Genomic DNA, 56,564 nt, shown 5'->3' on the forward strand with positions numbered 1-56,564 from the left:
GCCCGGGTACATGTGCATGACATAATTCACCTGGTTTGCTTTTAAAGCTGCTTCATATTCAGGCCAGCCGGCATTTACTCGCTCATCTAGGCTGGCATACTGAATCATCAGCGGAGCTTTGATTTTTGCTGCTTCTTCGGCCGAGGGTTGCCCCCCGTAAAACGGAACAGCTCCCTTCAAATCGGGTAATCTTACTGCCATCATATTGGCAATCCATCCCCCAAAGCAGAATCCTACCACACCGACATTTCCGTCACAATCTGGGTGGGTTTTGAGGTATTCGAATGCTGCGATAAAGTCCTCCAACATTTCATCCCGGGAGCGGTTTCGCTGCATATCCCGGCCTTCGTCATCCGTACCCGGATAGCCGCCCAGCGGCCAAAGTGCATCCGGTGCAAGAGAGATAAATCCAGCAGCGGCACATCTTCTTCCTACGTCCTCAATGTAGGGATTCAATCCTCGGTTTTCATGAACCACTACTATTCCCGGAGATTTTCCCTTGCTTGCAGGTTTGGACAAAAGTCCTCTGATTTCCCCGCCTCCTTTTGGGGAATTGTAAAGTACATAATCCGAACTTTGCAGCCGCTCATCATCGGGTTGAATGGTGGCGGTGGTGATGTAGTCTGGCATCATGGTGCTCATCAGTGAGGCTAGGGTAATTCCTCCTACGGCGTAGGTGGAAAGCTTTTCCACGAATGTTCTTCGATCCAGTTTGTTGTGTGCGTAATAATCGTAGAGATCAAAAACTTCCTGAGGAATGTCTTCTTTATTTAGTTTTTTCATGCTTATCGGTGTTTTAGAGTGGGAATATACCAAAAATCAACATGCCCAAAAGCATAAAATATCAATAAAAGGAATGGCTATGAATGACTTAGATTACCAGGACGGTATTTGGCTTGTAGACCAAGAAGAAAATTGCGCAATACCTGATCTCCACAATCTCGGTATTGATGTTGGTCGGGTTTTCTGAAAAATGCGCTAATTTCATGTTTGCTGATTCGGAATTGTCGCAACCCAAAAATTTCCAACATATCCAAATCTTTAAGATTAAGGGCAATTTTTAGCTTCCGCAAAATTTGATTGTTGTTGAGCGACTTTTCAGGTGCTGGATCTTCACCTTCTTTTTTGCCCCGCTTTAGAATGATCAGACCATTCAAAAAGGCGGCTAAAGGCCTATCAAAAAGCGCCTTGAATTCAGGATCATCCTCTTTCTTTAACCAAGCCGAAACGATTGCTCGATCAGCACTTTCCCCTCCTTGTTGAAAAAGGGAAATCATTTGTTCATCGTTGAAATCAAAGGTGTATCTTATTATCCGAAGAATATCATTATTACTCATATGCTGTTTTTTTGCAGCTTAAAGATGGTGATTATCCAAAAGTGATAAAAGGAAAGCTTTCCCTGCCTAAGAAATAAATGCTTAAATGGACGGAATTCCTCCAAACCTTTCCAAATTTGTAATGAAAAACTCCACTCTCTTGAATCATCAAGTTTTATTCCTTACTCCACCTTTTACGCAGCTCAATACCCCTTATCCTGCCACTGCTTACCTCAAGGGCTACCTGAAAACATTGGGTCTGCATTCCAGTCAAGCTGATTTAGGTATTGAGGTGATTTTGGCACTTTTCTCCAAAAATGGGCTCCAACGTGTATTTGACACGGTAGAAAATCATTCCAATTCCCTCTCTGAGAATACAGGTCGCATTTTTAGACTTCGTAAAAAGTATCTAAACACCATCGATCAGGTGATAGCATTTCTTCAGGACAAAGATCCGATGTTAGCTTATCGGATCGTGGAGGGCGATTTTTTGCCTCAGGCTAAGCGATTTGAAGAATTGGAAGAATTGGATTGGGCATTTGGTAGCCTGGGTAGCCGAGACAAGGCTAGGTATTTTTCCACCTTGTATCTGGAAGATTTGGGGGATTTGATCCAGGAAATCATCGATCCCTATTTTGGATTTAGTCGCTATGGGGAGCGATTGGCTATTTCGGCTAAATCCTTTGACGAGCTTTTTGAAGCGTTGCATCGGCCACCGAGTTTGATTACTGAACTAATGTGGAAAATTTTAGAGCAAAAAATTCAGGAACATCACCCGGACTCGGTTGCGTTTTCGGTCCCTTTTCCTGGTAATTTATACGGAGCACTTCGTTGTGGACAATACGTAAAGAAACATCATCCCCACATCAAATTGTGGATGGGGGGAGGCTATCCCAATACGGAGCTTCGCTCGCTCCGAGATCCTAGGATTTTTGATTTTTCGGACTATATCACTTTAGATGATGGTGAGGCCCCCGTTCGATTGCTATTGCAGCATCTTGCTGGGGAAATTCCGGTGGAAAAATTAAAGAGAACCTTTATTCGCCAGCAGGGTCAAGTACGTTTTATTATCAATTCGGAAGTAAAGGATGTCCCTCAGCGTGAGGTGGGCACGCCTGATTATAGTGATTTGAAGCTTCGGGATTACCTTTCGGTGATAGAAGTTCCCAATCCCATGCATCGGCTTTGGTCAGATGGCCGCTGGAATAAACTGACTTTGGCCCATGGTTGCTATTGGGGGAAATGCACCTTTTGCGATATTTCTCTGGATTACATTCAGCGCTATGAGCCTATTAATGCCGGAATCCTTTGTGATCGAATCGAGGAAATCATTGCGCAGACAGGTCAGACCGGATTTCATTTTGTCGATGAAGCTGCTCCTCCAGCTTTGATGCGGGACTTGGCGATAGAAATTCTCAGGCGTGGACTGGCTGTTGTTTGGTGGACTAATATCCGCTTTGAAAGTAGTTTTTCCGCTGACCTTTGTCGCCTGTTGCGGGCTTCCGGTTGTATTGCAGTTTCAGGAGGACTTGAAGTGGCCTCCGACCGCTTATTGAAACTGATCAAAAAGGGGGTCACGGTGGCACAAGTAGCTCAAGTATGCAATCACTTTACACAGGCAGGGATTATGGTACATGCCTATCTTATGTATGGCTTTCCTACCCAGACCGCTCAGGAAACCATTGATTCCCTGGAAATGGTCAGGCAGCTTTTCGAAAAAGGGGTTTTACAGTCTGGATTTTGGCATCGTTTTGCCTTGACGGCCCATAGTCCGGTGGGTTTAAATCCGGAAAATTTCCAAGTCAAAATCCTTCATCCGGAATTGGGAAGTTTTGCCAACAATGAACTCGAGCACCAAGATCCCACAGGGGCGGCCCACGACCGGTTTGGTGAGGGATTGAGAACATCACTTTTCAACTACATGCATGGGGTAGGATTTGAGATACCTTTGGGAAAGTGGTTTGACTCCAAGGTGCCTATCACTTCGATTCCTAAGAATTACATCTCCGGTCAACTGAAATCTGATCGAAATTTTCAACTTAAAGATCAAACTCGGTTGTTATGGATAGGAGAGTCTCCTGATTTGATTGTTTCAGAGGATGGTGAATCTTGCGACTTGATATTTTCTTCCAAAAATGAGGATTTGGCATTGGAGCTTCCGCTTGAATTCGGTCACTGGGTTAAGGAGTTTTTGGATCAGGTCAGTTATCAAAAACCGCTTCAGCAATTCCGCCAGATTAAGTTGAGCTATTCGGAAAAATTTGGAGATTTTGAAGAACTGATAGCCTCGGAGATTTGGGAAATTCTCTGCGAGCAAGGGCTTTTGCTGATTTGAAAATTCAGTTGAAATTCAAAAAAATGATTAATTTCAAAACTATTCCCACCAAAACTATGGACGTTCAGATTTTTGAAAAACAGAAAGCAGAAAAGACATCCCGAGAGCGACAGACGTTCTATCGAGTGACTTTTAATAATAATGCGCAGTTGCTTAAAATTGCCGATAATAAGGCTAATATTATCATATCCATCAATGCTTTGGTGATTTCGTCTATGGTCGCACTGATTGGTTTTGGGTCTGTTGCGCAGCAATTGGATGTGGGGAATCTAGTAAATTTAATTCCGATTATGCTGTTTATTTTGACATGCTTAAGTTCCACGATTTTGGCAGTTCAAGCTGCAAAGCCCAAAATAGTGGGGAAACCTACCGGAGGATCGACTGAAAAGCATTCCTTGATCTTTTTTGGTTCGGTTTCTTATTTGAGCAAAGATCAATATCTCGCCCAATTACGGGATACGATGAACTCTAGGGGGGAAATTATGGATCAAATGTCCACCTCCCTGTATTACCAGAGTATGGTGTTAAATCGAAAATATAAATTACTCCGACAGGCTTATCAAGCATTTATGCTTGGTCTGATTTTAGGTGTGCTGGCATTTCTGATTCAGCTTTTGGGCTGATTTTATTAATTTTTGTGGACTCGGATTTCCACTCTTCGGTCCTGATCGTATGAGCCTGAGGTGCTCTTTCGTTGGATTAACCCTCCTTCTTGAATAGAAATTCGGTCCTGGTTGATTTCCAATTCATCAACCAGGAATTTTTTCACTTCCTGAACCCGCTTTTCAATCAATTTGAGGTTGTATGAAAGAGTCCCGGTATGGTCTGCAAATCCTTTGAGTTGAATTAGAAAATCCTCCTGTAGAGGTAAATCTAGGATAAACTGATTTATCTTTTCCTTTTCTTCTTCACTTAGCTTTTCTTGGTTGATTTCAAAATAGCTGTCGTGGATAAGTGTATTTACTAGCGCTATGTTCTTCATCTTTTTGACGACTGTATCAATTTTCACAGGCTGATTTTGAAGACTGTCGATCAAAAGGGAGTCCCGTTGGATTTTATCCAAAAGAAGTGAATCCAGCACGACATATTCTTTGTTGACCCCAATGGAATCAGGCCTTCTATCCGAAGAAACAGCCGATGTGGCTGCTGCCGCTCCACCCAATAGCAAGGCGTCCCTTAACATTCGATTTCGGCTGTTTTCATCCAAATTATTGGTTTCAATTGTACGCGTCTCTTTTTCCGAAAAGGTTTCCCGGATGAGTTCTGAAGTGCCTGAATTTTGATTTTCAGTGGGCCTAGTTGGATTGGCCAAACTGGAGATTGCCAGGATTAAAACTGAATCCCGTTTTGCCTGGGTTTGGAGCATTTCGATGCGGAGTTTGTTTAGTTCAGATTCCATTTCTGATCTACTGACCATTTCGGGTGAATGGATTGCCAAACTGCTATCTTCTAGGGAGAAGACTCTTGCCGGGAGCCTTGAATAGTCCAAAAGAAATGGAGGGTTTTCTTCAGATAAGGAATCTAAGGTTAAATTAAGGTTGGATAACAAGCGATCATTATTACTTTTAAGGGAGTCAAGTTGTTGCAATTGATTGGTCAACTGGCGCTGCTTTTCAGTCAAAGAATCTCTTTGGGATTGTTTGAGAGAATCTGCCAAAAGAGTGTCAGCTAAGATTAATTGCTCAAATAGTTGGAGACTGTTCAAAGCAGTTGAAATGCTGTCCCGCTTGTCAATTAATGAGTCTTGTGCGATCTTCAGGTCCACTCTTTCCTTCAATTTGGTGGAATCAAGACTTGTTTTTTTAGGTTTTCCTGCTGGAACTGGAATGCCTGAGTAATAGGGATTGATCCTGAAAGTTTCGTTTTGACCAAGGGTATCTTTGGAATTTTCTGTGCCTGTTTTTTCTTCGGTTTTCTTGATTTTAACTTCGTATCGCTGCGTGATCGTGGGAAAATTGAAGGCCTGTTTCTTGGCACCAAAACTAAATTTGATCCCGAAACCATGGTAGATGTACCAGTCATTTCGCCCGTTGGGATTTCCGCGATAGGGTTGTTCCCTTATCGGGCGATTCTCTCCCGGTCTGGCAGCATATTCCTGAAAACTTGATTGGTAATTTACCTTGTACCTACCCGAAACATCATCCAAAAAATCGGTAAAAGCATAGTTGAATGTGGATTGGGCAAAAAGCTCCACTTGTGGTGTAACTCGAACTCGTAATCCCATTCCAAAATTTGTATAAGGGGTTAGGTTTCGGTAGGAGCTTTCCCGTTCAGTAGTTAATGGATTCAGTTTGGTTTCAAACACCCCGTCGGTTTGGGGTTGATGAGTATCGTATAGGTATCGATTTCCATTTTCATCAAGAAGGTCCCCTCTGACTTCAAAGTGTTGAAGACCTCCTCCGAAAGTCAAATAGGGGGCAAAGAATGATTTTCCAGCCAGTAACCAGTTATTGTCTGGCTTGACTACCAAAGACAATCCCGCATCCACCAATCGGGTTTGGAAATTTAAGGCCCGGTCAAAATTTCGGGTTGGATTCAGGTAAGTTCCATCGTTTTGGACAAAGCGGTCTGAGGAGCCAAATTGGTAGGTTCCGGCAGAAAGCATTAATCCGGTGGAAGGGCTAAGCGCATACTCCAAAGACGCTTGATATGACCATTCCGGAGCATAGTTTTGATGTCTTTTGTACCAATTCGGTAAATCATCCAATGATTCCAAACCAAATGGTTGGATATCACCGTAATAATTGGTGGTACCCGTACTGATGCCCAATCGCCATTTATAGCCATGAAGCTGCGCGAAGGCTGAATAAACCGAGCTGGAAAGGAGTAAGGTGAGTAATAACTTTTTCATTGATCTACATTTTCTTTTGAAGCGGTCATCACTCCCTATTTATTTCCCAAGCCCAACCAAATCCTGAAATCCGCACTGATGCCGATGTAGGGATGGATACTTCGGTTTTTTGTGCCATCCATTTGATTGGTAGTCAAGAAGGAAGCTCCTGCGTTAATTCTGAAAAAGCGAAAGACATTGTACCCAAGTCCTGCATAAATTGGCCGGTTGAAAATTGGTCCCGTAATTCGTTCATTTTGAGAATTTTCCAAATTTCCAGAAATAAATACCCCTGTGGAAAGGGTAAGATTATTCATAAATCGGTTAAATGCCCGGTTCCCGAGCGGGAAAGACAAACCTGCATAGGGGCTACTGACAAATTCCCGATCTGGTAAGCCTTCCGTTAGCATGATGGCACCATATCCCGCATTCAAGGTTAAGGAATTGGGCTTTTTCTCACTTGGATAGTTTTTAAATTCCAATTCATCCACTTGCACTAACATATGAGGACTTAGGTACTGGTCAACTTCGGTTTGAAGGGTCGACTCCAGTGCATTCAAATATTCCAGGGCATAAGAGGCTCGGGCATTTTCCTCCTCTTTCAAATCGGGAAGGTTGAGTTTAGCGTTTTTGAGCTTGAGCTTTTTGCCTTGCTCTAGCTTATTTTTCACCAGATCGCTGAATCCTCCAAACGCTTTTCCATTCGGCAATTCAAAATAATAGGCTCCCTCTTCCACCAGTTGGTTGAGGCGGCTCAGAATCATTTCCTGAGAATCCAAAAATTTGATTTTGCCTTTTCGAATCGTAGTAACTGTGCTGAGATAGGTTTGTATATTTTTAAAAATCAAAGCACGAACCTCCTGCATTTGCTGTTCTCCCGCCTTTTGATAAAAGCTAAACGTCAGATGATATTCATCACTGGACCGGAGCGGATCCGAAACCAACAATTGATAAGAGAGATCTTGGTAGCCAAAAGGAGTTTTCCACTGGTAATCGTAGCCTTTGGATTCACTTTTGTTGGATGGGTAAATCCTGACTTTTACCAGTTCAATGCCTTCTGGAATGGCTCCTTGGATGTAAAATGATTCTTCAGAGGGGAGTGGATTTCCGCCATTGAGTTTCTGTTGAACGACATCCAGACTGATCGAGGAAATTTGGCCTTTGGAATGAAAAATGACCAGAAATAGAAGAAGAAAAAGCGGGTAGATTCTTGCCTGCATAGGAATTGGGTTCAGGTTTTGACAAAATAAAAACATAGATAGATAACTAAAAAAACACTCTTATAGTTCAAAAAAATGTAAATTTGGGATGGATGTAAACAATAGTATTTTGTTGTTATGGGTAAATTTTGAAGTTGAAAATTCTGTTTTGATATCTATCGATAATACATATCAAAATAAAATCCCGAATGTTATGCATTTATTTTTGAATTCGTTAAAAAGCGGATATTCCTCTAAAAGGAATAAAAAAGACCGCAAAAGCGGCCTTTTTTTTTAGTAAGTGTATTTGACATAAACACGTTTTTCTACGCGTTGTTCATCGGATTCTATCAAGGTATCGGCCTGTTCAGCCATCGTGTTGGTTGCACGCAGTTTTATCGTAGGAAAGATCGGCCTTGGCGTATCCATACTAACGTGATGGACTCTAATACTACGGATATTAAGTGTTTCGGCAATTAAGCGAGCCCGACTTTCTGCATTTTTCAAAGCTTCGGTGAGCAAGGTGTTTTCCAGTGATTTTTGAGTTGCTTCTGAAATTTGGAAGCCTAACTGAAAACTCATATCTCCGGCAGAATTGATGGCTTCGATGATTTTTTGAAGGTCTTCATTGGTACTTGAGGTGACAATTCGCAGGCTTTGACGAGCCACAAAGCCACTATCTCGACTAGTTCCACTGCGATAAATTCTGTTGATATCTACCGAGTAATTATCGGCAATCAACTTATAATCCCGAACTTTCGCTTTTTTAAGTTCGTCTGCCAATTTTTGAGTTTTGGTATTGAGAACTTTGCTGGCATCGACGACTTTCATCGCTTTTTCCTCCAGATTGATCATCAGAACCGCTTCATCGGGATTTACCATCCGCAGGCTGTAGCCTTCTACTTCGATTAAAGGAATTTGCTCCAATTGTTGAGCATAGGAAAACGCGGAGATCATTACCGCAGCGATCAGGGAAAATAAAGATTTCATAAAATTTGTGTTTAGCAGGTTTATTCTAAAGTCAAAGGACGAACCAAAGTGATGTTCCGCTGCTGAGTTTTCTTAAAATTAGGGAAAATTAAGAGATTTTAATTTTCTGGGTTTTTCCATTTGATCACTTCCATCAGTGCTGTTTCCGGTCCTCCACCTCGATTTTTAGAGCCCGCAGCGACCCAAATTTTTTCATCGTAATAAACTACGCCCGTACCATGCCTTCCTTGCCCTAAATTGGGTAAGGTGCTCCAGGTTCCGGTTTCTGTATTGAGAACTTCCACCTCGGAATGGGCTGACTCTTGACTGGCACTTTCTCCATTCAGAACAATGAGGTATTTTCCGACTCCCAAATTGGAATTACCTGCCCGTTTGGTGGGGATTTTTTCATTCTCTGTTTTCCATGTATGGGTTTTGAAATCGTAATAATCTACGGCGCCAACTGTGTTTTCCAGTACTTTCCCGATGGCAGCATGGGAAGTTCGTCCACCAGCCAAATAGAGTTTGTCCTTCACTATTGCTGCGCTGATATGATCTCTTGGGCGGGGAGCATCTGGGAGAACAGTCCATGTTCCCGTTTTAGGATCAAACTCATCTAGCCAAGGGACAAAACCTTCATAATGCCCGTCAATGATTCCTCCTGCCAAATAGATTTTATTTTGATACACGGCCACCCCGGCTGAACCCCGAAGTCTTTCTTTTGGAATTTTTGGGCCGTTTCGCCATTCTTTTTTCGCGGGATTAAAAATGAGAATATCTTCAATAGGTGTTTCATGAGGGTAGTTTCCGGTAAAGGCTCCCAAAATCCAGATTTCATCCTCGTAAGCAATTGCTTGAAAATGACTTATTTCCATTGGAGCACTCGCGATGGCATTCCAGGAATTCGTTTTGGGATCATATTGGTCTACAGGGCGTTCACCTCGACCCCCGATGAGGTAAAATTTCCCATTACATTCCACAAAGGAGTTTTCATGGCGGGCTGTAGCTTCGGATTTGGGAATGACAATATTCCATTCTTGCTGAGCGAGTAAAGGAAAAGAGAGTAGCAGGGGAACTAGTAGGAAATAGGCTTTCATCGGGAAGTGGATATTTTGCTTTAAGTTAGGAAAATGATCTAACATCCAATTTGAACCAACAAAAAAACCACGAGGCGAGTCGTGGTTTTTTCTGGTTTCATCTGTTTATAATTGGTTCTTCAGCGGTCATATGGAATCTCGCAATTTCAATCATCCCGGTGTGTGACGGGTACGTCGTGCTCGATTTCATCTGTTTATAATTGTTTTTTAGCGGTCATATGGAAACTCGTAATTCTAATCATCCCGGTGTGTGACGGGTACGTCATGCTCGATTTCATCTGTTTATAATTTGTTTTTTAACGGTCAGATGGAAACTCGCAATTCCAATCATCCCGGTGTGTGACGGGTACGTCGTGCTCGATTTCATCTGTGCTTATTTTTCTAAATCTAAAATATCCCGAATCTTATTGATTTCAACCATATCTCGATAAAGACTATCCGTATCGCTTTCAGCAATTTTTGACCGGATACCCTGAAGGTTGGCAATATAGCCATCCAATGCTGCCAAGATATTGTCCTTGTTTTCAGTTAAAATCGGAGCCCACATGGCGGGGCTTGATTTGGCCAATCGCACAGTGGATGCAAATCCTGAACCAGCCATGTCAAAAATATTTTTGTCATCGGCCATTTTCTGCATGACTGTTTTTCCCAGCATGAAAGAGCTTACATGGGAAAGGTGGGAAACAAATGCCAAATGCCGATCATGCTCTTGGGGATCCATAAATCGAAGTTTCAAGTTAAGGGCCTCGAAAAGCTGATAGGCTTTTTCCTTTAAGTGAAGATCGGTTTTTTCCATTTCGCAGAGAATCATGACTTTTCTATCCAGTAAATCTGCAAAGGCTGCTTTTGGTCCGGAATATTCTGTCCCCGCAATTGGATGACCAGCCAAATATTGAGCACGCTTTGGATGGGTTTGTACCTTTTGGCAAAGCTTGAATTTGGTTGATCCTAAGTCAATGACCAGGGTTTGTGGTCCGATTTGATCTAAGGTCTGAACCAGCAAATCACCTAAAGAATCTGCCGGGGTAGCCAAAATTACAATATCGGTATCTTGATCGGCTTGTTCTTTGGCTTCAGTGATGATCCCCAAGGTTTGGGCGTCTCTAAGGTTTTCAGGAGAAATATCATGGCCTGTGATTTTTAATTCAGGGAATTTTTTTCGTGCTCCTAGCCCAAAAGATCCCCCTAATAATCCAAGTCCGATGAGGTGTATTTTATTCATGATTTATTCGGTTTGATTCGTTTGATCGCTTCTAGTATTTTAAACTCGGGCAGGCAAAGAGAAATTCGAACATGCTGGGTTCCCTTGCTGCCAAAAATATGTCCAGGCGTGATGAAGATGTTTTTTTCATAAAGTAAGAAGTCCACCAGGTCATCTGCTGATTTTCCTTCTGGAACTTGGCACCAGACAAAAAGACCTGACTGCTCAGTCGAGTAGCTCAAATTTAAGGAGTCAGCCAATTGCCAGACTAATTTCCTTCTGCTTTCATAGTGTTGGTTGAGCTCCTCAAACCAGCTTTTAGGTAGGGTTAAAGCGGCGATTGCTCCTTTTTGGATACCTAAAAACATACCCGAATCCATATTTGATTTCACTTTCAATACTGCGGCTACCCATTCTTTTTTTCCACAGAGCATCCCGACTCTCCAACCTGGAATATTGAAGGTTTTACTCAAGGAGTTGAGCTCCATTGCTACTTCTTTTGCTCCGGGTATTTTCAGAAGGCTGCTCGGTTCTGAATTGAGGATGTGGCTGTAGGGATTGTCATTAATTAGCAGGATTTGATGTTTTTCCGCAAAGCGAACCAGCTTTTCAAATAGCTCCTTATTTCCTCTGATTCCTGTTGGCATATGCGGATAATTCACCCACATAATTTTTACTTTTGTCAAATTTTTTGACTCTAAAACGTGCCAGTCGGGTTCTCCATTTTCAGTAATTTCATAATCTATGGGAGTACATTCCAGCAGTTCGGTGACGGAGCGATACGTAGGATAACCGGGATTGGGGATCAATACTTCATCCCCGGGATTTAAAAAAGCCAAACTCACCTGCATGATGCCTTCTTTACTCCCCATTAAGGGAAGAATTTCCTGAATCGGATTCAGGTGTACCTCAAAAGCCTGCTGATAATAAGCAGCCATGGCCGTCCTGAGCTCTGGAATTCCCTGATAGGGCTGATAGCCGTGAGCTTGGGATTGATCTGCAGCATTTTTTAATGCGGTAGTAACCGAATCAGCAGGGGCTAGGTCAGGACTTCCTATTCCCAAATTGATCACTGGTTTACCCTCTGCGATGAACTGATTTACCTCTCTTAATTTTGCGGAAAAATAGTATTCCTGAATCGATTCGATTCGTTTTGCATATCCCTTCATGGCTTTCTATTCTTGTATTCACCGAAAATTTTCAATTCCCCAAAATCCCTTGCGACTTGGTCCATGGCTTGTTGGTAATTTTCCCAATTCTGAAAAACAGCATCGATGAAAAAGGCGTATTCCCAGGGTTTTTCCATTACGGGAATAGATTGGATTTTGCTCAGATTCAGACCATATTTAGCCAACATGGTCAGCAATTTTGCCAAGCCTCCGGATTCGTTTTTGATGGTGATTTTTAAGGAGGCTTTATCGGTGAAAGGGGCATTTTTAGGCTCTTTTCCTAAAATAATAAATCGGGTAAAATTATGTTTTACTGTTTGAATATCCTCAGCGAGAATCTCCAAGCCATAACTAGCGGCAGCGATTTTACTGGCGATTGCTGCAGTTCCCCTCAACTTTTCATCCTGGATTCGTTTGGCTACCGAGGCTGTGTCCATATCATCGAGTTGGAGCAGGTTTGGGAATTGTCCCAAAAATTGCTTGCACTGCAAAAGTGCCATGGGATGAGAACGGACTTGGGTCAATTCTTCAATTTTTTGACCCGGAAGGGCCATCAATTGATGGGAAATTGGAAGGTAAAATTCATCCCAAATGTGTAAATCGTATCGATCGATCAATTCGTAATTGGGAAGAATGGCTCCGGCAATTGAATTTTCGATGGCCATCACGGCAACATCTGCAATTTCCTCTACCACCGATTTGGCCACGGGCTCAAAGGTGTTGAAGGGAATGATTTTACAATCTTTCCCAAACTCCAACAATGCCACCTGATGGTGAAATGAACCTGGAATTCCTTGGATGGCAATTTTTAGGCTCATAATTTTTGGGTGGTAATATCGGCAAGTTGGCAATGCTTCCAAAAACTGGGGTAGCTTTTGTTGACGACAGCCGGATCTTCCATAATGACCTTGGTTTTGGTTAGTAAGGGCATAAAAGCCATGGCCATGCGGTGATCGTCGTAGGTGTGAATTTTGACCTCATGAGGCATGGTCACCGAGGGAATCACCTGAAAGACATCGGGCTCGATTTCTTGGAGTTGGGCATTAAATTTGGCAAGTTCTTCCTGAAGTGCAAAAATCCGATCCGTTTCTTTGATTCGGAGACTTTCCAATCCGGTGAAAATTGAATTTTGGCCTAGGATTGCACAGGTGACTGCTACGGTCTGAGCCAGGTCAGGGCAATGGGTGAAATCATAAGATTTTAATCCTTTCACAGCTTGCTTTTCCAGCAGAACACCCTCTTTTTCAAATGTACTTTTTATTCCCAATTGATCCATGATTTCCACGATGGCAGAGTCCCCTTGCAAACTGTTGTTTTTTAATCCGTTCAGGAAAAATGCCCCGGAGTCGGCGCAGGCTAAAAGGCTAAACCAATAACTTGCCCCGGACCAATCGCTTTCTACCGAAAACGAGGAAGGCCGGTAAGGATGAGGCTTGACTGTGATTTGGTTTTCTTTCCAGGTGTAGTCAATTCCGAAGTTTCGCATCAGTTCAAGCGTCATTTCAATGTAGGTTCTGCTGCCGACCTTTCCCTCCAACTGCAATTCCAAACCCATCGGTAAAACCGGAGCTATCATCAGCATGGCTGAAATGTATTGGCTGGAAACGTCTCCTCGGATTTTTACCTGATTACTGATTTGTTTATTTAAACCATGAATGGCCAATGGGGGATAGCCTTCACTAGTTAAATAATGGATTTCTGCACCAATGGTCCGGAGGGCATCCACCAAAATTCCGATGGGTCGCTCACACATTCGGGGAGTGCCGGTCATGACTTTATTTTGGTTGGTCACAGCAGCAAAGGCGGTTAAAAACCGCATGGTTGTCCCGGCATCCAAGACATCAAAAACTGGAGGATTGGTCTTGAGCAAGTTGATCATTGTTTGCGTGTCACGCGCTTCGGCCAAATTGCTGATTTGGTTTTCTCCCTCGGTTAATGCATCGATGATTAGCACCCGATTGGATTCACTTTTAGAGGAAGGAAGAGGGATTTGAACTGTCTCAAAATTGGATTTTTGTGATAATTGAAGCAGTTCCATAGCTTGAGTTTCCAAGGTTAGATAGTAGAGTAATAGGTTAAGGCTTGTTTCATTTCTTCCCTGTTTACAGGAATGTTGAAGGAACAGGAACCGATCCCTTTCAAAAGAGAAAATAACATGGTTCTTCCCTCATTTTTTTTGTCTTGAAGGCAAAGCTCCAAAATAGCTTCCCAATCGGATGAATCGATCTTGATTTTCCCATAAACCTGAATCAATTTTTCAGTAATTTCAGTAAGTTCTTGCTTCGATAAGCCAGTTTTTTCTACCGAAAGCCAAGCTTCGCAAATCATTCCTGCGGCGATGGCCTCTCCATGAAGGAGATGATGCGGCCCATTAAGGTAAAAAGTCTCCAAAGCATGTCCCAGGGTGTGACCAAAATTGAGGATTTTTCGAAGTCCAAGTTCTTTTGGGTCTTCTTGTACTACTTGTTTTTTGATTTCAACCGATTGGAAGGTGAGTAGATTCCAGTCATTTTGTGCCCAGTTTTCAAAGTTTAGGGAATCAAAATAGGTTTTGTCTCTAATCAAACCATGTTTAATGACTTCAGCAAAACCGGAGCGTAGTTCCTGTTCCGGCAAGGTTTGAAGAAATTGGGTAGTGATCAACACACATCTGGGCTCATTGAATACACCCAAATGGTTTTTTAAACCTTGAAAATCCACCCCTAATTTCCCACCAACACTCGCATCCACTTGGGAGAGCAATGTTGTAGGCATATTGATAAATTGAATGCCTCGTTTGAAAATGCTGGCACAGAATCCCCCCATGTCACCAAGTACGCCCCCACCCAGATTGAGTACCAAAGCTTTTCGGTCCAATGCTAATTCGGTCATCTTTTTCCAAATACCGGCACAGGTTTCCAAAGTTTTGAATTCTTCTCCAGGCAAAATGGTAAAAACAAAATGCTCGGGAAGGCTATTTTCAATCAAAGGATAACAATCCCGAAAGGTATTTTGGTCAGTTAAAACCAAAAGTTGGGAGAAATCCAAGGGTCGGATTTCTTCTTTGATTAATGCTTCTGGATTGGAGTTGAATTTTACTGGATTCACAAGAATTTAATTTCAGAGCAAGTTAAATCAAAAAGAGGAAGGGGAGGAGTATTCCCCTTCTTGAGTTTTGCTCAACCGATAAATTTTTATTTTTTAATAGGTTCTGCTTCCCTGAGTTGCTTTTCTTGTCGCTTCACGGATTCTTCATGAATGGTATAAAGCAACTCTTTCATGAATTTTTCACTGAGGTTTTTTGCCACGCCTTTTTGAGTTCTGCTTTCCATGACTTCTTTCCATCGATTGGATTGAAATACCGTCAGGTGATGTTCACGTTTGTGCTCTCCAATTTGATCGATGACTGCAAATCGTTCCTGTAAAATATCCAAAAGCTGATCGTCCAAATGATCCACGGCACGACGAAGGTCCTGAAGTCGCTCATCTGGTTTCATGTTTTCCAGCGGCTCTTTGAAATCAATCGAATCAATCATCTCTTTTAAACGGGCTGGAGTTACCTGCTGCTTGGCATCCGACCAGGCTTTGTCTGGATCATGATGGGTCTCGATCATCAGGCCATCCAGTCCGAAATTCATCGCGCGCTGCGCTACTTCCAAAAGTCCATCTCTCCTTCCTACAATATGAGAGGGGTCATTGATCACTTCCATTCCTGTCCAAACCCGCTTAAGGTGAATCGGCATAGACCAGTTGGGTTTGTTTCTAAACCGTTTATCATAGGCATCCGAGAAACCGCGGTGAATCGCTGCCAATTTATCAATTCCTACGGCGTGCATTCGTTCCAAAGCTCCCATCCACAGGTCCAAATCTGGATTCATGGGGTTTTTGACCATTACTGGAACATCTGAACCGCGAAGCGCCTCAGCGATTTCCTGCACGGCAAAAGGATTGACAGTTGTTCTGGCTCCGATCCAAAGCACGTCTACTTTGTGTTTGAGTGCCAGTTCGGCATGAGCAGCATTTCCCACTTCCACGGTAATGGGAATATTCAAGTGATGACGGACGATTTCCATCCACTTGAGTCCCTCTTCACCCACTCCTTCGAAAGATCCAGGACGAGTTCTTGGTTTCCAGATTCCAGCTCTAAAAAGCTGTGGAATCATATTTTCCTCTTTCATTTCTTTGCAAATCTGTTCGATTTGCTCCGGAGTTTCTGCCGAACAGGGGCCTGCGATGATTAGAGGGGTGGTGAGACCAAGTCCCCAATCTTTGATTTGTTTGTGTGGTTTCATACGGTTTGAGCGTTTTAAATGAAAAAAGCCCGACTCTTTCGAACCGGGCTTTTTGTGTTTTATTTTTCTTTTAGTTTTTGGCTAGGGAATACACAGCTCCGATTCGATTTTTGCTTCGAAAGTAAAAGTAAAAGAAGGTAAAATAAATCGCTGCTGTGATTAACATGCCGTAAATGTAAGGGGGGAATTTTTAAATACAAAATAAATATTGTCAATTTTTTTATCGAAATCATAATTAAATCGACAATCTTTTAAGATATTTTAAATTACATCATTCAAATTTTGTATTTCGATACTATATTTCGTTTTTATGGCAAATATGGATTAAATATTTTGATTCTATCATTTAAATTCTTGATTAAGAGTCTGGCCGAGGGCGTTTACCTTATTTCTGATCCAAAATTTCAGTTTGTTTTCGAATGGATTCCTGATGGAGCAATCCAAAAATCTCTCGGATCAAATCTGGATTAAGGGCTAACTTTTCTCCCCACTCTGGCCGCGTCTTAAAGATTTCCTTCCATCGCTCCAGCTGTAGAACCGAAACATTGTTGAGCTTTTTGTATTCACCAATTTTCTCCACAAGTTCCATTCTTCGATGCAGGGCTTCGAGTAAATCGTGGTCTGCTTGATCAATTTGTTGACGGATTTCCTCCAATTGATTAAGCGTTTGTTGATTTTGGAAGTGAACTTTTCGGGTTTTGAGCCTTTGGAGCATTTTTAATAATTCCTCGGGAGTGAGTTGCTGTTCGGCATCTGACCAAGCGGTGTTTGGGTTGACATGCGATTCAATGATTAGTCCGTCAAAATTCAAATCGAGGGCTTTTTGGCTAATACTGGGGACTAAACTTCGCTTTCCACTAATATGAGAGGGATCATTGATCATCATTACCTCAGGAAAAAGAGTGCGGAATTCCACTGCAATTTGCCAAAGTGGGGAATTTCGATGAATCACATCCCTAAAATTGCTAAAACCTCGATGAATAACCGCAAAATCAGTTATCCCTGCTTTTTGGATCCGCTCAGCAGCTCCTATCCAAAGGCTCAAATCTGCATTGACCGGATTTTTAATCATAACCGGAATCGAAATGCCATTGAGACTATCGGCAATTTCCTGCACTGTAAATGGGTTTACGGTGGAGCGAGCACCAATCCAAAAGATATCTACACCATGCTTCAATGCTTCTTCAACGTGCCGGGCAGAAGCCACTTCGGTAGCAAATTTAAAATTAAGGTCCTTTTTGACTTCAGTAACCCAGGGAAGTGCAATGGAGCCTAAACCCTCGAAGCTACCAGGCCGGGTTCGAGGCTTCCATATTCCGCCACGGATGATATTAATTCCCTTTTGGACCAGGGGAGCAATGCTGTTTTTAAATTGCTCAGGAGATTCTACACTACAGGGACCGGCGATAATCAGCGGTTTTTTGTACTTACTTTTTTCAAAAATAGCTTCCAAGTATACTGCGTTTTATAAGGTGTAAACTTCGCGTTTGGTCCTTTGGTTCGACGGGTGAAAGATCAGAATTTTATCGGCCTGAAACTTTTCAATATTCCTAACAAAAGGGAAGTAGAAGCCGTTTTTTTAATATCTTTGCACCTTTATTTGCGCAATATGCCTGTAAAACCCAAAATTTCTTTTGAGAACCTTGAAGTAGCTTTTGCTTCCAAGAGTGACGCCGAACTCCGGAAAATGTACCTGATTTTTGCGACATTGAACAATAACCTGATTTCTGAATTAGGGATCGGTTTGGCTAATTTGGCCTTCAAATTACGGTTTCCTGTCAAAGGAATCATGAAAAAGACGATGTTTGGCCATTTTTGTGGAGGGGAGACGATAAGTGAAAGTATTGAAGCGAGTAGAAAATTGGCTGAATATGGGGTGCATTCGATTTTAGATTTATCGGTAGAAGGGAAGGGGGATGAGAAAAGCTTTAACCAGACTACCGATGAGATTTTCCAGACGATAATCGAATCTTCCAAAACCAATTTTATGCCTTTCGGGGTATTTAAGACGACCGGATTGGGTGATTTTCATATTATGGAAAAAATCCAGTCGGGAAAAACGCTATCCGATCAAGAGAAAGAAGCTTTTGAGCGGGTTAAAATCCGGGTTAATCGACTTTGCAAGGCAGCTCATGATTTAGGACTAAAAATTCTGGTAGATGCTGAAGATAGTTGGTACCAGAATACCATCGATGACTTGGCCTATGAAATGATGGAAAAATACAATCGGGAGCGCTGTGTGGTGTACAATACCTACCAAATGTATCGACATGATTCTTTGGAGCGATTGAAAAAAGCCCATCAAGTGGCAGTAGAAAAGGGCTATCACTTTGGGGTCAAACCTGTGCGGGGAGCCTACATGGAAAAGGAGCGGGAGCGAGCAGAAGAAATGGGTTATCCCGATCCAATTCAACCCAACAAAGAAGCTACTGATCGGGATTATGATGCGGCAATTGAATACAGCCTCAGAAATGGGATTGCTTTGGTTTGTGCCACACACAATGAAAAAAGTTGTTTGAAACTTACCGAATGGATGGATGAATGCGATATTCATCCAAAATCAGATCTAGTTTATTTCTCTCAGCTCTATGGGATGAGTGATAACATTTCCTTTAATTTGGCCAAGGCAGGATATAATGTAGTCAAATATTTGCCCTATGGTCCTGTGGAGAAAGTGATGCCGTACTTAACCCGGAGAGCAGCCGAAAATACGTCGATCGCTGGTCAAAGTAGCCGGGAATTTGAACTGGTCAGACGAGAGATAAAGCGGAGAAAAGAGGGGAAGAACAGTAGGTAGTTGGCAGTATCCATAGGTATTTCACGCTGATAGTAGCGATTAAAAAAAGCTAATTGTAACAAGAAACATAAATCATAAAACAATAAAATGCAACTTCTGAGCGAACAGGAAATCGAACGAAGAAAGGATCGAGAAGAACTCATCAGATTGGGGGTCAATCCCTATCCTGCGGAGGCTTTTCCGATCAATGTGACAGCAGAGGATATTCATCGAAACTACGAAAACCGGAAGAACGATTACAAGAATATTTCCATTGCAGGGCGATTGATGAGTCGTCGGATCATGGGTTCGGCTTCTTTTGGTGAGATTCAGGATTCTACGGGAAGATTGCAGATTTATGTTCGAAGAGATGACATTTGTCCAGAGGAAGACAAAACTTTGTATAATTCGGTTTTCAAAAAACTCCTGGGCATCGGTGATTTCATCGGGGTGAAGGGTTATATTTTTACAACTCAGACCGGTGAAATTTCATTGCACGTTACCGAATTGAAGGTTCTTTCCAAATCAGTGAAGCCGCTTCCTGTGGTCAAGCGGGATGAACAGGGGAATGTTTACGATGGATTCACCGATCCGGAGATGCGCTACAGGCAACGCTACGTGGATTTGACCGTCAATCCTGAAGTAAAGCAGACCTTCATCACCCGGTCAAAGATTATTTCTTCCATGCGTCGGTATTTTGACGATCATGGCTGGTTGGAAGTGGAAACACCGATATTGCAGGCAGTTCATGGAGGAGCGGCTGCAAGACCTTTTCAGACCCATCACAATACCTTGGATATGCCGCTTTTTTTGCGGATTGCCAATGAGTTGTACCTCAAGCGATTGATCGTCGGCGGATTTGATGGGGTGTATGAGTTCGGGAAAATGTTCCGCAATGAGGGAATGGACCGGACGCACAACCCGGAATTTACCTCCATGGAAATCTACGTAGCCTACAAAGATTACATTTGGATGATGGAGATGGTGGAGGATTTGTTGGAAAAAGTGACCCTTGCCATTCATGAGGATACCAAGGTAACAGTAGGTGAGCGGGAAATTGATTTTGCGGGACCCTACCGCAGGCTGAGTATGTATGATTCGATCAAAGAATATGCAGGAATCGACGTCAGCAAAATGGAGGAACCTGAACTTCGCAAAGTCTGTCAGGAGATGGGAATCGAAGTGGATAATTCCATGGGTAAAGGAAAATTGATCGATGAGATTTTTGGGGAAAAGGTCGAAGCAAATCTAATTCAGCCGACTTACATTACCGACTATCCGATTGAGATGACGCCTTTGGCTAAAAAGCATCGAACGGAGCCCGGTTTGGTGGAACGATTTGAGCTTTTTGTCAATGGAAAAGAAATCGCAAATGCCTACACTGAGCTCAATGATCCGATCGATCAGCGCGAACGGTTTGAAGAGCAGTTGAAGTTGGCCGAACGAGGTGATGATGAAGCGATGGCAATGGATGAAGATTTTCTTCGGTCGTTGGAATACGGCATGCCTCCGACCTCGGGACTTGGAATCGGCATCGATCGATTGACCATGCTGTTGACCAATAAAACGACGATTCAAGAAGTCCTTTTCTTTCCGCAAATGCGTCCGGAGCAAAAGCCAATCGAACTCAATGAAGAGGAAAAAGCGGTTTTTGAATTAGTTAAAAAGGTAGAATCAGCCGAGTTAAATGAAATTAAGGCTGAAGCTGGGCTCAGTAATAAAAAATGGGATGTCGCTGTCAAATCGTTGACTAAGCGAGGATTGGTTACGGTGAAAAAAGAAGGAGAATCCCTGATGATGACCTTGGTCAAGTAAGGCAAGAATTTAAGCTAAATTCCATTTACCATTGGGTAAAATGATTGGGAAGAAGCCTGTCGGAATTTGATTTCCGACAGGCTTTTTTAATCGTATTTTCGTTGGCGCTCGGCATAGCCAAATACTTTTTGAAGTAATGGGCTGGTTCGCGCACTGATATTTTCCCGGATTTTCAATTCCTCTTTCGCAATTTCTACAAAAAGTCCATCAATGGCTTTTTGAGTCACGTAGGAGCCTAGATCGGTATCGACTTTTTTAACAAATGGAACTTGGTTGTATCGCTCGATGACTTCACCCCAGTACTTGGTGGCATTGACTCTGGTGAGACTCTGATCAATGATCGGGGCAAATTTCACGGTTAATGAATCGGTAGTCGTCCGTTCGAAATATTGGGTAGCCGCATTTTTTTCACCCAGGAGAATATCCTGCACGTCTTGCAAAGTCATCTGTTTGATAGCGGCAGTAAAAATCGGTTTGGCTTCCTTGGAGGCATCTTCGGCAGCCCGATTGAGGCTGAGGATGACATCATCGCAGAGTTTTCCCAAGCCAATATTTCGTAAGGTGTTTTCAACTTTTTTGGCTTCCTCAGGAAAAAGGATTTTGACATCGAGATTTTCCAAAAAGCCATCTTCTGCAGAAAGCCGGTCCGCAGAGATTCCCGTTCCTTTTTCCAGGGCTTCTTTGATTCCTGCGGAGATTTCAGAGGTACTGGGGTTTCCGGTGGCTTGCTCCAGAATTTTGGTTAATTGTGCAGTCGATTCGCAGGAGGTGAGAAAGAATATCAAGCTACTAAAGAGTAGCATTAATGAAGTTGGTTTAACTGATTTCATAAGGGATCGTTTGAAAGTGAAGGTACGAAAAACTAGCGTCGATGGGTTTTAATCTTTGCCGATAAGTTGGAATAATCAAACTTGGGATTGCTGTTGCAAAATCTTAGCCAGTACCATGGGGTGACTCGGAGTTCTATTTAAAAATTCAGGAATGAAAATCCTTTTTGATTATTTTTTGTCTAATCAAATCACTTTTTAATTTAAAAATCAGTAATTTATCAACTATTACTTTGTAAATCTACTAGGAAATGAATCTTCGAATCAATTCAGAATATGGCACCTTGAAAGCCGTTTTGATGCATAGACCTGGAAGGGAAATTGACCGGCTAACCCCTTATAATAAGGAATTTTTGCTGTTTGAAGACGTGCCTTATTTGGAGGCCTTACAGAAGGAGCACGATTATTTTTCCAACGTGATCAAAGAATCTACCGGAGCCCAGGTATATCAGTTGCGGGAGCTTTTGATTCGAGTCTTATATGATCGGGAGATTTTATTGAAACTGATCAAGGAATCGCTGCAACGCTCCGGATTGGTTCAATTGGCAGAAGAAATTTTGGAGCGGTTCTCGACCGCAGAATGTTCCGGAATTTTAACAGCTGGACTTAAAGTTCATGAATTGCGGAAGAAGATGCCGCAACTTGATGCGGGAGAGCTATTGGAATACGCCTTTTTGATTTCTCCCTGCCCCAATTTATATTTTCAACGAGATCCCATGGCTTTGACTCCGGGAGGAATTATTTTTTCCTCGATGAAAATGGAGGGGAGACAACGGGAAGCGGATTTGCTCCGGACCATTTTTGAAAACCATCCTGATTTTAAAGATCATGTCAATTTACTTTATCCGGCTAATGGGTATAATCATCCTCCGAGTATTGAGGGTGGCGATGTGATTATTCTTTCCCATGAGGCTGTGGCAATTGGTAATTCGGAACGAACCGATGAAAAGGCTATTTACCAAGCGGCAAAAGCACTTTTGGCGGAAGAGACCGTTCAGCGGGTCTATGAGGTTCATTTGCCGGAGAAGCGAAATTACATGCATTTAGATACGGTATTTACCATTCTAGATGAAAACTTGGTATTGACTTATCCTGATGCAATGAATGCGGTACTTAAGACATCCTGCTACACCCTGAAGGAAATTCAGCATGACAAGGTTCATATTCGAAGAGAAGTGCTTCAGGAATCACTTCTGACTGTACTGGAACGTGAAATTCCGCATTTGGAAGTCTTGGCTACAGCAGATGGCAATCCGGATTATTCTATGCGTGAACAATGGTTTGATGGGGCAAATGTCTTTGCGATCGGACCCCGCCGGGTGATTTCGTATAACCGAAACATTCACACGAACCGCGCTTTGCGAAACATGGGAGTGGAGGTGTTGGAAATTCCCTCCTCCGAACTTAGCCGGGGGCTTGGAGGACCCCGATGTATGACCATGCCCTTGAGTCGGGCAAGGGTTTAAAATGAGAGGTCAGCCGCTAAAATCTCTTAGATTTTCTCCCGTTCCCATTTCAATAATTCGAATTCTAAAACTCATCAACTGGAGTGATAGTTAATTCTCCCTTCTTTCCAAAAGGCCGAAAAAAAAAGCCAACTTCTCAGCTGGCGATTGGTTGATTAAAACTTCATGATCCAATTATGCGGGTCGGATTTAACTCCATATTTAATACCGTCTAATTCGGCCAAAACCCGATGAGAGAAGGCGTCTTGAGACTTTTCTGGCAGTTTATAGTCTTTGCCATCAATATGAATCAATTGGATATGGGCAATGGTTGCGGCTGTACCGGTACCAAATGCCTCTTCCAATTCTCCTTTTTGAAGGGCGCTTTTTAATTCATCGACGCTTAAAAATCGCTCCTCAATTGCTTGTCCCCAGTCTTTTGCCAATTGAATTACCGAATCCCGGGTAATTCCCTTGAGAATGGTTCCAGTATGTGTGGGGGCAGTCACCAAAGTTCCATTGATTTTAAACATCACATTCATGGTTCCGCTCTCTTCAATATGGCTATGACTTTTTCCATCGGTCCAAAGTAGCTGATCGTAGCCTGCTTTTTGCGCTTGAAGTGCAGGGTAAAGTGATGCTGCATAGTTCCCTGCAGTTTTGGCGGCGCCTGTCCCACCTTCCGTAGCTCGGGTAAATTTGGTCTCTACTTTCACGCTTACTGGCTTGGAATAATAATTTCCAACAGGACAGGTGAAAATGATAAATTTGTAGGTATCAGAAGGTTTAACCCCAATATAATCATCGGTAGCAAACATAAATGGACGCACATAAAGTGAAGCTCCTTGAGCAGTGGGCACCCAATCCCGGTCCAGATCAATGAGTTGGGTAAGCCCTTCCATGAAGATTTCCTCAGGCAAAGAAGGCATGCACATCCGTTCTGCTGATTCATTAAGTCTACTCCAATTGGCATCCGCCCGAAAGATGATTACCTCTCCATTTTCGTTTTTATACGCTTTTAATCCTTCAAAAATCGATTGTCCATAATGAAGGGCAGCATTGGATGGATTGAGATGCAGTGGCGCATAGGGTTCGATTCGCAAATCTGTCCATTCTCCATTTTTGTAATCTGCTACAAACATGTGATCGGAGATGGTCTTTCCAAATACCAAATTAGAAAAATCGGTTTCTGAAAGTCTAGAATTTTGGGTCTGCTTAACCGGGATCGCGAGAGAAGTTTTCATGTGAATTTAGGTTATGGCCTTTGCCTATGGAGAGAGGATTTTAAGATCCTCAAAATCAAAATTAGTGTGTTCGTGGCTTCCAAGTGACTTCCTCAACTTCCAGTTCAGCAGCCATTTTTCTGCCCAAAACAAAGAAATAATCAGAAAGTCGATTTAGGTATTTGATTACAAGCTCGTTGACCTGCTCATAGGATGCTAGCTCGACCACAATTCGTTCTGCTCTGCGACAAACCGTACGGGCCAGATGACAAAAAGAGACGGATGGATGTCCGCCGGGTAAAATAAATGCAGTCAGCGCCGGAAGTTGAGCTTCCATAAGGTCCATTGCTTGTTCAAGGGCCAAAATATCCTCATCCTGCAAATCTGGCTTTTTTACCTTTTCCTTGCCAGGTACCGTAGCCAAGTCAGCTCCCAAAGTGAAAAGCCTATCTTGAATGGATTTTAAGAAATCACTTCTTTTTTCGTTTACAGCCTGATCTCTTACTAAGCCCACATAGGAATTGAGCTCATCCACCGTTCCGTAGGCATCGATTCTAAGGTCGGATTTGGGTACTCGTACCCCTCCGAGTAGTGATGTGATTCCTTGATCTCCTGTTTTTGTATAGATTTTCATTCCTTAGCCCTTCGATTCTGCCACAAAAATAAGAATCTATTTTAGATTTCTTGCTTTCCATTTAGGCATGTACAGCTGCTCCTCGGGTTGGGTTTGGATTAACTGTGTCGCTCTCGACCAAGCCGTCTCTCAATCGGACGATTCGATGCGCATAATGGGCAATATCATCTTCGTGAGTGACCATTATGATGGTGTTTCCTTTGGAATGTAATTCATGAAATAGTTCCATGATGCCATAAGAAGTTTTGGAGTCCAGATTACCGGTAGGTTCATCGGCTAGGATGATACTGGGATTATTCACCAAAGCACGAGCAATGGCTACGCGTTGCCGCTGACCTCCGGAAAGTTCATTGGGTCGGTGTTTGGTTCGCTCACCCAATCCTACATTGCTCAATGCCTGAAAAGCGATTTCTTCTCTTTCGGCCTTAGCATATCCCGCATAGACCAAGGGTAAAGCGACATTTTCCAGACAGCTGGCTCTGGGCAAAAGATTAAAAGTTTGAAAAACAAATCCGATTTCTTTGTTTCTGATTTCAGCAAGTTCATTTTCTGTCATGTCGCTGACATCCTTGTTATTGAGAATATAGCGACCGGAAGTTGGGGTATCAAGACATCCGATGATATTCATTAAAGTGGATTTTCCAGAGCCGGATGGCCCCATAAAGGCCACATATTCGCCACGATTAACTTCAATAGAAACGGATTTGAGGGCCTGGATTACTTCAGCTCCCATTTTATAGGTTTTATTGATTTGGTGGGTTTCAATTACTTTGGTCATGTGGCGTAGATTTAGTTTCGCTTAAAAATAGAATCAATTTGTACAAATTACGAGAATATGGGCTAGAAGTTTGATAATTGGAGTCTTTCGAGTTCGGCTGGCTGTACCCATTGGCTGAGTTGCTCCAAAGCTCCGGTGGCATAATTGTCCAGTCCAAGTTCTCGGGCTAATCTTACTTTTTTGATCCAAAGTAAAGGGTCTTGATTGAATTCGGTAGCTGCATTTACCAATTCGTAAGCTTTCAGCGGATCATTTTCTATACTCGCAGCGGACCAGATCAGAGGACTCAAAAACGGATTGCTTGTCAACTCATCTCCAATTTCCAGAGCCTCCATCAAAGCATTCACCGATTTCTGGTTTTTGAAGTCTGGATTGGAAAGAAAGGTCTGAAGGGCCGGAGATTCTCCTCGAAATTCTTGGATGGATCTGCCCAAACTTTCCAATTGATCTCGATTTAACCCGTGGGCCTTAAAGGCTAAGACACGTACTGCCAAATCACTTTTTAATTCCTCAGAGGCGAGCTGATTCCATTGATTAAAAGCGACCTCCGGGATCAATTGGTGGATTTTTCGAATTATTTCCAGATACTGTCGCAAATTTTCGTCTGAATCGAGGAAAAAATCGGGGATTTCAAGATTATATTTTTCTCTCATTTCAAGCGCTTTTTCAGCATACCCTCCCAGCGTCAAAATAATCCAATGATGAGGTTTAAATGCTTGAAAACCTTTTTCTTCTGCGGCAATTAGTTCTCGTGAAGCGCGGGAAAAATCAGCCTGCTGTGCTAAAATGCTGGATGAAAGATGCAAGAAATAACCCGCATCGCCGGGATTTCGAAAGGCTAATCCGTTGAGGTTTTTTACCGCATCTGTGATCCTCCCCGCACCAAGGCTTCGGATAACAGCGGTTTCTTGAAGTGACATGATGTAATCTGCCATGTTTGGACTTGTCCAGAGCGAATCCAGCATAGCGAGATCTCGCTCAGGCTGATTAAAATCCTTGATTGAGAAAATATTCCGCCAGGAAGCTTGAACCAGCATAGGGCTGTTTTCAGATTCTATTTTTTCTCGTAAATCTGAGAGGAGGGATTCCTCCGGAAAATTGCCAAGTACATTTTGACGAGCCAGTTCATTGATTAATTCAGGGATTGCCTCTGGATTTTCGATTTCTGACTCATGCTTACCTGATTTGATGGAAAGCGCTGTAAAATTACTTTTCGAAATAGGGTCAGCGTTACCTTCAAGGAGATTTAGGGCATCTTGGATTCGATTGACTTTGGTATAGAATAGCGCCAGATTGTTTTTAATCCGGTGATCTTCGGGGAAATACCGAAGTCCATTTTCCAAATAATAAATCGATTCAAAAATTTTGTTTTCGCGATGCAATCTATCGGCAAGTAAAAGGATATTATCCACTTGGGGCGCCTCTGAAAAACTTTCCTCCAAATGTTGCTTGGCTAATGTAGGCTGATTTAATTCGAAGAGAAGCTGGGCGGTGGTATTTTTTGCTTTGGGATTGTTTCGGTATCCAGACCAAGCGTTTTCATAGATAATACTGGCTTCGAGTTTCTGCCCACTTCGGTAATAATAATCCCCCAATATCTGATTGCTGAGTGCTTGGGCTTGTACTCCCACAATTCCTTCGGTAAAAGCAATAATGACGAGCATGGAAATCATCCCACCAATTCTGAGGTGGTAATAGGGAAGCGAAAAGGGCTTAAAAATAATTTTGTCTATTGCTTTTCCGCTATCCATGATGGAAAGAAAATTGGTAAAGAGATAAATCAAAAAGAAAAGGGAAAAGCCGATTTGGCTGTAAACGAGCACATGTTTGAGGAGTTCTTTCCCAGGTTGATTTAGGCTAAGATCCAGTCGCCATATCAACCAAAGGGTTAACCCAAAACCTAAAAGGTAGAGTGCTTTCAGCGTGAAACTGGAAGCAATCAAATCTAGTCCTGATTTTGTTTTGACATCAAGGGTGATCCAACCCAGTATTCCGATCGGAATTAGCAAAAGCAAGGGGTTGAAAATTGGAATTAAAGCAAATGGCGTTTCCCGAAAACTCAAAAGAATGTTTCCCAGAAACAGGAGATAACTAATGCCTAAGATTAAAATCTGAAGGGAAACCCGAAAGGTTAGTTGTCGATTGGCTCGGGAAATCAAAATATAACTACCTGAAATCAGTCCGTGACCATTCCAAAATAGCCAAGCGCAGGCGAGTATTACAAGTGGAATTAAGGCATGCTCCTCCAAATAAATTGAAGCATCCTGGATTCCACTTTCGCGAATCATCACCGCAAGAGCCGCTCCCGTAAGCAGTAAATTTGTCAACAGGCGAATTGGAAAGCTCACATTTCCTCCTCGAATATGAAAAAAAACCGGTCCGGCAAAACTACCACAAATCGCCAAAATCAGTGCGTAATTGCTACTTGGTCGGCCAATATTTAATCCGTTTAAGTTGGAGAGTGTCAGGACAAGGATCCAGCTTATTCCAAATGCCAGAAAATAGAACTTCTTAAATTCGGAAACTAAACTGAGCAGCACAGCAATCAACACCCAGGTTAACATCCCGAAAAATAAGCTCTCTTGATGATGGTAAAGAGTAGGCAGGGATTTGAATTCTTGAAAAATCAGGTAATTGTCCACTAGTATCGGAAAAGAAATTGGGCCCATCTGCACCCAGTCAAACGGAATGGCTACCGTATCCAAAAAACTGACTGGAACTACGGTTTGGAAGGTCGCCGGTGAAAAGAGCAGTTGATAATACGCAAAAAGCCCTCCGGTAATACTGAGTAGGAGGGCAGGAACTAGCATGGCGTACCTAGAGCTTTCTTTTTTTCTCAAGTTCATCGTTAAAGAACCTTCGGTACACGAAAATACTGGGCATCTCGCTTCGGTGCATTTTTGAGTGCTTCCTCATGGGCCAGATGATGGCCTACTACATCCTCACGCATATCATTGATTTCAGAGGACATGGTGGTGAGGGGTTCGATTTGTTCGGTATCAAGTTCATTAAGCTTTTCGACCCAGTCCAGAATTTGACTCATGTCCTGGGACATTTTTTCAGCACTGCTTTCATCAAATTCCAAGCGAGCGAGATGGGCGATTTTCTTGATGGTCTGTTTATCAATATTCATATTTTTATTTTTCTGAGGATTGCATTTCCATTTGATGGTCACGGTCAAGTTGGTCTTGGATAACGGCAAAGCAACGATTTTTCAGGTCTTGCTCGGAGCTTTCCTCGGTAGGATAAATGGCTTCATGGATGACCATTTTTGCTTTTTTCAAATTCAAAAGCAGTTGGCCGTCATCAGGTAAAATTAGATGATTATAGCTTAAGGTGACAGGAATTATCGGGATTTGTTTTTCAATTGCTAAACGAAATGCACCATTTTTGAACGGAATCATTTTCGGGGGGTTTTGGGTATAAATACCTCCTTCGGGAAACAGCACAATGCTGCTTTTCTGTTCTAGTGCCAAAGCAACTCTGCGCATAGTCTCCGCTCGACTCTTGACCCGGCTCCGGTCTACTGCAATATGCAGTTTTTTGAAATAATAGCCGAAAAGCGGTACTTTCCGAATGGAGGCTTTTCCCACGAACTGAACATCCCCCGGAATAAATCCCATCATGGCAATGTCTAAATAGCTGAAATGATTGGCTAAAAAAAGGTAGGCTTTCCCCTTTTCGAGGGTAACCCGCTGATCGACGTGCACCGGTAAAAAGATGAGTGCAAAGTAAGTTTTTGCCCAGTATTGGTTGATTTTTCTTCCCATTTGTTGCCAACTGGGAATCCAGATGCAAATCAAAAAGAATGGGAAAATAAGCAAGAAACTCAGGACAAATAAAAGCCCTGCGTAAATCGTGTAAACCCTCCTGATCAGGTTACTCATGATTGATCATATGGTTGGCTACTTTGACGAAATAATTCATCATGAGTTCTCGCACTTCTGGCTCCAGAGACAGCTGGTCCATGGATGAGATCATGGCATTCAACCAATGATTTCTCATTTTCCCGTCGATTTTCCATTGGAGGTGACGCATGCGTAAACGGGGATGACCGCGTTCTTCCGAATAAGTTTGCGGCCCTCCAAAAACTTGAAGCAAGAAAAGGAAAAGTCTCCGCTCGGCAGGTTTAAGATCTTGCTCTGGATAAAGTATTCGAAGAGTCTCGTTTTTGGCTACTTCCTGATAAAATCCAGCGGCAAGTTTTCGGAGGTTATCCTCCCCGACCGCTTCATAAATGGACTGAAATGGATTCATGAGGCAAACTTAGCAAAATCGGGAATTTTTTAGCTTTCCTTTTTTTTCACACGGAGCGAAGTACCTTCTGTAGAAATGACGACAATCTGTTCATCTTGATCAATAAATTCTCCTCTGGAATAGGCATCGTAAATTTCTCCCTCGATTTCTACGCGCCCACTTGGACGCAATCTTGAGTGTGCTTTGCCGGTTTTGCCCAAGAGCTGATCACTGTAAAAACTGGAAGTGTATCCTTCAGCCTTGGATTGGGTGGATGCAAGTGTAATGGTGCTGAATGCTCCCCATTGATTGACTTTTGGTGTAAGCCAAAATACCAAACCCACTGCTGCCAATGCGGCAAGAATCACCGTGAGCAAAGCTGCAAAAAGATCAGCTGCCGGCACAAATTCAAAATTGAAGTCCTCATTGGGAAGCATTCCCAAAACCAGGCCTCCAAGAATAAATATGATCCCTAAAACACCAAAAATACTAAAACCCGGGATGACAAAGAGCTCCACGGCTAGCAATACAATACCCAATAGGAAAATGATCAATTCCCAGTTTTCTGCCAATCCATTGAGATAATAGGGGATAAAATACAAAACTGTGGCCACGATAGCAGCCAAAATGGGAAAGCCAATACCAGGAGTTTGAAGTTCAAAATAGATGCCTCCGATGATAATTAAAATCAAAACCCCACTGATGGCCGGATTGAGAAAAAATGAGATGATCTGTTCGGTTTCCGAAACTTCATAGACGATCAATTCGGCATCTTGAATTTTTTGAGCTTCCAAAATGTCCTCAATGGATCGAACTTCTCCTTCACAAAACCCTAATTTAATTGCTTCGGAAACCGAAAGGGTCACCACTGATCCTGCCTGGGTCACCCCTTCAATTTCGAGTTTTTCATCCACCATGGCCTCGGCAATTTTGGGATCTCTGCCCTTGGCCTCGGCCGTGCTTCTCATCATGGAGCGCATGTAAGATTGATATTTGTCCGGGGCGGCCGCTCCATCGGCTCCGTTGACTACGGTTGCCGCTCCAATACTTGAACCAGGGGCCATGTATATGCTGTCACTGGCAATGGATATTAATGCCCCTGCGGAAGCTGCATCCTTATTGATAAAGGTATAAATTGGGATTTTCGATTCCAGAATCATTGTTCGGATATCGTCCGCATCGTTTACCGCACCGCCGTAGGTGTCCATTTCGATGATGATTAGGTCGGCATTGGATGCTACTGCATCTTCCAACGCAAGCCTTACCCGTCGATTCATTGCAGGATCAATGTCTCGATCAATTTTAAACGTGAAAATCTTTTTAGTTTCCTGAGTTTCCTGACCTAGTATAGTGCTGCTAATCAGTGTGAAAAGTACGAATAGGCTGAGGTAATACTTGAGCATAGTTTTAAACTTTGTCAAAAGATAACAACGAAAATGGTGGAATGATTGATTTTTTTGAAGAAAACACCCTAAACTCCGTTGGACCGTAGGATTTTCCCAAAATGTCCACAATCCACTTCTTTAGCATAATTCTTGTTAGTAATTTAGATTGTGCCCATTAAAAGTATTTACGCCCTTAAAATTATGAGTTTCAAAAAAGCGCTTTTCTTTACCTTCGTTAGTAGTCTGTTTTCGGTGACAAGTTTTGCCGGTGAAAATTATCCTGCTCCCCTGGATTCAGTTGGGGTGGAACGAATAGGGGATAAGACTTATATTTTGCACCAAGTTGAACCCAAAGAGACACTTTTTGCGATTTCCAGAAGGTATCAAACTCCTGTAGGAGAGATCGTGGAATCGAATGAATCACTCAAATCTGGACTTAAAATCGGGCAACAGATTCGGGTTCCGTTTATTTCCAAAGCGGCGATTCCGAGTGGAGCTAATCTTCACAAAGTAAATGCCGGTGAGACTTTGTTTGCCATTTCCAAAAAATACAATGTTTCTGTCGGAGAGTTGATGGAATGGAATCAGCTTAAAGGAAATGATTTGAGCGTAGGTCAAGCCCTTATCATCAAAAAAACCGAACCGGTACCCACAAAAACCACAGCTCAAGCCAATTCGACTCCCGCAAAGAAGGAATTTGAGCAAGTGGAAAAGTCGTTAGCTGAGCAAAAGCAGATAATAGAGCCCAACCGCATTCCCAAGTCGGAGGAGCCAAAAGAAGAACCCAAAAAACCTGAACCGGAGAAGTCAGATTCAAAGAAAAATAATTTGAGAAAACCTGAAGAAAAATCAGCAAATCAAAACGCTGTCTACTCGGGTGAAAACCGAAAGCCTATTGTGCCGGGAGAATGGATTTCCCATGAGGTTCAAGCCGGAGAAACCTTATTTTCACTGGCCAATCGGTATAATGCCAAAGTAGAGGAACTCATTAATTGGAATGCCTTAAGTTCCAATAACCTTCGGACCGGACAAGTAATCAAAGTAGGCAGAGCAGCCTCTGGTCCCTCTGAAGTACCTTTGGTAGGGGAGGCGAAAGTGGTGAGTAATCCTGAAGAAATGAATCAGGTTCCTGACGGTGCGAGCAGTGGAGGATTTAAAAATATTCGGGAAACGGGTCAAGCAGAATTGATCGAGGGAACAGGCGGGCATAAGAAGTATTTGGTGCTTCATCGAACTGCTCCGGTAGGGACTATCATTCGTGTGAAAAATGAAGAAAATGATGTCACCATTTTCGCCCGTGTAGTAGGTGTATTGCCCGAAACGGGGGACAATTCCAAGCTGTTGATTAAACTTTCTCAAGCTGCATTTGATCAACTCAAAGCCGTTAATGGACGATTTCCGGTAGAGGTGATGTATTGATTTGGGAAACTATTAAAACTTAAAAAGCTGCTTTGAGGCAGCTTTTTATGCTTTTAGGCAGAGCTGGCTTGAAGAGATTGAAAAACTTAAGCCAGACTCAAACTATCCTGTTTACTTGATGTTTGATGAGTATGAATTTTAAGCTTTCAATTCGTTTTATGATCCTGGCGTTCGGGTTGTTTGTCGCCTTGGATTCCTTGGGTCAGGAAATTCCTGGACTTGAAAATTTCAACCAGACTAGATTGGAGTATAACAAAAATGGAATGCTTATTTTGGGTTCTTGGGCTGTGGGGAATATGATTTGGGGAGGACTGGCTGCGGGAAAGGAGAGTGGAGAGTTAAAGGCTTTTCATCAAATGAATCTGTATTGGAATTCAGTTAATTTGGTGATTGCGGGATTTGGGTATTGGCAGGCCACTAAAGAAAGTCCAGGTACGGATTTCTGGCAAACCATGGAAGCTCAACAGGGGATCGAAAAAATCTTATTGGTCAATGCTGCATTAGATGTGGCATACATGGCAGCAGGATTTTACCTGAAAGAAAGAGGACTTCGGAAATCAAACGATAGGCTGCAAGGATTTGGGAAATCAGTAATTTTGCAAGGAGCCTTCTTGATGGTTTTTGATGGGATCATGTATGGATTCCACCATGCCCATGCTCAGGAGCTTCCCGAGTTTCTTAAACAAATCACCTTGGGTCCGGCTGGAGTTTCTCTACGAATCCCCTTAAATTGATTCTGTCCAATTTTAGCATTAACAGTCAGATTTGTTATTGCTGTTGCTTCGAGGTAACTTTGTGAAGGAGTCTAATATTATGAATAAGGTACACTTGTTTTTTCATCATTTATTTCGGTTTATCTGGAATGCCATTTTTGTGATTTCCTATCCAATTTTAGCCAGTTTTGGGATAATATTTATAGGTCTTACCTGGTTCTTTTCCCAATTGTCCAAATTCTTGACGCGTTTCCGAACCGAGGGAAATAGGGAGGAGTTCAACGATCAGGAATGGCAAACTTTGCCGTATTCGGATGGTTTTTTTGAAGCCAAGCCCGTTAAGCAGATCATGTTTGGGCCTTCGGGATTTAAACTCCGAAGAGCTGATGGCGTTCCATCGGTGTTATCAGATTTTGTTTTTGGAAATAAAGTTCGGGTAATGGAAGAGGGAATTATTCTTGAAAAATGGAACAGTTTAGAAGCTAAGGATTTACCGGATTTCAATATTTGCCTTTACAACCCGGATGAGGACAGCCTGAGGTCCCTGACTACCATCAAATGTTTTGATTGGCATATTTCCGATCGAATTGAAAACGACCTGCTATTCAAATGGTTTGACGGAACCCAAGGGGGTGAGGTAAAGGTTTCGATTGGATGATCCAGGATTTAAAAGAATTTTTGGATGAAAAAGTCCAACAATACAATCGTCCCGGATTTATTTCGCTGGATCCGGTGTCAATTCCTCACCGCTATTCCAAAAAACAAGATATTGAGATAGCGGGGTTTTTTGCTGCAATTTTGGCTTGGGGACAGCGAAAAACCATCATCAATAAATGTTTGGAGCTTTTCAATTTAATGGATGATGCACCTCATGATTTTTTGATTCATCATCAAGAAGAGGATTTAAAACCTTTTTTGACCTTTAAGCATCGAACATTCAATGATATCGATACCCTTTATTTTATCCATTTTCTCAGTTGGTTTTATAAAAATCATGATTCCTTGGAGATTGCTTTTTTGAAAAGTCAAAGCCAAGACATGGAGCAGATTTTATCTTCTTTTCATGACTTCTTTTTTTCCTTACCGGATGCTCCACAGCGGACACGAAAGCATATAGCCACTCCAAAACGAAAAGCAGCCTGCAAGCGAATCAACATGTTTCTCCGATGGATGGTCAGAAATGACGGGAAGGGAGTGGATTTTGGAATTTGGAATAAGTTGAATCCCTCTCAACTCATTTGCCCCTGTGATTTGCATGTAGACCGAGTGGGAAGGAAACTGGGCTTGATTCGACGGAAACAAACCGACTGGTTGACAGCGGTTGAATTGACTCAGGAATTGAGGAAATTTGATCCAGAGGATCCCGTAAAGTATGATTTTGCCCTTTTTGGACTAGGGATTGAGGAGAAGTTTTAATGGAATTTTTTGACTTTGGGAGCAGCCGCTGAGGTGGAATATTCCTCGCTTAGTCGCAGCGCATAATTATCCAAAAGTGTCCGAAGACGCTTCCGATCTTTTGATCGTACGATTAAACCTGCGTGGTATTCCATGGGTACTCGGAAAAAAAGTTCAGGATCATCAAAACTGCTTAAATCCGGATTTTGGAGATGAGTAAGTGTGAGCACGATTCCACCGTAATTTTTTGCTGATTTGGGGGCTTGGTATTCCGTACCTTTTGCAATAGCATTTTCAATTTTGGCCCATTCAGCCCAAAGATTGACTCCAGTTGCAGCTTCAACCATTTCGGCAAGATAGGCTCCACCTACACGAGAAGAGGTTTCCAAAAAATAAATTTCACCATCTTGGTGACATTTGATGAATTCGGTGTGGGTAGCGCCAAATTTCATTCCAAAAGCTTTCATGATTTCATGGTTCATTTTTTTGATGGCTTTCTCATCTACCGAGCCATATTCTAGGGTGGCTGAGCGAAAAATTCCACCTTCTTGAGAAATTTCCATGGGTGTACTGAGGTATTGGGAAACCGAAAGAAATATATTTTTTCCTCCAATCATCAATCCATCCGCATGGTAGACGTCACCTGGTTTAAACTGCTCGACTAGATAGTAAAGTCGATTTTCACCCAGTTCATGAATGTTTTTCCAGAGTTCATCTTTACTGTACACTTTGATGATGCCATGAGCTGAAGCTTCCGATCGCGGCTTCAAGACCCAAGGGGCAGCAATATGATCGGCGAATTGATTGATGTCTTCGTCATTGAAGAGGGGGGAAAAGGCAGGGACTTTCAATCCAGCGTCCTGCGCTTTGATTCGCATGGCGAGTTTGTCACGGAAATATCTTCCGGTCGATTGCCCCATTCCTGAAATTCGAAGATTTTCTCGTAGAAAAGTAGCTTTCTCGACGTCATAATCATCCAAGGCAATGATGGCGTCAATTTTATGTTCTTTCATTAGTCCACCTACTCCCTGTAATAGAATATTCAGATCCCAATCTAAATCCTGTCCAGGCATAAAAAATAGCTCGTCAATTGCCTCAAAAGCCCAAGGACTTTCTTTGAGCTTCTCAGAGGTGACTAGAAAAACCCGATTTCCTTGGTTTTTTAAAGCTTTGAGAAAGGCGTTTCCTTTAAAATAATTGGAAATGCAGAGAAAAGTCTTCGAAGATTCGCTCATAATCAGCCTAGATTTTCGATTAATTTAAGCAATAAATGCACACCGTATGCGGTTGCTGATTTGGTTTTTGCAAATTCCCCATCCCCAAAGGCTACCCCTGCAATATCAAGATGAGCCCAAGAAGGGTGCTCATGGATAAATGCTTGTAAAAATTTAGCGGCAGTGATTGCTCCGGCAATGGGCTTGCCGTGAAAATTGCGAATATCGGCAATCTCGCTGTCCATTTCTCTGCCGTATACCTCCCAAAGTGGGAGACTCCAAGCTTTTTCATCGATGAGCATTCCCAGTTTTTGAATTTTTTGGGAAAGAATTTCATCATTGGAAAACAAAGCTGCAGACTCATAACCAAAAGTTCCCACTGCACTTCCAGTCAAGGTAGCAAAATCGAGCAAGCTGTCCACCGAATAGTTGCTTACCATATAGGAGAGTCCGTCCGCTAAAATCAACCTTCCTTCCGCATCGGTGTCAACGATTTCAATACTCAGGCCTGCATGGCTTCTTATGACTTCTGAGGGCAGATAGGCATGCTTGTCAATTGCGTTTTCGACAGCGGGTACTATCGTGGTCAAATTGACTGGTAGGGACAAGTCAGCGATCAATTGTGTGGCTGCCAAAACCGTGGCAGCACCGCCCATGTCTGATTTCATGAAGTGCATGCCTTTGGTTTTTATGTTGAGTCCTCCCGTATCGAATGTCACGCCTTTACCGACCAAGCCGATATGTTTTTTTGCCTCAGGATGACGATACTCAATAACGATGAATTTTGGCGGCTTGGCAGAACCTCTGCTAACGGCTAAAAATGCCTCCAGCCCCAAGTCTTTTGCCTTTTTTTGGTCGTATATGTGCACATTTATCTTCGGATTATTCTCCAGATTTTTAGCCCATTCGGCCAAAAAATCTGGTGTGACCGTATTTGGCGGAAGATCCACCAATTTCATGGCTTCGATTTTTGCCCTTCCGATTTTTTGGGCCCGATCTAGTAATTTTTGGAGATTTTTGGCCGGAGAAAGAACAGCTACTTCGAGATCATCAAAGGACTGTTTCCGCTCTTTTTTAAAAAAATCCAAGTGGTATTTCCCCAAAATCAAACCGATTACCGCAGCTTCGATGAAAGCGGAATCAAAATCTTTACAAAACTCAACCTGAATGGTTTTTTGAACAAGTTCGTGATGTTTTGAAAGGATTCTTCGAAAACCCGTTTCAATAGTTTTGTACTCCGGATCGGTTCCCAAGCCCAGTAATAACACCAGTTTTCCATCTCTTTCCAGCACGTACATGCTGTCTTTTTTCGCTGTGAAAATTTGCGAACTAATGGAGAAATCAGGTAATTTTTTAGCAAGGATTTCCTCTCTGAGGTTTTCGGTTACCGGAATGATGGTTAACAGGCTTTTATTTCCTTTCAATTCTTTGGTACTAAAATTCATAGGTTTTTATTCTGGTTTATCACTAAAAAACAACCATTCGATCGCTTTGGGAAATTCATCACTCCAAAAGCTTTCATTATGTTTCCCGTGTTCATTTATGGAAAGTCTGATTTTCATTTTCCCTTGGAGGCTTTCTCGTTTGAGCAGTCGGTTTCGTAATTTGCTCACATGCTTGACCATGGTTTCGCTTTCATCTCCCCCAGCATAAAGGTACAAGCGGGTTTCTTGAGGTTCAAAGAAATCCAAAAAGCCCAATTTAAGTTTTGGAATCACCCAAAGTGAAGGAGAAAATACCATCAGTTTGCCAAAAACTTCAGGATAAATCAACCCCGAAAAGATACTGACCAACCCACCCATGGAACTCCCCCCAATTCCAGTAAATTCCCGCTCAGGTTTGGTTCGGAACGTTTGATCCACAAATGGCTTTAGGGTGTCTGTGATGAATCGAATATACTTTTTGCCATGGCCCACTCCTAATACTGTTTGGCCAACGTTATATTCTTGAATTCGGTCGGACTCGGCATGTTCGATGGCAATAATAATGATATTGCCGATACCATAGTCTGACATAACAGCCAGCTTTTTGTCTATCTGCCAGTTGAAGGCAGATTTTTCATTGAACAGGTTTTGTGCATCATGAAGGTATAAAACCGGATAGTTTTGATCCGATGTTTGGTAATCGTGAGGCAGAAGGGCCCAGATCTTTCGGGTTTTGTTGAGCTGAGGGATTTCAAACTCCTCTGAAATTAATTGAATTTTTGGAAGTTGACTGGGCCGGTAAGGAAGCCAGTTTCTTCGCCATTTGGCTACCTTTTCAATGCGGGTAGTTTGATTGTCATTCCAATGGCGATTGGGGGTTTTGTTTCCATAGCGATCGATTTCCACTTCGGACCAGTCTCCTTTGGTGAACTTATAAATCAATTCTCCTTGGAATTTTTCATCATCGGGAAAGGTAAACTCATACTTCCCCTCAGTGATTTTGTCCATTTTGAATCTACTGTCCTGGGTAACCCATTCATTGAAATTCCCGGCAATATACACCGGCCGATGATCATCCTGAGGGGTATGTAAAATGACCGTTTTAGAAATTTGAGTTTGGCTGGCAGATTCGTTAGGTTTCATATTCGAGGTCCGCGATTTTGTAAACCGGGAAATGCAAAAATAGGCTTTTGACAAGCAAGATGAAATCTATACTTTTTCAAATGGTCGAAAGCGAATTTCCTCCGGATAGGGAAAAGCGTGGATCAATTCTCCCTGCTTAATTTTGTGTTGGATTTTTGACCAGTGATTGGGATCAAATAAATCCTGATGGTAGGTAATGAAGTGGTCTCTAAGGTCGGAGCGGCCAATCATCCAGCGTTTGAAATCCTCCGGGAAAACATCATTTTTGGCTATATCATACCAAGGTTCAGGGGAATAAATCTGTGCGTAATTTTCAGGTTTTGGTTTGATCCGAAAATTCATGTCCGTCAAAAACTCAATTTCATCGTAGTCGTAAAAAATCACCCGCTTTTGCCTGGTCAAGCCAAAATTCTTGGTCATCATATCTCCTGGGAAAATATTGGCTTGAGCCAGCTGAAGGATGGATCGCCCATAATCTTCGACAACAAATTTACCCTCTTCAGTTGTACACTTTTCAAGATAAAGATTGAGCGGTTCCATTTTTCGCTCGGTGTATAGGTGCTTAATAATTAATTCGGTATCTCGAATTTCAAGTAACGAATTGACGGTGTTTCTGAGCTCTTTGAGCAAGTCCGGATGAACTCGCTTGATTGGAATCCTGAAAAATTCGAACTCATGCGTATCGGCCATTCTTCCTACCCGATCATGAAGAGAAACCAGTTTGTATTTATCTCTTACCTCTTGTCGAGTCATGCTTTTTGGCGGCTCGAAGTGGTCTTTGATCAATTTGAAGACCACATTTAAGGATGGCAGCGTAAAAACGGTCATCACCATTCCTTTGATTCCGGGAGCGACCACAAATTGATCGGTACTTTGCTGCAGGTGAAGTAGAAAATCCCGGTAAAATAGTGTTTTCCCATGCTTATTAAATCCAATGGCATTGTAGAGTTCATGGGTTTTTTTATGTGGAATGACTGAACTTAGAAAGCCTACAATCTGAGAGGGAATTTGGGCTTCTACCATAAAATAGGATCGGGTAAAGCTAAAAAGCGTACTCATCATATGAGGATCAAAAATCAGGGTGTCCACAAAAATTCCTTTGGGGCCATGAAGGATGGGAATGATAAATGGCATCCATTTATTCCCGACATAGGTTCTACCTATGAGATATGCCGCTTTATTTCTGTAAAAGACTGATTTTAATATCTCTGTGATTGTCTCGGGCCCCGGTTGATACCGGGTGAGGATTACGTCTTTGACGCTATTGACCAAAAATGCGACATCGGCCTCTTTATCCATGAAAGGAGCGCCAAACTCATAATCGCTTAAAATGGTTCGAATGATTTTTTCTAATCCCAAGGAACCGGGATAGGAATTGACCAACTGGCTGTTTTCGTAAATAGCACATTCATTGTATCCCTCCATCAGATACATCAGCTCCGGATCTGCAGACATCCCGGGAAAAGCCTTGCGAATGATGGAATTAAAAAAAGTCTCCGCCAGTTCGATATCGTCTCGGTTGGTAATCAATTTCTGGTACTCTTCTCGAATTTTAAACCAGATTTCCCGTTCTGCAGCATCCGAGTCTAGCATATCTGAGAATTCCCTGACTAGCTGGAAAAGTAAATCTTTATACAGGCGCAATCGCTGACGATGGTTGAGCTGCATGGAGGCCCAATCTCGATTTTTAAAATAAACCGGGGCGAGTCGAGTCAGTGTGTTGAAGGTGTGGATATAGCTTAAAAATCCGGTGTAGATTTTTTGAGCAAGGGGAAGGGCTCGATGTGGCATGAGGTAAATTTAGAGGATTGTGGTAGGCCGGACTAAGTTGCCTGAAAATATTTTGATGAAAACTCGTGAAATTTATGCAGACGATTGCATAAATTTTCAAAGGAATATGGGCTGAAATTCTAATTTTTTCTTCAAAAAATCTTTAGGTTAAATGAGCTTGATTTTGAACCATTTACAAGAAAAAATCAACGGAAAATAAAATTTTGAAAATCTTTCGCAATCGATTGTTTGGAGTATATAAAAACATTTTCTACTTTTCGAAGGTATTCATGAATTGAATATCTACAATAGGTTTAATAGGTTTGAGAGCAGGAAAAGGTCGGATTCATAGTCCGGCCTTTTTTAATTTTAGGGATTTAACTTTCCAATGAATGAAACCCCTGATTTTTCTTCATTCCTAATTTCTCGGGAATTAAAGGAACCTTAGATTCGAAGGAGTAAAATTCCTAGTTGAACCCTGTTTTTTGAAGCTCGGAATTAATTTTGCTACATTTTTATCATGAATGAAATTCCAGATATTAAGACCAAACCTAAGGTCAAAATCGACCAAGAACTTCTTGAAAAATCAAAAGTCCAGATCGAAACTGAACAGCAAGTGGTCGTTCATATTCGACTTCAGCTCGAGGTCCTGCCCAGTTTGATCCGAATTTGGCCCAATACCTTTTTGATTTGTGGGAATACCCATTTTAAATCAAAACTGTTAAATGCCGACCGAATCAGTTTTGCCCCAATGTGGACCACAATCGATCGAAAGACTTATAGATTTACCTTGATTTTCGAGGGACTTCCCAGAGAGTGTGCCTTTTTTGATTTGGTTGAAGAACTTGATACCCTGGATCGATTTGAATATTATGGGATAGCCCGTAATCAAAGTGATATTTATTACCTCAACCTCAACCCGTAAGAATTTCCTTGTGTTCAGATTAGATCAGTGAACTACCCACCCACCGCAGAGGCGATGGGTTCGGCGTGATAGGTCACAGACTCATCTATCAGATTCGACTCACTCATTTTTTCTTTCTCTCTTTTTTTCTTCTTGGTGTGTTCGAGCATCCCACAAGCAGACCATCATAGGGTTATTCCTTGCTTTCACCACTTAACATGTCTTTTAATTCTTGTTACTAAGTCTCGTAGTATCTTGGTCGGTCAGTTAAATGATGATTTAAGTTCTCTATTCAGCTTTTTAGCTAATAATTTAGCTTGTAAACCAAAGGGGGTTGAATCCAATGAATATCACCTTCATTTTCGAATTCGTTACCTTCCTGTTAGCTATTGGTCAGTTAGTTCGTAGGCTAAAACAAGAATCTATTCTTCAGTTAGGGTTCTTGCATGGTACTAGCTCACCTCAATTCAAGTGGGATCAGCGTTTACTTGGCTCAGATAGCTTCTTGGTTTGTTCCAGAGGCAAAGCATGTCCAGAAACCATTCGACAGGGTTTCCATTTACAAGCTTAGTGGTCCTTTACATCCCAGCCACATTCTAGAGGGTGAGTTTTAGGTTCTGTTTTATTAAATCTTACGGATCTCAAAGCTTTGTCCTTGTTTTTTGTGCTGAATGTCCTAGTTTGGTCTTTCTTTTCCCATTATGATGAAAATAAAGCGCTTCCTTTTCTGGATGGTTTTGGCTGGTTTTGGCCTTTATTCTTGTACAGGTAATCCTTCTGAGGACGAAAAGAAGTCTGGAGTCCAACTGGAGGATCCTAGAGCTGATGTTGTTCAGCGGTTGGATGTGGCCTTAGCTCAAAAAAAAGACTGGGTAGGTCATTGGTCAGGATATCTGGGGAGTTTTTCGGCTGTTGATTTTGAACTGGTCATGGAGGATTCCCTCGATCAATACGAAATGCCAGAAAAAAATCCAATTGGACAGGGGGACCCTCTTGCACCTTATCAACTTTCCCATCCGGGAGGGAACGGAGTGGTAGATATTTATTCCTACAAAGTGGAATCTCAAGGGGATGAAGGAAAAGCCTATCTCAATCCTGATTCAGAGGTAGTTTGGTACAAAGCTGACGGCATGAAGAAAAGGCTTTTATTTATGGGACCATCCGGGATGTTTGAAGAAGCCCTATGGTTAAATGAAAATGAGCTATTGGTATTGGGTTTTTTTCAGGAAGATTCAGGAGCTCGCCCCATGGTTTGGTGGTTGGACCTGGAACGATTACAGATGCGGCAGTATAGTTTGAATGAAAACTCGGATTCCTATCCGGTCAATTCCTACCTAGATTTGAAAATTAAACCTCTTTCCCTGGATTGACATGCGATTTGAAGAGGCTTTACAACGGATCAGGGAGGGGATAGCAAGGCCTCTACCGGGGAAGGAAGCACAGTTAAAAATGTCACCCCAACCGGTGGATACCCGCAGATTTGATTCAAAAATTCCATCTACCCATCGAAGGAGTGCGGTATTGGTTATGCTGTATCCTCAAGGGGAAAATGCGTTTTTTCCTTTAATCAAGCGTCCCGAATACCGCGGTGCACATAGTGGACAGATTGCTTTTCCGGGTGGAAAAATGGAAATTACAGATCCCGATATCTTTTTTACAGCCCTACGGGAGGCAGAGGAAGAGGTAGCCATCAACCCGGATAAAGTAACAATTCTGGGAAGGTTGACTGATCTTTACATTCCTACCAGTAATTTTTTGGTCACACCGGTTCTTGGCTTTTCCCAAGAAGTTCCAGATTTCATTCCTGAAAGGCGAGAGGTGCAGCGAATTCTGCCCACTTCCTTAAAATCGCTCTTTGAAGAACCGACTAGGCAGCGAACACAACTCAAACTAAATCCCAGCATCACACTTGACACTCCCTTTTTTGAAATTGATAGGGAAATGGTCTGGGGTGCCACGGCGATGATTTTATCTGAGTTTATTGAACTGCTTAAAGCCAAAGAAGAATAGGTCTTTGAGCTTTTTTTGGTATTGTTGCAAAGCGAAAAAAATGAAACTCATGGAAGAAACCACTCCTCTGTTTGCAAATGATGCAGTCGTATTTGGAATTTTGATTGGTATTGTGGCCCTGGTTTTTGCGACCGCTGAAAGCAAGAACAGTTTTTTTAAAAAATTCTATCGTGTAGTCCCTACAGTTTTGCTTTGTTATTTCATCCCTGCGGTTTTTAATTCTCTAGGCCTTATTTCGGGTGAGCAATCCAACCTGTATTTCGTTTCAAGTCGATATTTATTGCCAGCTTCATTGGTTCTTTTTACCTTAAGTATTGATTTAAAAGCAATACTAAAATTGGGTCCCAAGGCTTTGACCATGTTTTTGGCTGGTACTTTTGGGATTATTTTGGGAGGTCCTTTGGCTTTGGTTACCGTTAGTTTTTTTCAGCCCGAATTAATGGGAGGAAGTGGGCCGGAAGAAATATGGAGAGGGCTGGCTACTATAGCAGGTTCGTGGATTGGTGGTGGAGCTAATCAAACCGCAATGCTGGAAGTTTTTGGGGCGAGCCCCACACTTTTTGCTCAGATGATTGCAGTAGATGTCTTAGTGGCAAATCTTTGGATGGCCTTTCTTTTGTATTGGGCCGGAAATCCCGATAAAATCGATAAATTATTTAAAGCAGATACTACTGCAATCTATGAATTAAGAGATAAAATTGAAGATTTCCGTGCAGGAATTATGAAGATTCCAACCTTAGCCGATACGATGAAAATCATGGGAATTGCTTTTGGAGTGACTGCGATTTCCCACTTCATTGCCGATATTTTGGCACCTTATATCGGTGAGAATTTTCCACATCTAGACCAGTATTCGTTAAATTCTTCGTTCTTTTGGATTGTTGTTGTAGCCACAACGCTAGGATTGATTTTATCCTTTACCAAAGCCCGAAACCTAGAGGGGGCAGGAGCTTCTCGTTTTGGCTCGGTATTTTTGTATGTGTTAGTAGCTACCATTGGGATGCAGATGGATTTGGGTGCTGTATTGGACAACCCCATTTTGTTTTTAATCGGGATTTTATGGATTTTGTTTCATATCATCATCATGCTGTTGGTGGCTTGGATGATTAAGGCTCCGTTTTTTTACGTGGCTGTAGGGTCACAAGCCAACATCGGAGGTGCTGCATCTGCCCCAATTGTTGCCTCGGCTTTTGATTCTTCTCTTGCTCCTGTGGGAGTACTGTTGGCGGTTCTGGGGTATGCAGTGGGGACTTATGGGGCCTATTTGTGTGCGGTGTTAATGCAATGGGTTTCGGTTAGTTAGCGGATTTTGATTAGTTTGGGTACCGATGAAACACAATAGACAATTGGTTTTTCTTTGTAGTGGCTCTGATTGCAAAGGAGCGGGGGCAAAATCAATTAAAAAAGAACTGAAAAGTGAATTGAAATCTGGTTCCCTTAAAGGCAGGTGTAAGCTGATTGAGACCAAATGCTTGGATATGTGTAAATCTGCTCCGGTAGGGATTGTGGAAAATTTTTTTTGTAAAAAGACCACTTCTTCCCAATTCATTAACGAAATAAAAAAAGCCCTGAACGTGCAGGGCTAACTTTTAGATTTTGGTGACTTTGACCGCAGTTCCACTTGCGGTAACCATCAGCATGCCGTCTCGAATGGTTTCGTAGTCAAGGTCAATTCCAACGATGGCATTGGCTCCAAATCCCCGGGCTTGCATTTCCATCTCTGCCATGGCAGTGGCTTTGGCTTCCCGCAGAACCCGCTCATAAGCAGAAGAGCGACCGCCTACAATGTCGGTAATGCTGGCAAAGAAATCTTTAAAAACATTGGCTCCAATAATGGTTTCTCCGGATACGATTCCCAGATATCCCTCAATTTTGTGTCCTTCTAGACTGTTGGTGGTCGTGATGATCATGATGAATTGTTTAAAGTTAGTTGTGAGTTCTAGCACGGATTTTTTAGCTCAAAAGTTTCATCAGGTTGTCATTTGTGTTTTTGAACTTAAGTTTATGAAATGCTGATCTATTCTTTTTCAACGATTTAAAGGTTATTACCTAAATTTTTATAAAAAAAGAACGACACTATGACCGAAAACACCAGATATTTTGGAATAAATTTTTATTTTTCGACATGAGTCAACTTCAGCATTTTGATATTTCTGACTTTTTGAATGAAATCAAGGAGCCCCTTTTTTTAATGGACTCCGAAGAAATTATTTTTTGGAATTCTTATGCAAAGGAACAATTTCAAGCCTTACCTGAAAGTTGGAAACTCTGGATTGAAAATGATGATTTTAGTCAAAAAATTGTTCGGTTTTTTGAAACGGGTGAGGTTCCGAATCGGAATTTTTATAAAACACTTCGTCATCAAGACGGAGAGAAGATTAGGTTTGAATGGAGTTTTACCAATTTGCCATCGACCTATACCTCAAGATTTTTGATTGTCAAAGGCAGTCGAGTCAAATATTTTGGATCACATCCTTTCCGAAATCCCTGGTCTAACGAGTCTTTTCAGGAAAAAGAGGAGTTAAATTATATTCAAAGTATTCTCAACAACAGTCATGATCTGATTGCTATTCTGGATGAGCAGGGTATTTATAAATTTATTTCAGAGTCGGTCAGTGAAAAGCTTGGTTTTCCGGTTGAGTCAATTTTGGGGAAAAATTTCAGAGATCTCGAAAAGGAGGGGATTATTGAGATCGTAAAGGGTTCCTTTGAGGAATTGCTGGCCTCGGGACCAGACCAGGAAGTACCTATAGATTTTTGGATTAAACGAAGAAATGGTCCAAAGATTTACTTAGAGAGCTATGGTAAAAATCTGCTTGACCATCCAGAGATCGGAGGGGTTTTATTTAGCAGCAGAGATATTACCGAATTTATTGAAACTGAAAAGTCCCTTCAAAAAAGGTATGAAATTGAAAACCTGATCAACCAAGTGTCTTCCCAGCTGATCAATGGGCAGCTGACTGAGGTAGAGCGGGATTTCCAAAACACATTAAAGCTATTCGGTGGTTTCATCAAAGCAGATCAGGCCTTTGTTTTGATTTTCAATTCGGATACCGATTCGCTCGAAGTCTTAAATTCTTGGAATCGATCTGATCAAAAAAATGGGTTGCCGGATTCTATTCCAGAATTGGTCTATTCTCGAAAAAAACGACTCGAGGCCGGAATCGTGAAGTTGATTCAGCCTGAAGCTGCTCATGATGATTATTCCCATCTTTTTATTCCGATGAATTCGGCCACCCAATTGCATGGGGTGATTTATTTTCAAATCGAAATCTCCAAATTACAATTCGCGGAGAAAGATTTGCAGATTTTCCGACAATTAGGGGATATTTTGGCAGGGGCATATCTGAGTAGATTGATGACCAGGAGATTGGAGCGGAATGAAAATCTCTTGACCACTACTGAGCGACTTTCCAAGTCAGGTTCTTGGAGGTTTAATACCAGTAAAAATCTTTTTTATGTATCGGGGGGATTGGCCCGCCTTTTTGAATTGGGCGATCAACCGTTGACGGCAGAATATTCTTCCCTGATCTATAAAATTGAAAAGCCCGATCGGGCTCGGTTTGTCAAACATTTGAAACAAGTAATAAAAACTAAAGGACAAGTCTCGGGGGAGTTTATGATTCGGACTGAGGCTCAAAAAATAAAATTTTTGAGTTATGAAATCGAGGTGAGGGAAGATTTATTCAGATCTGGCCTAGAGGTGAATGGTTTTTGTACCGATATTACACACAAGCGGGCTGCAGATGAGTATTTGCGCTTGCAATCACAGATTTTGGCTCAGGTGGATGATCCGATTATGGTTACGGATTTAAACCTAAAAGTCATTTATTTGAATGAAGCTGCCCAACAATTTTTTTCAGCCGAAACTGCCCAAGCCATCAATCAATCTATCCAGAAGCTTTTAAGCATTGAATGGGATCGAAGCGTTCCACTGAATACCATTGCAGCCAATCTTCAAGTGGGGGATTCTTGGCGGCAGGAAGTGATGTTGACTACTGATCTGTTGGACCAACTTCCCTATGAATTATCGGTCCAGGGGATCCATGCCGAAGGAAAACAGAAGATTGGCTATTCCTTTTTGTTCCGAAGTTTGGTGGAACGATATCAAAGTCAAGAAATAGCGATAAGAGCTCGAAAAATCGTCGAAAATAGTCCTGCTGTTCTCTTCAGAGTGGATCCTAATGATAATTATCGGATTCATTATATCTCAGAGAATATCAATCGCTTCGGATATAATTCCAAAGATTTGATGGAAAAAGGTATTCCATTCATGGAATTGGTCCATCCTGAAGATGTGATAAAAATTAATGCACAAAAGGAAAAAACAAGAGTCCATTTGGGGATTCCTTCATTTTCTGGCCAATATCGAATCAGGCACCAGGCGGGGCATTATGTCTGGGTAGAGGATAAAACCACTGATGTTCGAAATAATGAAGGAGAGATTATCATGCATGAAGGATTGTTTCAGGATATTTCGGAACGGAAAAGTTTTGAGGTATTTAAAGCCGAAAAAGAGAAACAATACCGTGTGCTAGCCTCTAATATCCCGGGGACCAATATTTTCTTATTGGATGCCAATCGTCGGTATATTTTAGCGGAAGGAACCAACTTTGAGTATTGGGAGCTGCGGCCGGAGGATTTTGAAGGCAGGCATCTTTCAGAGATAGTCCTTACTGATCCCAAGCAGATTGAAGAGCTATTAGACCGGGTTTATTTTGATCAAGAAATTGTCGAATCCGAGTTTAAATTTAAGGATCGGTGGTATCATCGATTAATTCGGCCGATTATTGAGTCGGGCAGAGTCGCCTATGCATTGACTATCATTCGGGATATCACTTCTGAATATCAGGCCAAAGCCAATCTCAAAAGATCAGAGGAGAAATACCGGACCCTTGTGGAAGAATCCACCGAGGTGATATTCTCTTTATCAGAAACTTTTGTTTTAGATTATGTTTCGCCTAACCTCAGTCAATTTTTGGGTTATGAGGCGGCTGAAGTTTTAGGAAAAAGCATCTTTGAGTACTTGAACCCGGAGGATTTAGATGTATTTCAATCCAGACTGAGTAAATCAAAAGATTTTCTGGCAGAAAATCAGTTTTTGGAATTTAGAATTCGCCATAAAAACGGAAACTACCGGATTTTCAATTCCAATGGAAAAATGGTCATGGATAAAGGGTCCAATACTCGGTATTATACCGGGATTGCCCGAGATATTTCGAAATTGAAAGAAGCTCAGCGGGAACTCCTTTTGGCTAAAGAAATGGCTGAAATGGCTTCTCAGGCGAAATCTCAATTCTTATCCATCATGAGTCATGAAATTCGTACTCCGATGAATGCGGTGATCGGGTTGGCACATTTTCTAATGGAGGAGGACCCCCGTCCAGATCAGCTGGAAAATTTAAAAACGCTACAATTCTCGGCTGAAAGTTTGATGGCCTTGATTAATGACATATTAGATTTTAATAAGATTGAATCCGGCAAGGTGGAGCTGGAGTCTATTCCCTTTGACTTGAAATACCTGATTCAGCGAATTATTCATTCCCACAGTTTTCAAGCGCATGAAAAGCCCATCGAAATCCTCACTGAATTTGACCGAGCAATTCCAGAATTAGTGATCGGGGACTCCATACGGATTGGACAAGTGGTAAATAACCTGATATCCAATGCGATTAAATTCACGGAACGTGGCCAAGTAAAAGTCAGTCTCAAAGCGCTCAACAAGGAAGCCGATAAGGTAAAGATCCTTTTTCGCTTCGTGGACACGGGAATTGGAATTCCCCAGGATAAAGTGGCTGGGATATTTGAAGCTTTTACGCAAGCAAGTTCGTCTACTACCCGAAAATTTGGAGGAACAGGCCTGGGATTGGCCATTGTCAAGCGATTGATTCATTTACACGGTGGAAAAATTGATTACCATCCCAACCCCCAGGGAGGCAGTATCTTCGAATTTGAACTTGAATTTGAGTATCCAAATGAAGATCTTAAGCATGCCGTACAGGAAAAAGAGGCTTCAGCCAAGTCCCTCCAACAAGCTTCAATTTTGGTGGCTGAGGACAACTCGGTGAACCAAATTTTGATTCGCAAATTTCTAAAAAAATGGAATGCGGGAAATCTCGTTTTTGCCGCAGATGGTCAGGAAGCGGTGGATTTGTTTGAAGAAGGTGATTTTGACTTGATTTTGGTGGACCTTCAAATGCCCGTGATGGATGGGTTTACCGCTGCCAGAATCATGCGCAGTCATCCCGATTCCAAAAAATCAGGGCTTCCTATTTTGGCCTTGACTGCGAGTTCATATCATGAAGTGAAAGATGCCTTAGATGAAATCGGCTTTGAAGACTATATCCCCAAACCGTTTTCTCCGGAAGTGCTTTACGAAAAAATGATCAAGCATCTTCACCCCAAAAATTGACCAGATTAAGGTTTTAGCATTAATTTTGCCTATTCGGTAAACTCAATCATCTTCCAAGCCAAACCTGCCTCAAGCCAATGTCTATTTTTTTTAGAATTAGCCTATTGTTCCTTTTTTTGGGATTATTGTGTCCGAAGGGAGAAGCTCAGCGGCTGCTAGACAAACGCTCGAGTTTTTACACTACAGTTGGAATCAGTGGCGCCAAGCTCAATCAGTTTGATAACCTGCTGGAGGAGCGAGGGTTGACCGGTTTGAGACGACGCTACCGGACGATCGGATTAGGCTATCAGACGCGGATCAATGATTTTGTTTTGGGAATGGAATTGTTTCAAAACAGAAGTGCCCAGAGCCGCTTGGACGATTACCGAATTGGATATCGAACTTCACGTGCGATGTTGAATATTGGCTATTCCTTTACCGAGGAAGGGAAATTTCAATTGATTCATTACATGTCCATGGGTGTCGGTTTTTTGAATTTTCAAATGCTACCCGAAAAACGGCCCTCAAACCTAGATGACTTTCTAGCAAATCCAGCCAATGGGATAATACTCCGAAAAATGGATATTCATAAAGGGAGTAAAAATTTCGGCGGATTCCTGACCGAAATAGGCTTTCAGCTGAGCTATGATTTCAATATTTTAGGAAGAAAGGAAGCCCTTTTTGTCTTGGCAAAAATGGGCTATTCCTTTAGCCCTTTTGAGGGAAAGTGGGAAATGAATCAAATGTCCTTTGACAACACGCAAGCTGGGGCATTTTTTCGGGTAGGTGCTGGAGTGACCTTGCCAGATAGAAATTTTTTCTATAAAGATGCCTCGGTTAGCTTTCAGCTTTTGTCAGGAATTCATTTTACGCAGGCAGATGCGTTTAATGAACAGCTCGTACAAGCTGGGTATGAGCCTCTTGGTGGAAAACCTTCAAATTTGGGTTTAAGAATGCTCGTTGAAAATGGGGGGTTCTTGTATGGGGCCGATGTTTTTAATCTCTCCAATAGTGGATCTGCCAATGAACAGCGGGAACATTCACTCAACAGTTTAAGAGTTTATGCAGTCGCTGGACATAAATTTATCCAATTCAGAAATTTCAGTATAGCTGGATTGGCAGGATTGGGTTTTGGAAATTTACGGTATAGCTTGTTGCAAAAAAACAAGCCTGATTTTCCTGAACTCTTTGAACAGCGGAAATTTGATGGATACTTACGTAACTCTGGATTGATGGGGAAACCTGAAATTATGGTAGAGTATGGGATGCCGGTGACCAAAAGAAAATTATTTGATTTGGTCTTTTCTGCCTCTTTGGGGTATGAATTGGCCTTGGCCAACTACCGACTTGGGGAATTCGACATGGCAAACTATATGAGTGCGCCCTACTTGATGATAGGATTAGGAGTACGGCCGTAAAGAAAGCAAAATCTCTATCCGATTAGGTGTTTTTTTGGGAAAAAATCAAAATTAAGGGCTACGGGGAGTCAATTTTTTAAGCCGTGCACTGTTTTATTGAGCGATAGCTATTACCTTTGTCAAAGCTTATCGAGAAAGACTGAGGGAAGGGCCCTATGACGTCTTAGCAACCTGAAATCAAGGTGCTAACTCCCATTCCGGATTCGCCGGAAGAAGATGAGCGGAAAAGATTACTTCAGTACTTTTCTCCGTGGTTTGCTCGATAGGTTTTTTAACAGAAAATAGAATCAAATGCAACATCCTACGGATACCCTTCTTCAGGCACTTCAAACTAGAATTTTGATTTTGGACGGAGCCATGGGGACCATGATTCAGCGCTACAGGCTTACCGAAGATGATTTTCGTACTTCTGAACTCAAAAATCACCCCAAATCACTCAAAGGAAACAACGATTTATTGTCCTTGAGTAGACCTGATATTATAAAGGCTATTCATGCTGAATATCTTCAAGCGGGGGCGGATATCATTGAAACCAATACATTTTCGGGCACCTCTATTGCTCAGGCAGATTATGATCTGTCTCATTTGGCCTACCAGATCAATTTTCAATCGGCAACAATTGCTAGAGAAGTTGCAGACGAATTTACAGCCCAAGACCCCTCCAAACCTCGTTTTGTGGCAGGCGCCATGGGTCCGACCAACCGGACAGCCTCCATCTCCCCGGATGTAAATGATCCAGGCTATCGGGCGGTTACTTTTGATCAGTTGGCCGAAGCTTATGCCGAGCAGGTTCGTGGCTTGCTGGATGGGGGATCTGATATTTTGTTGGTGGAAACCATTTTTGATACGCTCAATGCCAAAGCCGCATTGTACGCTATTCAAACGGTTTATGAAGAGCGAAATATTCCTTTGGACCCAAAAGAAGGGGGGATCCCAATTATGATTTCCGGGACAATTACGGATGCCTCAGGTCGGACCCTTTCGGGGCAAACTACAGAGGCTTTTTTAATTTCAGTTTCCCATGTCCCTCTTCTTTCAGTTGGATTAAATTGTGCTTTGGGCGCCAAGGAATTGAGACCTTATCTTAAAGTCTTAGCTCAAAATGCCCCTTTTTACGTTTCTGCATATCCCAATGCCGGGCTTCCCAATGAATTTGGAGCTTATGATCAAGGGGCCAATGAAATGGCAGATCAGGTTCGGGATTTTTTAAAAGAAGGCATGTTGAATATTCTGGGGGGGTGCTGCGGTACAACACCGGATCATATTCGCGCAATGGCTAAACTTGCTGCGGAATTTCAACCAAGAAAAATCGAACAAGAATTGGAACAGGAGGATGCGGATGTCTAAAACAAACTACCTTAAATTATCGGGTTTAGAGCCCTTGATCTTTAGCCCGACCATCAACTTTGTCAATATTGGTGAACGAACCAATATCACAGGATCAAAGAAATTTGCCCGATTGATCTTGAATGGTCAATACGATGAGGCCTTGGAAGTGGCTTTGGATCAGGTCCGTGGAGGAGCTCAGATATTGGATGTCTGTATGGACGAAGGCATGCTTGATGGAGAGGCGGCTATGGTCAAGTTCTTAAACCTGATCGCTTCTGAACCGGAAATCAGCCGAATTCCCATCATGATCGACAGCTCCAAATGGAGTATTATTTTGGCAGGATTGAAGTGTGTGCAGGGGAAAGGAATCGTCAATTCGATTTCGCTAAAAAATGGGGAAGAAGAGTTTATCCAGCAAGCCAAGACCATCAAGAAATTTGGTGCGGCGGTGGTCATCATGGCTTTTGATGAAGAAGGGCAAGCCGATACCTATGAGCGAAGAATCGAGATCTGTGAGCGGAGTTATCGGATTTTGGTTGATCGGGTCAAATTCAATCCTCAGGATATTATTTTTGATCCCAATATTTTCCCTGTTGCCACGGGAATGGAGGAACATAAAAAAAATGCACTTGACTTCTTCCTGGCCACTAAATGGATAAAAGATAATCTTCCCGGTGCCAAAGTTAGTGGAGGAGTGAGCAATGTTTCGTTCTCTTTCCGAGGAAATAATCCGGTAAGAGAAGCGATGCATGCGGCTTTTCTCTACCATGCCATCCATCATGGGATGGATATGGGGATTGTAAATCCTACCCTACTGGAAGTGTACGATGATATTCCAAAGGATCTGCTGGAACGTGTCGAGGATGTGCTTTTTGATCGGAGGGAGGATGCCACCGAACGATTATTGGATTTTGCTGAGACGGTTAAAGCGGCTGATAAAAAAGAAGTCATCAATGAGGCTTGGAGATCGGACCCGGTAGCCAAGCGGATTGAGCATGCTTTGGTCAAAGGTATTCTCGACTTTATCATTGAGGATATAGAAGAAGCAAGACTTGAGCTAAAGGAACCGCTAAAAGTTATCGAGGGGCCACTCATGGATGGAATGAACGTGGTGGGAGATCTTTTTGGAGAGGGGAAAATGTTTCTTCCCCAAGTGGTCAAATCAGCACGAGTGATGAAAAAGGCGGTCGCCTATTTGGAGCCTTTTATGCCTTTGCCCGAAGAGGGACAAGAAGCTTCTTCTTTGAAAAAAATCCTGCTGGCAACGGTAAAAGGCGATGTTCACGATATTGGAAAAAATATAGTTGGGGTAGTTTTGGCCTGCAATAGTTATCAAATTATCGATCTTGGTGTCATGGTTGACGCTCAGAAAATCATTGATGAGGCAATAAAAAACAAGGTTGATATTATTGGGTTGAGTGGATTGATTACTCCTTCGCTGGACGAAATGGTTACCGTTGCTTCTGAAATGGAGCGACAGGGATTGAAGATTCCACTTCTGATTGGCGGGGCTACTACCTCCCGAATCCATACGGCAGTGAAAATTGATCCGGTTTATTCCGGAACCGTCATTCATGTGACCGATGCCAGTAAATCTGTTCCCATCGCCGGAGAAGCAATTTCAGAGGAAACCAAAGCAGCTTATCATCTCAAAATAAAAGAGACTTATCAGCAACTCAGGCAAGAACATGAGGCCAAACAAGCTGTCAAGCAATTGGTGAGCTATGAGCAGGCCAAGGCCAATCCCGTACCGATTGACTGGTCAATCTATGAGCCGATCAAGCCGAGAGTGCTGGGTAAAACGCTATTGGAAGACTTGGATCTTTCGATTCTTCGGGACTATGTCGACTGGACGCCATTTTTCAGCACTTGGATGCTCAGCGGTCGCTATCCTAAAATCCTTGAAGACCCCGTAGTAGGAGATGAAGCCAAAAAGCTATTTGCTGATGCGCAAACCATGCTGGATCGGATTATTTCTGAAAAATGGCTGACGGCCAAAGCAGTTTTTTCCTTATTTCCAGTCCTTCGAAAAGAGGATGATGCAGAGGTTTTAGACCCCAATGATGCAAGGGAAAGCTTAGGGAAATTCCACTTTTTGCGACAGCAGGGCAAAAAAGGAAAAGGCGTACCCAATCGTTCGTTGGCAGATTATCTCCATCCCGAAAAAACGGATTACATGGGGTGCTTTGCCGTTACAGCCGGACTGGGGATGGAGTCAAAACTTGCAGAATTCCAGTCCGCTGGAGATGATTACAATGATATTTTGTTTAAAGCTTTGGCGGATCGTTTAGCCGAGGCTGCTGCCGAATATGTCCATGAGTTAGTCCGAAAAGAATTCTGGGGATATGCCCAAGAGGAGAATTTGGATAACGATTCGCTCATTCGCGAAAGTTACTTGGGAATCCGACCGGCTCCGGGTTATCCGGCATGTCCGGAGCATTCGGAGAAAGCGACGATTGCCCGCCTCTTAGATTTGGAAAAGTCCATCGGAATTACCCTGACTGATAGCTTTGCCATGTATCCGACAAGTTCGGTTTCCGGTTTTTATTTTGGAAATCCGGATTCGAAATACTTCGGGTTGGGTAAAATTGCCCAGGATCAAGTGGCCAGCTATGCGGAGCGCAAAGGGATTTCTCTTGAACAAGCCGAGCGCTTACTTTCTCCAAACCTGGCCTATTCTCCATCCCCTTTACTTGCCAATCACATTTTATGAAAATAACTGAACACCTTAAGAACGCAAAAAAAACTGTTTTTTCCTTTGAAATATTGCCTCCGCTGAAAGGGCAAAGTTTGAATGAATTGATGGAAGGTATTTCACCTTTGATGGAATTTAATCCACCTTTTGTGGATGTCACCTATCATCGGGAAGAGTTTATCTATAAAAAACATCCCAACGGATTGCTTGAAAAAGTGAGCACCAAAAAGCGTCCAGGTACAGTGGGGATTTGTGCAGCAATTATGAATCGTTTTCAGGTGGATGCAGTCCCACATTTACTTTGTGGAGGTTTTACTAAAGAGGAGACCGAAAACGCATTGATTGATCTCAATTTTATAGGAGTGGATAATGTTTTGGCCCTTCGTGGGGATGCCCCAAAAACTGAAGGTAGGTTTGAACCCGAAAAGGACGGGCACCACTTTGCCAGTGAACTAGTGGAGCAGATTATTCGAATGAATAATGGGAAATATCTGCACGAGGAGACTGAAACTAGTTTTCACACCGATTTTTGTGTGGGTGTGGCAGGCTATCCGGAGAAACATTTTGAAGCACCCTCTTTGAAATTTGACCTGAACTACCTAAAAGATAAAATTGATAAAGGAGCGGAATACATTGTGACTCAGATGTTTTTTGATAACCAAAAATTCTTTGAGTTTGAACAAAAAGTGCGAGAGGCAGGCATAAACGTGCCGATCATTCCCGGATTAAAACCCATTACTACCTTAGGACAAATAACGATGCTCCCACGGACTTTCTTTTTGGATCTGCCTGACGCATTGACCGATGAACTGATCAAGTGTAAAACCAATGCTGAGGTAAAGGAGGTGGGAATTGCTTGGGCCATTGAGCAGAGTAAGGAGCTAATTGCCGCAGGAGTACCAAGTTTGCATTTTTATACGATGAGTAAGGCGGATGCCACCTATAAGATCGCAAAAGAGGTATTCTAACTTGACTGGAAATAGCTGTTGAACCGATGGGTCTTAATGTTCAGAATTCCGTGAAAATTCACTAATTCGGATTGATGGAAGGTTTTAAAAAAGAAAGAAGCTGAGTGAATATTTTCAGGAATAGAATTCAAATGAGATTAGTTGTTATTATGAGTCTGATCAACTTTAATCAAAAATCTCAAAATAGGGAGATTCGTTATTATTTGAAAAGTATCCACCCGAGCAACCCCGTCTTTGCTTAGTTTGATTTTTTACTAATGAAAAG

Annotated in this window: 46 protein-coding genes and 1 riboswitch (1 of these 47 cut by a window edge); of the genes, 19 read left to right on the top strand and 27 right to left on the bottom strand. The window is 42.3% G+C overall.

Translation table 11 applies throughout. The features are described from left to right. Both Q0L00_RS04125 and Q0L00_RS04130 read right to left on the bottom strand, forming a co-directional pair. Positions 1 to 783: the 5' portion of a dienelactone hydrolase family protein gene (locus Q0L00_RS04125; protein ID WP_297335594.1), read on the bottom strand. Its footprint begins 105 nt before the window's first position; only the first 783 of its 888 coding nucleotides appear in the window; its start codon is at positions 781 to 783; the stop codon falls past the left edge of the window. 77 nt (positions 784 to 860) lie between these two features. Continuing rightward, positions 861 to 1,337 carry a DUF1456 family protein gene (locus Q0L00_RS04130; RefSeq protein ID WP_297335595.1) on the bottom strand — a complete coding sequence of 159 codons (477 nt, stop codon included), beginning with the start codon at positions 1,335 to 1,337 and terminating at the stop codon, positions 861 to 863. Positions 1,338 to 1,458: 121 nt separating this feature from the next. Here Q0L00_RS04130 and Q0L00_RS04135 point away from each other — a divergent pair, with 121 nt between their 5' ends. Both Q0L00_RS04135 and Q0L00_RS04140 read left to right on the top strand, forming a co-directional pair. Further along, entirely contained in the window at positions 1,459 to 3,651 is a 2,193-nt protein-coding gene (locus tag Q0L00_RS04135; RefSeq protein ID WP_297335596.1) for a B12-binding domain-containing radical SAM protein, read from the top strand. Positions 3,652 to 3,674: 23 nt separating this feature from the next. Then, positions 3,675 to 4,274 carry a Pycsar system effector family protein gene (locus tag Q0L00_RS04140; RefSeq protein WP_297335597.1) on the top strand — a complete coding sequence of 200 codons (600 nt, stop codon included), beginning with the start codon at positions 3,675 to 3,677 and terminating at the stop codon, positions 4,272 to 4,274. A gap of 5 nt (positions 4,275 to 4,279) precedes the next feature. Here the strand turns inward: Q0L00_RS04140 and Q0L00_RS04145 are convergent, their stop codons facing one another. The 11 genes from Q0L00_RS04145 to Q0L00_RS04195 all read right to left on the bottom strand — a co-directional run bounded on the left by Q0L00_RS04145 (position 4,280) and on the right by Q0L00_RS04195 (position 17,840). Further along, complete coding sequence (locus tag Q0L00_RS04145; protein WP_297335598.1) at positions 4,280 to 6,502, bottom strand: OmpA family protein; 2,223 nt, start codon at positions 6,500 to 6,502, stop codon at positions 4,280 to 4,282. Positions 6,503 to 6,537: 35 nt separating this feature from the next. Beyond that, positions 6,538 to 7,701 (bottom strand): hypothetical protein, encoded by a 1,164-nt coding sequence (locus Q0L00_RS04150; protein ID WP_297335599.1) that lies wholly within the window; start codon positions 7,699 to 7,701, stop codon positions 6,538 to 6,540. Positions 7,702 to 7,974: 273 nt separating this feature from the next. After that, positions 7,975 to 8,670, bottom strand: a complete 696-nt coding sequence (locus Q0L00_RS04155; RefSeq protein WP_297335600.1) for an SIMPL domain-containing protein — start codon at positions 8,668 to 8,670, stop codon at positions 7,975 to 7,977. Positions 8,671 to 8,768: 98 nt separating this feature from the next. Beyond that, a complete protein-coding gene (locus tag Q0L00_RS04160; protein ID WP_297335601.1) occupies positions 8,769 to 9,746 on the bottom strand; it encodes a kelch motif-containing protein in 978 nt (325 codons plus the stop codon). 373 nt (positions 9,747 to 10,119) lie between these two features. Next, complete coding sequence (locus Q0L00_RS04165; protein WP_297335602.1) at positions 10,120 to 10,968, bottom strand: prephenate dehydrogenase; 849 nt, start codon at positions 10,966 to 10,968, stop codon at positions 10,120 to 10,122. Continuing rightward, entirely contained in the window at positions 10,965 to 12,116 is a 1,152-nt protein-coding gene (locus Q0L00_RS04170; protein ID WP_297335603.1) for an aminotransferase class I/II-fold pyridoxal phosphate-dependent enzyme, read from the bottom strand. Before Q0L00_RS04170 ends, Q0L00_RS04165 begins: the two co-directional genes overlap by 4 nt. Further along, positions 12,113 to 12,934, bottom strand: coding sequence for a prephenate dehydratase (locus Q0L00_RS04175; RefSeq protein ID WP_297335604.1), 822 nt, complete (start codon positions 12,932 to 12,934; stop codon positions 12,113 to 12,115). The genes Q0L00_RS04170 and Q0L00_RS04175 overlap by 4 nt, the downstream gene beginning before the upstream one ends. Beyond that, complete coding sequence (locus Q0L00_RS04180; RefSeq protein ID WP_297335605.1) at positions 12,931 to 14,154, bottom strand: 3-phosphoshikimate 1-carboxyvinyltransferase; 1,224 nt, start codon at positions 14,152 to 14,154, stop codon at positions 12,931 to 12,933. Before Q0L00_RS04180 ends, Q0L00_RS04175 begins: the two co-directional genes overlap by 4 nt. Before the next feature lie 17 nt (positions 14,155 to 14,171). Next, positions 14,172 to 15,203: a 3-dehydroquinate synthase gene (aroB, locus tag Q0L00_RS04185; RefSeq protein WP_297335606.1), complete on the bottom strand. Its 1,032-nt coding sequence runs from the start codon at positions 15,201 to 15,203 to the stop codon at positions 14,172 to 14,174. An 86-nt stretch (positions 15,204 to 15,289) separates the two neighbouring features. Then, positions 15,290 to 16,387 carry a chorismate mutase gene (locus tag Q0L00_RS04190; protein ID WP_297335607.1) on the bottom strand — a complete coding sequence of 366 codons (1,098 nt, stop codon included), beginning with the start codon at positions 16,385 to 16,387 and terminating at the stop codon, positions 15,290 to 15,292. 385 nt (positions 16,388 to 16,772) lie between these two features. Then, positions 16,773 to 17,840: a bifunctional 3-deoxy-7-phosphoheptulonate synthase/chorismate mutase type II gene (locus tag Q0L00_RS04195; protein WP_297335608.1), complete on the bottom strand. Its 1,068-nt coding sequence runs from the start codon at positions 17,838 to 17,840 to the stop codon at positions 16,773 to 16,775. 156 nt (positions 17,841 to 17,996) lie between these two features. On the opposite strand from Q0L00_RS04195, the gene Q0L00_RS04200 reads away from it, so the two are divergent. Together Q0L00_RS04200 and lysS are read left to right on the top strand one after the other, a co-directional pair. Next, entirely contained in the window at positions 17,997 to 19,184 is a 1,188-nt protein-coding gene (locus Q0L00_RS04200; RefSeq protein WP_297335609.1) for a proline dehydrogenase family protein, read from the top strand. An 87-nt stretch (positions 19,185 to 19,271) separates the two neighbouring features. Beyond that, positions 19,272 to 20,978, top strand: coding sequence for a lysine--tRNA ligase (lysS, locus tag Q0L00_RS04205; protein WP_297335610.1), 1,707 nt, complete (start codon positions 19,272 to 19,274; stop codon positions 20,976 to 20,978). Positions 20,979 to 21,064: 86 nt separating this feature from the next. Here lysS and Q0L00_RS04210 read toward each other — a convergent pair whose 3' ends face one another. After that, entirely contained in the window at positions 21,065 to 21,808 is a 744-nt protein-coding gene (locus tag Q0L00_RS04210) for a DUF4197 domain-containing protein (RefSeq protein ID WP_297335611.1), read from the bottom strand. A 248-nt stretch (positions 21,809 to 22,056) separates the two neighbouring features. Here Q0L00_RS04210 and Q0L00_RS04215 point away from each other — a divergent pair, with 248 nt between their 5' ends. After that, positions 22,057 to 23,271, top strand: a complete 1,215-nt coding sequence (locus tag Q0L00_RS04215) for an arginine deiminase family protein (RefSeq protein WP_297335612.1) — start codon at positions 22,057 to 22,059, stop codon at positions 23,269 to 23,271. A gap of 155 nt (positions 23,272 to 23,426) precedes the next feature. Here the strand turns inward: Q0L00_RS04215 and Q0L00_RS04220 are convergent, their stop codons facing one another. From Q0L00_RS04220 to Q0L00_RS04255, 8 genes are all read right to left on the bottom strand, one after another. Then, complete coding sequence (locus Q0L00_RS04220) at positions 23,427 to 24,494, bottom strand: branched-chain amino acid aminotransferase (RefSeq protein ID WP_297335613.1); 1,068 nt, start codon at positions 24,492 to 24,494, stop codon at positions 23,427 to 23,429. A 61-nt stretch (positions 24,495 to 24,555) separates the two neighbouring features. Further along, positions 24,556 to 25,107, bottom strand: coding sequence for a cob(I)yrinic acid a,c-diamide adenosyltransferase (locus Q0L00_RS04225; protein WP_297335614.1), 552 nt, complete (start codon positions 25,105 to 25,107; stop codon positions 24,556 to 24,558). 61 nt (positions 25,108 to 25,168) lie between these two features. Then, complete coding sequence (locus Q0L00_RS04230; protein WP_297335615.1) at positions 25,169 to 25,885, bottom strand: ABC transporter ATP-binding protein; 717 nt, start codon at positions 25,883 to 25,885, stop codon at positions 25,169 to 25,171. A gap of 62 nt (positions 25,886 to 25,947) precedes the next feature. Beyond that, entirely contained in the window at positions 25,948 to 28,695 is a 2,748-nt protein-coding gene (locus tag Q0L00_RS04235) for a hypothetical protein (RefSeq protein ID WP_297335616.1), read from the bottom strand. A gap of 38 nt (positions 28,696 to 28,733) precedes the next feature. Next, positions 28,734 to 29,018 carry an Asp-tRNA(Asn)/Glu-tRNA(Gln) amidotransferase subunit GatC gene (gatC, locus tag Q0L00_RS04240; RefSeq protein ID WP_297335617.1) on the bottom strand — a complete coding sequence of 95 codons (285 nt, stop codon included), beginning with the start codon at positions 29,016 to 29,018 and terminating at the stop codon, positions 28,734 to 28,736. A 4-nt stretch (positions 29,019 to 29,022) separates the two neighbouring features. Next, positions 29,023 to 29,772 carry a lysophospholipid acyltransferase family protein gene (locus Q0L00_RS04245; protein WP_297335618.1) on the bottom strand — a complete coding sequence of 250 codons (750 nt, stop codon included), beginning with the start codon at positions 29,770 to 29,772 and terminating at the stop codon, positions 29,023 to 29,025. Further along, entirely contained in the window at positions 29,765 to 30,142 is a 378-nt protein-coding gene (locus Q0L00_RS04250; RefSeq protein ID WP_297335619.1) for a cyanoglobin, read from the bottom strand. Before Q0L00_RS04250 ends, Q0L00_RS04245 begins: the two co-directional genes overlap by 8 nt. 29 nt (positions 30,143 to 30,171) lie before the next feature. Further along, the gene (locus Q0L00_RS04255) at positions 30,172 to 31,524 is read right to left on the bottom strand and encodes an NfeD family protein (RefSeq protein WP_297335620.1); all 1,353 of its coding nucleotides are present in this window, start codon (positions 31,522 to 31,524) and stop codon (positions 30,172 to 30,174) included. Positions 31,525 to 31,707: 183 nt separating this feature from the next. Between Q0L00_RS04255 and Q0L00_RS04260 the strand changes: the two genes are divergently transcribed. The 4 genes from Q0L00_RS04260 (at position 31,708) to Q0L00_RS04275 (ending at position 35,054) form a co-directional block, all read left to right on the top strand. Further along, positions 31,708 to 32,925 (top strand): LysM peptidoglycan-binding domain-containing protein, encoded by a 1,218-nt coding sequence (locus Q0L00_RS04260; RefSeq protein WP_297335621.1) that lies wholly within the window; start codon positions 31,708 to 31,710, stop codon positions 32,923 to 32,925. 158 nt (positions 32,926 to 33,083) lie between these two features. Continuing rightward, positions 33,084 to 33,659 (top strand): hypothetical protein, encoded by a 576-nt coding sequence (locus tag Q0L00_RS04265; RefSeq protein ID WP_297335622.1) that lies wholly within the window; start codon positions 33,084 to 33,086, stop codon positions 33,657 to 33,659. Positions 33,660 to 33,738: 79 nt separating this feature from the next. Beyond that, positions 33,739 to 34,296, top strand: a complete 558-nt coding sequence (locus Q0L00_RS04270) for a hypothetical protein (RefSeq protein WP_297335623.1) — start codon at positions 33,739 to 33,741, stop codon at positions 34,294 to 34,296. Further along, complete coding sequence (locus tag Q0L00_RS04275; RefSeq protein WP_297335624.1) at positions 34,293 to 35,054, top strand: TIGR02757 family protein; 762 nt, start codon at positions 34,293 to 34,295, stop codon at positions 35,052 to 35,054. Before Q0L00_RS04270 ends, Q0L00_RS04275 begins: the two co-directional genes overlap by 4 nt. Here Q0L00_RS04275 and Q0L00_RS04280 read toward each other — a convergent pair. From Q0L00_RS04280 to aceK, 4 genes are all read right to left on the bottom strand, one after another. Further along, positions 35,051 to 36,268, bottom strand: coding sequence for an ATP-grasp domain-containing protein (locus Q0L00_RS04280; protein ID WP_297335625.1), 1,218 nt, complete (start codon positions 36,266 to 36,268; stop codon positions 35,051 to 35,053). The genes Q0L00_RS04275 and Q0L00_RS04280 overlap by 4 nt on opposite strands. A 2-nt stretch (positions 36,269 to 36,270) precedes the next feature. Then, on the bottom strand, positions 36,271 to 37,692 hold the full coding sequence (locus Q0L00_RS04285) for a leucyl aminopeptidase family protein (RefSeq protein ID WP_297335626.1): 1,422 nt from the start codon (positions 37,690 to 37,692) through the stop codon (positions 36,271 to 36,273). A 6-nt stretch (positions 37,693 to 37,698) separates the two neighbouring features. Further along, positions 37,699 to 38,814 (bottom strand): alpha/beta hydrolase-fold protein, encoded by a 1,116-nt coding sequence (locus tag Q0L00_RS04290; protein WP_297335627.1) that lies wholly within the window; start codon positions 38,812 to 38,814, stop codon positions 37,699 to 37,701. Between the two features lie 66 nt (positions 38,815 to 38,880). Next, the gene (gene aceK / locus Q0L00_RS04295) at positions 38,881 to 40,605 is read right to left on the bottom strand and encodes a bifunctional isocitrate dehydrogenase kinase/phosphatase (RefSeq protein ID WP_297335628.1); all 1,725 of its coding nucleotides are present in this window, start codon (positions 40,603 to 40,605) and stop codon (positions 38,881 to 38,883) included. 499 nt (positions 40,606 to 41,104) lie between these two features. Between aceK and Q0L00_RS04300 the strand changes: the two genes are divergently transcribed. The 5 genes from Q0L00_RS04300 (at position 41,105) to Q0L00_RS04320 (ending at position 45,084) form a co-directional block, all read left to right on the top strand. Continuing rightward, positions 41,105 to 41,509 (top strand): hypothetical protein, encoded by a 405-nt coding sequence (locus Q0L00_RS04300; protein WP_297335629.1) that lies wholly within the window; start codon positions 41,105 to 41,107, stop codon positions 41,507 to 41,509. A gap of 680 nt (positions 41,510 to 42,189) precedes the next feature. Then, positions 42,190 to 42,858, top strand: coding sequence for a hypothetical protein (locus tag Q0L00_RS04305; protein WP_297335630.1), 669 nt, complete (start codon positions 42,190 to 42,192; stop codon positions 42,856 to 42,858). A gap of 79 nt (positions 42,859 to 42,937) precedes the next feature. Next, positions 42,938 to 43,498: a CoA pyrophosphatase gene (locus Q0L00_RS04310; RefSeq protein ID WP_297335631.1), complete on the top strand. Its 561-nt coding sequence runs from the start codon at positions 42,938 to 42,940 to the stop codon at positions 43,496 to 43,498. A gap of 49 nt (positions 43,499 to 43,547) precedes the next feature. After that, a complete protein-coding gene (locus Q0L00_RS04315; RefSeq protein WP_297335643.1) occupies positions 43,548 to 44,801 on the top strand; it encodes a DUF819 family protein in 1,254 nt (417 codons plus the stop codon). 25 nt (positions 44,802 to 44,826) lie between these two features. Further along, positions 44,827 to 45,084, top strand: a complete 258-nt coding sequence (locus Q0L00_RS04320; RefSeq protein ID WP_297335632.1) for a (2Fe-2S) ferredoxin domain-containing protein — start codon at positions 44,827 to 44,829, stop codon at positions 45,082 to 45,084. A 3-nt stretch (positions 45,085 to 45,087) separates the two neighbouring features. On the opposite strand, the gene Q0L00_RS04325 is transcribed toward Q0L00_RS04320, so the two are convergent. Then, a complete protein-coding gene (locus Q0L00_RS04325) occupies positions 45,088 to 45,408 on the bottom strand; it encodes a YbjQ family protein (RefSeq protein WP_297335633.1) in 321 nt (106 codons plus the stop codon). Positions 45,409 to 45,623: 215 nt separating this feature from the next. Between Q0L00_RS04325 and Q0L00_RS04330 the strand changes: the two genes are divergently transcribed. The 5 genes from Q0L00_RS04330 (at position 45,624) to metF (ending at position 56,299) form a co-directional block, all read left to right on the top strand. Next, positions 45,624 to 49,910, top strand: a complete 4,287-nt coding sequence (locus Q0L00_RS04330) for a PAS domain S-box protein (RefSeq protein ID WP_297335634.1) — start codon at positions 45,624 to 45,626, stop codon at positions 49,908 to 49,910. A gap of 77 nt (positions 49,911 to 49,987) precedes the next feature. Further along, complete coding sequence (locus Q0L00_RS04335; RefSeq protein WP_297335635.1) at positions 49,988 to 51,307, top strand: hypothetical protein; 1,320 nt, start codon at positions 49,988 to 49,990, stop codon at positions 51,305 to 51,307. Positions 51,308 to 51,430: 123 nt separating this feature from the next. Next, a riboswitch (SAM riboswitch) is annotated at positions 51,431 to 51,530 on the top strand. 68 nt (positions 51,531 to 51,598) lie between these two features. Beyond that, entirely contained in the window at positions 51,599 to 52,654 is a 1,056-nt protein-coding gene (locus tag Q0L00_RS04340) for a homocysteine S-methyltransferase family protein (protein WP_297335636.1), read from the top strand. Beyond that, positions 52,647 to 55,349, top strand: coding sequence for a methionine synthase (gene metH / locus Q0L00_RS04345; RefSeq protein WP_297335637.1), 2,703 nt, complete (start codon positions 52,647 to 52,649; stop codon positions 55,347 to 55,349). The genes Q0L00_RS04340 and metH overlap by 8 nt, the downstream gene beginning before the upstream one ends. Further along, on the top strand, positions 55,346 to 56,299 hold the full coding sequence (gene metF, locus Q0L00_RS04350) for a methylenetetrahydrofolate reductase [NAD(P)H] (protein ID WP_297335638.1): 954 nt from the start codon (positions 55,346 to 55,348) through the stop codon (positions 56,297 to 56,299). Before metH ends, metF begins: the two co-directional genes overlap by 4 nt. The last annotated feature ends 265 nt before the right edge of the window (positions 56,300 to 56,564 follow it).

It is taken from the genome of Algoriphagus sp. (genome assembly GCF_024305035.1).
Classification (GTDB): domain Bacteria; phylum Bacteroidota; class Bacteroidia; order Cytophagales; family Cyclobacteriaceae; genus Algoriphagus.

What these genes read in the sequence shown, in the direction of transcription:
- Q0L00_RS04250 (WP_297335619.1), bottom strand. Translation starts at nt 30,142, where the DNA reads ATGAATCCATTTCAGTCCATTTATGAAGCGGTCGGGGAGGATAACCTC.
- metH (WP_297335637.1), top strand. Translation starts at nt 52,647, where the DNA reads ATGTCTAAAACAAACTACCTTAAATTATCGGGTTTAGAGCCCTTGATC.
- Q0L00_RS04290 (WP_297335627.1), bottom strand. Translation starts at nt 38,814, where the DNA reads ATGAAACCTAACGAATCTGCCAGCCAAACTCAAATTTCTAAAACGGTC.
- Q0L00_RS04130 (WP_297335595.1), bottom strand. Translation starts at nt 1,337, where the DNA reads ATGAGTAATAATGATATTCTTCGGATAATAAGATACACCTTTGATTTC.
- Q0L00_RS04275 (WP_297335624.1), top strand. Translation starts at nt 34,293, where the DNA reads ATGATCCAGGATTTAAAAGAATTTTTGGATGAAAAAGTCCAACAATAC.
- Q0L00_RS04310 (WP_297335631.1), top strand. Translation starts at nt 42,938, where the DNA reads ATGTCACCCCAACCGGTGGATACCCGCAGATTTGATTCAAAAATTCCA.
- Q0L00_RS04330 (WP_297335634.1), top strand. Translation starts at nt 45,624, where the DNA reads ATGAGTCAACTTCAGCATTTTGATATTTCTGACTTTTTGAATGAAATC.
- Q0L00_RS04260 (WP_297335621.1), top strand. Translation starts at nt 31,708, where the DNA reads ATGAGTTTCAAAAAAGCGCTTTTCTTTACCTTCGTTAGTAGTCTGTTT.
- Q0L00_RS04315 (WP_297335643.1), top strand. Translation starts at nt 43,548, where the DNA reads ATGGAAGAAACCACTCCTCTGTTTGCAAATGATGCAGTCGTATTTGGA.
- Q0L00_RS04140 (WP_297335597.1), top strand. Translation starts at nt 3,675, where the DNA reads ATGATTAATTTCAAAACTATTCCCACCAAAACTATGGACGTTCAGATT.
- Q0L00_RS04165 (WP_297335602.1), bottom strand. Translation starts at nt 10,968, where the DNA reads ATGAATAAAATACACCTCATCGGACTTGGATTATTAGGGGGATCTTTT.
- Q0L00_RS04245 (WP_297335618.1), bottom strand. Translation starts at nt 29,772, where the DNA reads ATGAGTAACCTGATCAGGAGGGTTTACACGATTTACGCAGGGCTTTTA.
- lysS (WP_297335610.1), top strand. Translation starts at nt 19,272, where the DNA reads ATGCAACTTCTGAGCGAACAGGAAATCGAACGAAGAAAGGATCGAGAA.
- Q0L00_RS04220 (WP_297335613.1), bottom strand. Translation starts at nt 24,494, where the DNA reads ATGAAAACTTCTCTCGCGATCCCGGTTAAGCAGACCCAAAATTCTAGA.
- Q0L00_RS04340 (WP_297335636.1), top strand. Translation starts at nt 51,599, where the DNA reads ATGCAACATCCTACGGATACCCTTCTTCAGGCACTTCAAACTAGAATT.
- Q0L00_RS04150 (WP_297335599.1), bottom strand. Translation starts at nt 7,701, where the DNA reads ATGCAGGCAAGAATCTACCCGCTTTTTCTTCTTCTATTTCTGGTCATT.
- Q0L00_RS04215 (WP_297335612.1), top strand. Translation starts at nt 22,057, where the DNA reads ATGAATCTTCGAATCAATTCAGAATATGGCACCTTGAAAGCCGTTTTG.
- Q0L00_RS04160 (WP_297335601.1), bottom strand. Translation starts at nt 9,746, where the DNA reads ATGAAAGCCTATTTCCTACTAGTTCCCCTGCTACTCTCTTTTCCTTTA.
- Q0L00_RS04235 (WP_297335616.1), bottom strand. Translation starts at nt 28,695, where the DNA reads ATGCTAGTTCCTGCCCTCCTACTCAGTATTACCGGAGGGCTTTTTGCG.
- Q0L00_RS04175 (WP_297335604.1), bottom strand. Translation starts at nt 12,934, where the DNA reads ATGAGCCTAAAAATTGCCATCCAAGGAATTCCAGGTTCATTTCACCAT.
- Q0L00_RS04305 (WP_297335630.1), top strand. Translation starts at nt 42,190, where the DNA reads ATGATGAAAATAAAGCGCTTCCTTTTCTGGATGGTTTTGGCTGGTTTT.
- Q0L00_RS04155 (WP_297335600.1), bottom strand. Translation starts at nt 8,670, where the DNA reads ATGAAATCTTTATTTTCCCTGATCGCTGCGGTAATGATCTCCGCGTTT.
- metF (WP_297335638.1), top strand. Translation starts at nt 55,346, where the DNA reads ATGAAAATAACTGAACACCTTAAGAACGCAAAAAAAACTGTTTTTTCC.
- Q0L00_RS04180 (WP_297335605.1), bottom strand. Translation starts at nt 14,154, where the DNA reads ATGGAACTGCTTCAATTATCACAAAAATCCAATTTTGAGACAGTTCAA.
- Q0L00_RS04285 (WP_297335626.1), bottom strand. Translation starts at nt 37,692, where the DNA reads ATGAATTTTAGTACCAAAGAATTGAAAGGAAATAAAAGCCTGTTAACC.
- Q0L00_RS04145 (WP_297335598.1), bottom strand. Translation starts at nt 6,502, where the DNA reads ATGAAAAAGTTATTACTCACCTTACTCCTTTCCAGCTCGGTTTATTCA.
- gatC (WP_297335617.1), bottom strand. Translation starts at nt 29,018, where the DNA reads ATGAATATTGATAAACAGACCATCAAGAAAATCGCCCATCTCGCTCGC.
- Q0L00_RS04135 (WP_297335596.1), top strand. Translation starts at nt 1,459, where the DNA reads ATGAAAAACTCCACTCTCTTGAATCATCAAGTTTTATTCCTTACTCCA.
- Q0L00_RS04230 (WP_297335615.1), bottom strand. Translation starts at nt 25,885, where the DNA reads ATGACCAAAGTAATTGAAACCCACCAAATCAATAAAACCTATAAAATG.
- Q0L00_RS04325 (WP_297335633.1), bottom strand. Translation starts at nt 45,408, where the DNA reads ATGATCATCACGACCACCAACAGTCTAGAAGGACACAAAATTGAGGGA.
- Q0L00_RS04265 (WP_297335622.1), top strand. Translation starts at nt 33,084, where the DNA reads ATGATCCTGGCGTTCGGGTTGTTTGTCGCCTTGGATTCCTTGGGTCAG.
- Q0L00_RS04190 (WP_297335607.1), bottom strand. Translation starts at nt 16,387, where the DNA reads ATGAAACCACACAAACAAATCAAAGATTGGGGACTTGGTCTCACCACC.
- Q0L00_RS04300 (WP_297335629.1), top strand. Translation starts at nt 41,105, where the DNA reads ATGAATGAAATTCCAGATATTAAGACCAAACCTAAGGTCAAAATCGAC.
- Q0L00_RS04320 (WP_297335632.1), top strand. Translation starts at nt 44,827, where the DNA reads ATGAAACACAATAGACAATTGGTTTTTCTTTGTAGTGGCTCTGATTGC.
- Q0L00_RS04270 (WP_297335623.1), top strand. Translation starts at nt 33,739, where the DNA reads ATGAATAAGGTACACTTGTTTTTTCATCATTTATTTCGGTTTATCTGG.
- Q0L00_RS04200 (WP_297335609.1), top strand. Translation starts at nt 17,997, where the DNA reads ATGCCTGTAAAACCCAAAATTTCTTTTGAGAACCTTGAAGTAGCTTTT.
- Q0L00_RS04210 (WP_297335611.1), bottom strand. Translation starts at nt 21,808, where the DNA reads ATGAAATCAGTTAAACCAACTTCATTAATGCTACTCTTTAGTAGCTTG.
- aceK (WP_297335628.1), bottom strand. Translation starts at nt 40,605, where the DNA reads ATGCCACATCGAGCCCTTCCCCTTGCTCAAAAAATCTACACCGGATTT.
- Q0L00_RS04280 (WP_297335625.1), bottom strand. Translation starts at nt 36,268, where the DNA reads ATGAGCGAATCTTCGAAGACTTTTCTCTGCATTTCCAATTATTTTAAA.
- Q0L00_RS04335 (WP_297335635.1), top strand. Translation starts at nt 49,988, where the DNA reads ATGTCTATTTTTTTTAGAATTAGCCTATTGTTCCTTTTTTTGGGATTA.
- Q0L00_RS04170 (WP_297335603.1), bottom strand. Translation starts at nt 12,116, where the DNA reads ATGAAGGGATATGCAAAACGAATCGAATCGATTCAGGAATACTATTTT.
- Q0L00_RS04225 (WP_297335614.1), bottom strand. Translation starts at nt 25,107, where the DNA reads ATGAAAATCTATACAAAAACAGGAGATCAAGGAATCACATCACTACTC.
- Q0L00_RS04255 (WP_297335620.1), bottom strand. Translation starts at nt 31,524, where the DNA reads ATGCTCAAGTATTACCTCAGCCTATTCGTACTTTTCACACTGATTAGC.